Origin of the sequence: Streptomyces sp. NPDC006997, assembly GCF_040635175.1 — a bacterium.
Lineage (GTDB): Bacteria > Actinomycetota > Actinomycetes > Streptomycetales > Streptomycetaceae > Streptomyces.
In genome coordinates this window covers 1-56,987 of the sequence record NZ_JBEYHH010000041.1, presented here as the reverse complement: position 1 = coordinate 56,987, position 56,987 = coordinate 1, and the positions used below count along the sequence as shown (strand labels likewise).

The window sequence follows — 56,987 nt, the reverse complement described above, 5'->3', positions numbered from 1 at the left end:
GCCGGTGGCCGATTCCGGTACGTACCGGGTGGAGGCGCACTACGTGGCCTCGGGGAACCGGACGACGGCGGCACCGTACACGGTGCACTACAACGGCGGCAGCGAGACCAGCACCGTGGACCAGTCCTCCGGTGCGAACGGGGAGTGGGCCGCGTTGGGTGGCGGCACGCAGTACTCGTTCAGCCGTACCGGAACCGGCTACAAGGTGGTGCTGGGTGACACCGCCACGCCGTCCGGCTCGGCGGTGATCGCGGACGCGGTGCGCTTGGTCAACCCCGCCCAGATCGTGAAGAACGCGGGCGATTACAACGCCTGGCACAACTTCCCGGTGGCCGACACGGTGCAGAAGTGGGTCAACGGCACCACGCCCAACTACGGCTTCGTCATCCAGGCCAGGGACGACACGGACTCCGGGACGGCGCTGGGCGGCCCGCGGTACGAGGCCGGTGACGGCGACTACGGCGGCGAGACGGCGACGATCCCACGGCTGACGGTCACCTACGGCAAGGTCGGCACCAGCCTCAACTCCCCGACGGTCATCCATTCCACGGGCCCGGAGTTGTCGTGGCAGGCGTATGACAACCTCACCGGCGACGCGGGGCTGGACATCGTCGAGTACCAGTTGCACCGCTCCACGCAGCAGGCGTTCACGCCGTCCGCGGCCACGCTGATCGCCCCCATCGACAAGACCGCCACGACCTACACGGACACCACCGCGACACCGACCCCGGACTCCTCATCGCAGGAGATCGGCCGGTCGTACTACTACCAGATCGCCGTCAAAACCGTCGACGGCCAGTTGCTGGGCTCCCCCACACGGATCGTGGGTGTGCCGAAGGCGGGCCGCACGATGAAGCTGATCCAGGGCACCTCCGGCGTCACGGACACGACCCTGTCCTCGGACCAGCCCACCACCAACCAGGACACCATCAACTCCTGGAATATTGGGCAGAACTGGCTGAGCGTCGGCAACAACTCCACCACCTACGGCACCACCCGCGCGGTGATGAAGTTCGCCACCGCGGACATCCCCACCACCGCCACGGTGCTGGAGTCGCGGATGTTCATGTGGGCGGCGGAGACCACCACCGGCACCAACGGCGCCCGCTACAACCTGCACGGCCTGACCCGCGCCTTCGACGAGACATCGGCGACGTGGAACAACGCCACCGCCACCAGCGCCTGGACCAGCCCGGGCGGCGACCGCAGCTCGGTCGTCTCGGACTACACCCCGCAGTGGAGCAACGACGTCGGCCGCCACTACTGGGACGCCACCTCCCTCACCCAAGGCTGGATCAAGACCCCGTCGAGCAACCGGGGCGCGATGGTCAAACTGGCCGACGAGTCGGGCAGCGGCCCGCAGGAACGCACCGTGTTCCTGTCCTCGGAGGCATCCGACGACCAGCTCGGCCCGCTGCTGCGCGTCATCTACGTCGACTCCACCACCCAGGACACCTACTACGCCCCGCAGACCCCGGCCCGCATGACCCCGAACTCCACCTACGGCGTGGACGTCACGGTCACCAACACCACGAGCGCGGCCTGGGCGACGGGCGAGCGGCAACTGTCGTACACCTGGAAACTCCCGGACGGCACGGACGCCACCACGTCCGGCAACCAACTGTCCACGGCCATCCCGGCCCTGGCCCCCGGCCAGTCAGCGACGATCAAGGCCCAGGTCAAGACGCCCATCAACTCCGACTCGGGCAACAAGCGCACCGAGTACGTCCTGGGCTGGGACGTCCGCAAGATCTCCGACGGCACCTGGCTGTCGGCCGGGACGGGAGGCATCCCGCCGCTGAAGCAGAACGTGGCGGTGGAGTACCCCACCTCCAACACCCTGGGCCTGGAGAAGTTCTACGCCTACACCGGCAAGAACACCGGCGCCGGATCAACGGTCATGAACAACCTGGCCGCCGGTAACAGCGTCTGGTCGTACAACGCGTTCACCAACCCAGGCCGCGGCCTGAACACCTTCGTGCGGATGGCGTACAACTCCCTGGACACCTCCGACACCGTCTCCGGCCACGGCTGGTCCCTCCAGGCCGCAGGACCCATCCGCCTCGGCGCCCCGCTGGACTTCCACCCCAACCCCAACCCGACCGAGGTCCGCCTCCCGGACGGCGACGGCACCACGCACGTCTTCCGCAAGCAGTCGGACGGCACGTGGAAGGCCCCCGCGGGCGTCCACTACCGCCTGACGATGAAGCCGGGCCTGGACTGCACCCCCACCAAGGACCCGGTCCCCGACGCCTGGACCCTCCTCCGCCCGGACGGCACCCGCTTCTTCTTCGGCTGCGACGGCTACCTGACCTCGGTAGTCGACAAGAACGGCAACACGCAGACGTACACGTACGAGGAGCGCAAGTCCAACAACAAGCCGACCAAGTTCCTCACCTACATCACCGACCCCGCCGGACGGCAGTCCCTCACGGTCGACTACTACAAGAAGGGCGACGCATCGTACGACTACATCGACGACAGCGGCGCCAAGGCCACCGGCACCAACCTGACCAACTCCAAGATCTACGACCACCTCAAGTCGATCACCGACATCTCCGGCCGCAAGATCACCTTCACCTACACCACCAAGGGCCTGATGGCCCAGATGGTCGACGGAGCGGGCTCATCCCAGCCGAAGGTCTTCAAGTTCATCTACGACGCCACCCAGGGCAACAAGAACGTCAAGCTGGTCAAGATCACCGACCCGCGCGGCAACGCCACCTCAATGGCGTACAACACCCCCACCGCAGGTGACGACCCCAAGTACCACTGGTGGACGAAGACCATCACCGACCGCCTGAACGGCGCCACCGGCTTCACCTACGCGGCGAACACCACGAACACCAAGTTCACCGACACCACCGTCACCGACGCCGAGAACCACGCCACGAAGTACGTCACCGACGACTTCGCCCGCCCGGTCCAGACGACCAACGCCAAGTCCCAGACCACGAAGATGACCTGGGACGCCGACAACAACGTCACCTACCTGGAAGAGGACAACGGCGCCAAGACTACCTACTGCTACGACCAGAAGACCGGCTACCCCCTCTGGCAACGCGACGCGGAGAACAACAAGACCGGCATCCCGCCGCAGTCCGACTGCGCACCCGGCACCTACCCCGCCAACGCGGCCAAGTTCGAGTACACCACCCGCGCCGACGGCTACTCCGCCGACCTGTTCCGCAAGACCTCACCCGAGGGCCGCACCTGGCAGTTCGGCTACGACACCTTCGGCAACCTGACCACGGTCACGGACCCCAAGGGCGTCGCCACGAGCACGGCCGGTGACTACACCACGTCCTACGAGTACAACGCCTACGGCCAGCTCACCAAGGCCACCGACGCCAACGGCAACCCGACCACGAACAGCGACTTCGGCCCGACCGGCTACCCGGCGAAGATCACCGACGCCCTCAACAAGACGACCTCCTTCGTCTACGACGAGCGCGGCCAGGTCACCGAGGTCACCGACGCCCTCGGCAAGAAGACCACGCAGACGTACGACACCTTCGGCCGCCCACTGGTGAGAACCGTCCCGAAGGACCAGTCCGCGGGCGCCCTGATCACCACCCCGGCCCCGGAGTACGACGCCAACGACAACGTCACCAAGTCAACGGCCCCCAACGGCGCCATCTCCACGGCGGTCTACGACGCGGCCGACCAGACCACCTCGGCCACCGCACCCAAGGACACCAGCACCTCGGCCGAGCGCAAATCGGTCTACACCTACGACAAGGTCGGCAACCTCAAGACCACAACGGAGCCCAAGGGCACCCTGACCACCACCGACACCACCGACTACGTCACCACCCAGCACTACGACGCGATCTACCAGCTCACCTCGGTCGTCAACGCGTCGAACGACAAGATCAGCTACGAGTACGACAACGTCGGCAACCTCGTCACGGTCATCGACCCGAAGAAGAACGCGACCGCCGACACCACCGACTACACCACCAAGACCGCCTACGACCTCAACCACCGGGTCACCACGGTCACCGACGCCGCCGGAGAGACCACCAAGCGGACCTACGACAAGGACTCACTGGTCGTCTCCACGACGGACGCGGAGAACAACACCACGACCGTCACCTACGACGAACGCGGCAAGGTCGTCGAACAGAAGGTCCCGCACACGGGCACCACGACCCTCACGTACCGGACCACGAAGTACCAGTACGACCAGGTCGGCAACACCACGAAGGTCATCACCCCGCGCGGCGTGGAGACGGCCACGGCGGACGACTTCACCGCCCGCACCGAGTACGACGCACTGAACCGCCCGGTCAAGCAGTACCAGCCCTACGACCCGGCGGACACCCGCTACAACAGCGGAAACGTCTACACCGAGACGGTCTACGACGCGATCGGCAGGGTCAAGAAGACCTCCCTGCCCCCGTCCGAGGGCCAGACGGTCCGCAACGACACCACCTACGCCTACTTCGACAACGGCTGGGTGAAGTCGGCCACGGACCCGTGGGACATCGCCACCACCTACGACTACAACACCCTGGGCCAGCAGACCGCCCGCACGCTCACCTCGGCAGGCGGCTCCTCGGACCGCACCATGAGCTGGTCGTACTACCCCGACGGCAAACTGAAGTCGAAGTCGGACGACGGCGTGCCGGTCGGCAAGAGCGTCGTCCTCGTCGACAACTCCGACACCCAGAACACCTCCTCCACCGGCACCTGGACGAAGGGAGACCTCACCGACCAGCACGGCTACGACCACCGCACCCACGCGGCGGGCAGCGGCACCGACGCCTTCACCTGGACCCTCAACATCCCCAAGGACGGCACGTACACCGCGTACGTGAAGTACCCGAAGGTCACGGGCGCGGCGACGACAGCGAAATACACCCTCACCCACGGCACCTCGACGGAGCCTTCGGTCACGAAGGACCAGACAGCGGCCACCGGCACCTGGGTGTCCCTCGGCTCCTACGCCCTCAAGCAGGGTGAGAACACCAAGCTGAAGCTGGACCAGAACAGCGGCGGAACCGTCGTCGCCGACGCGGTCAAGCTGGTCCGCGACAACTCCGCCGACACCGACAACGAGAAGAAGACCTTCACCTACGCCTACGACGTCAACGGCAACCTGACCTCGATCGACGACACCTCCTCCGGCGCGCGGATCGACGCCTACACGGTCACCTACACCGGCCTCAACCAAGTCCAGACGGTCACCGAGGCACTCTCCGGCCAGGAGAAGAAGGCCACGTCGTACACCTACGACGCCAACGGCCAGCCGCAGACGGTCACCCACCCCGACCAGTACTCGAAGTACACCTACGACCTACGGGAACTGGTCAAGACGGTCTCGGTCGGCAAGAGCACGACGGACACCACCCCGAAGGTCACGTCGTACACGTACACCGCCCGCGGCCAGAAACTGAAGGAGACCAAGGCCAACTCCAACACCGTCGACTACACCTACTACCTCGACGGCGCCCTGAAGACCTCCGTCGAGAACAAGGGCAACGGCACCCTCGTCGCCTCCCACACCTACGCCTACGACCCCAACGGCAACAAGGCGCAGGACATCGCCAAGAAGATGAACGCCGACAACCACACGGCGTACCTCTCCTCCACCACCCACTACACCTACGACCCAGCCGACCGCCTCGCCAAGTCCGTCAAGACCGGCAACGGCGCCGGTACGGACACCTACGTCCACGACGACAACGCCAACGTCATCAACCAGACGGTCAAGGGCACGACCACCACATACACCTACGACCGCAACCGCCTCCTGACCGCCACCTCCGGCGGCACATCGGCGAACTACACCTACGACCCCTTCGGCCGCCAGGAATCCGTCACCAGCGCAGGCCAGACCATCGAGCGAAGCGTGTACGACGGCTTCGACCACGTCGTGGAGTCCCAGAAGATGGACGACACCGGCACCCTGAAGTCAACGAAGTACACCTTCGACCCACTCGACCGCACCGCCTCAAAGACAGCGGACGGCAAGACCACCACGTTCAACTACCTTGGCCTGTCTGGTGAAGTGCTCAACGAGGAAGTCGCAGGCGAGCTGACGAAGTCCTACCAGTACAGCCCGTGGGGTCAACGCCTGTCGCAGACCAAGCACAACGCGGACAGCACCTCGGAGGACGGCTACTACGGCTACAACAGCCACACCGACGTCGAAACCCTCACCGACAGCACCGGCAACACCAAGGCCACCTACGGCTACACGGCCTACGGCTCCGACGACACCTCGGACTTCAGCGGCATCGACAAACCCGACTCCACCGACCCCACCAAGGACACCTACAACCCCTACCGCTACAACGCCAAGCGCTGGGACGCCCAGTCCGGCACCTACGACATGGGCTTCCGCGACTACAACCCCGGCCTCAACCGCTTCACCACCCGGGACATGTACAACGGCGCACTGGCGGACATGGGCCTAGGTGTGGATCCGTACTCAGGTAACAGGTACGCGTTCGGGGGTGGCAATCCCACCAGTTTCATCGAGCTCGACGGGCATATACTTGCGCCTATAGATGGCGGGACTAGCCCGACTCTGACCGAGCGTACATTGGCGGACGGTCGCACAGCTATCTACGACGCCTACGGCATCGGGCACATCCTCGGCACAACACCAGACAACGAGGCTTCAGGGCTTGCTCTGCAGGTGCTGAACGACGACCTCAAGGCAGCGGGGATCTTTTCCGACGGCTCCGGGAACGGAACCGGCGAACGGTATCTACTGCAGAGCGACATCAAGCCGTTGGTAGGAAAAGGGAGTTTCACCGATGAGAACGGTAACCTGAGATTCAACGGGACGACATCCGATTTCATCCGCGTCTCCTACGAGAACGGGAAGATAGTCGATGTTCTCGACTTCGATGCGACGAGCTCCAAGGACGGCAAGGCCCTCAGCTTGATAGCCGGCGACATCAATGGGAAGTTGTCCAGGAAAATGCAAGCGAACAACGTCATCTATGTTGCTCAAAGCGCAGACCAAGCCAAAGCAGTGGCTGCTGAATTTTCCAGCGACGCCAGGGTACGGGTGATCCATCCGAGTAGCGGATTCGACAACGGCAGAGTCTTCAACGGAGCTACTGGCGGCGTAAACAGGGCACGAGTCAGCCCTAAGATGCGATATCGCGCATTCGGCGTCGCTGGATCTCTGATGCCGTTCGCCCAGTCCAACAGCTACGTGCGGAGTTTCGGCTTCTGGGGGGGAATCGCTGAGATGGGCAAGGATTTCTTCGATCCGTTCGGATTCGCGGACGCCGTGGCGCCTCCCCAACAGCCAGGAGGCATTTGTGACCCGGCGTCGGGAAGTTGCGCCTGAGTAGCTTCCTGAGCGTTCAGCGCACCACCTTCGGATTTTCCGGCGGTGGTGCGCTGCCGTCTCAACTTACATCCGCGTCGTTCAGTGCGGAGCCATCACCAATTCACCGATAACGTGCAATCCAACTTGGGCTGCCAACCACGGAGCACGTCGACTCTCGATTCTCTTAACGTGCACGAAAACCGTGCAGTCCGTCGCGGGCTCCGCGAGATCAAGATCCCGGACGTTCACACACAGACTGACAAAGGCACCCCTGGAACCCCCGACGCCGAGTCCGATTTCAGGTGCTTCGGGCCAGCCTGAGAAGTCCCACCGCAACGTCGCTGGCTCTTTACCCAGGGCTGCAAAAAGGGACGGTCTCACCGATTCCGGTGACAGACCCCAGCTCTGGAGGCGAACTGGGAGGTGCTTAGAGAGAATATCCCCTTTTCCTGAGGAGCCCTCCGTGTCCCCTTCGCTCTGCCATTCCCAAGTCGGCAATACAGCCATCAGTGATCTCAGGGCCTGCATGGAGGAAATCCGCGCCTCCAAATCAACTTCGAGATCACTCGTATCAGCGATATCGAGTAGTTGCTGGACGACTCGCATAGCTTCCTTCAGGTCCGTCGTCCTCAGGATTGGTTGCGCATATGAGTTGGACATGCCGACTAGTTTGCCACTAACCCAAGCGAAGAGAGCGAGCCTGACCACTAGAACTTCGACTTTATTCCGTAATATCCGTTTTGCGATCACGCGACGCCAAGAAATGAGAGACTGCGGGCCTTGTGGCGGAGGCGGTCCGCGACGCTCTCGTCTCAGCCTACTGAAGTGAACTCTAGGAAGGGGCGGCGAGCGTTGCGGCGGAGGTCGGCCGCGATGTTCTTGCTGCTGAGCGGCCCACAAGGATCCCAGCAGTTCATCAATCTAGGCATGTACACAGACTCGCGGAGCGGGCTTCCCGTGCCCGTCGGAGGAATGCCGCGATGGAGAGCGGAAAGGTGAAGGGTTCATGGATCGGGAAGCGCTGATCGCCCAACTGCGGGATCTGAGGCCGCCGCACGACGGTGCGGGAGACTCGGTCGACCGGCAGAAGATCGAGCGAGTCTGGGGAATCACGTCCCCCCAGGACTACAAGGAGTTCATGGCCACGTACGGCGACGGTGAGACCGACGCGTTTCTCACCTTCCTCGTCCCCGAATGGGCCGAGGGTCCCGTCCCCACCGGGGACATGGCGGAGGAGACGGCCGAGGCGCGGCGGATGTGGCGGAAGGAGCCCCCGGCGGGCTAAGGCTCGTCGGCCACGCCGCCGTCATCGCCTGGGGTGTGAACGCGCGTGCTGCCGACGAGCACAGCCGCTCAACAGTCAAGAACACCATCGCCGTCCTGGTCCGCGTCATGGAACAGGCAGTCCGCGACGGCATCATCAAGGTCAACCCCGCCCGCGTCAGCGGCTGGCAGAAACTCTACAAACAGGCCCAGGACGAACTCCGCGACCCCCGCGCCCTCGCCCCGCCGACTGGCAGACACTCGTCCCACTGGCCGACGCCCTCGTGGCCGCCTCTTCCAACCAGTACAGAGGCTGGGGCGACGTCGCACTCTTCGCCGCGAGTACCGCCGCGCGGATCGGAGAAGTCTCCGGGTGCCGCGTCGGAGACATCGACACCAGCCAGTGGCTCTGGACCGTGCAACGCCAGACCACACCCGCGCCCGGCGGCCTGACCGACAAGGGCACCAAAGGAAAGCGCGCCCGAAAGGTTCCCATCATCGAGAAAATCCGCCCCCTCGTGGCCCAGCGCATCCTCTCCGCCGGCCCCGCTCCCGACGCCCGTTTGTTCACCGGCCCACGCGGAGGACGCATCTCCACCGCGGTCCTGCGCGACGCGACCCACTGGGACGAGGTCGTCACCCAGCTCGGCCACGAACACCTACGGCGTCACGACCTCCGCCACACCGGACTCACCTGGCTCGCCGACGCCGGAGTCCCGCTCCACGTCCTGCGCAGGATCGCCGGCCACGGCTCATTGACCACCACACAACGCTACCTGCACCCGGACACCCACAAGATCACGGCCGCCGGGTCGGCACTCTCCGCACACCTCAGCGTGCTGCGTGCCCCACGCACGCTCCCCGCAACAACTGTCCTCACCCGCTGACCCCAGTCAAGGGACATTGGTCCCCAACTGGTCCCCAAAAATGATCAAGGGCCGGGTTCGGATGGCTCCGAACCCGGCCCTGACCTGCGACTGTCTCCAGTCGGGACGACAGGATTTGAACCTGCGACCCCTTGACCCCCAGTCAAGTGCGCTACCAAGCTGCGCCACGTCCCGGTGTGCCCGTCGCGCGGTGAACCGCGTGATCGTGCAGGTCAACCCTACCCCATGTGCGAGAGGGGTCAGGACGGGGCGGGGAGTGGGCGGGGGCTACTCGGCGGGGTCCTCCGTCGCGGTGTACGCCGCTGTCGTGCGGGACGCCGCCGCGCGGGCCGCTTCCTCCGGCTCGCCGCTGGCGATGCTCGCCTCGCACCAGGCGCCGCTGCTCGCGGCCATGAAGCGGCGGCCCTCCTCCGAGCATGAGCTGGTCAGGGGGTACGCCTGGGTGAGGGACCGTCGGGCGGGAGGGGTGACATCGCGGCCGTAAGACTTCCGTCACCCCGCGACGGTCGCCGCCGGGGGTGTCGTCTCGCTTGAATGAGTCGTCCGGGTCCGGGAACGGCTAGTGGAGGAGACGGGGATGGGGCGCGTGCGCGGGTGGGTGACCAGGCCGGTGGTGCTGGGGGCGCTGGTGGTGGCTGTGGCGCTGGTCGGGGTGGGGCTGTACTGGTTCCAGCCCTGGAAGGTCTGGCAGGACGAGACCGTCGAGGAGGCCCTGCCGCAGGCGACGGCCGCCGCACCGGCCAAGGGCGCGGAGCCGTCCGAGGAAGCGCCGGCCACAGATCGGCCCACCACGCCTGCCACTCCCGCCGGGCCCGTCACCGTCGCCTCCGGCGAGCTGATCAGCCACGAGCACGACACCTCCGGCACCGTGAGGCTGCTGCGGCTCTCCGACGGCTCGCACGTCGTACGGCTGGAGAACCTCGACACCAGCAACGGGCCCGACCTGCGGGTGTGGCTCACCGACGCGCCGGTCAAGGAGGGCACCGCCGGGTGGCGGGTCTTCGACGACGGGGCGCATGAGAGCCTCGGCAGGCTCAAGGGCAACAAGGGCAACCAGAACTACCCGCTGCCCGCCGGTGTCGACCCCGCCGACTTCAGCAGCGTCAGCATCTGGTGCGACCGCTTCGACGTGTCGTTCGGGGCGGCGGAGCTGGCGCCGGTCTGATCGCCGTACGCCACCGGTGGCCACGGGGTGCCCGCCGCCCCCACACGCGCGGGCGTGTTCAGGCGTCGCCGAAGACCGCCCCGGCGATGTGCTCGGCGATCGCCATGGACGCCGTCGCCGCCGGGGACGGGGCGTTGCGTACGGCGGTGACGCGGCCGACCTGGTGGATGCGGAAGTCGTCCACGAGGGTGCCGTCCCGGTCGAGTGCCTGGGCGCGTACGCCCGCGCCGCCGCGCACCACGTCGGCGACGCCGACGCCGGGGACGTAGTGGGCGGCGTCCCGCATGAACGCCTTGCGGGACAGGGAGCCGCGGTACTCCTTGATGCCGGTACGCCAGTGCCGGGCCGCCATCCGCCAGGAGCCGGGGTAGGCGGCGAGGCCGGCCAGGTCACGTGGGGAGACCTTGGCGAGCCGGTAGCCCTCCCTGGCCAGGGCGAGGACGGCGTTCGGGCCGACCTCCACCGAGCCGTCGACGCGCGGGGTGAAGTGCACGCCGAGGAACGGGTAGCGGGGGTCGGGCACGGGGTAGATCAGGCCGTTGACCAGGTGGGTGCGGTCCGGGCGCAGGAGCATGTACTCGCCGCGGAACGGCATGATCCGCGGCTCGGCCTTGTCCTGCGCGAGCCGGGCGACGGTGTCGGAGTGCAGCCCCGCGCAGAGGATCAGCCGGTCCACCGTGCGGCGGTCCTGACCGGAGGCCACCTCGACCCCGCCGGGGACGCTGGTGACCGACGTGACGGGGAAGCCGAGCCGGACCTCGCCGCCGGACGCCTCGATGTCCCGGGCGAACTCCCGCGCGATCGCCCGGTAGTCGGTGATCGCGGTGCGCGGCGAGTGCAGGGCGGCGATGCCCCCGGCGTGCGGTTCGATCTCCCTGATCTCCTCGCGGGAGACCCGGCGCAGATCGGGCACGTGGTTGTTGCGGGCGCGCTCGTAGAGGCTCTCCATCCGGCCCAGTTCGTCCTGGCGGACGGCCATGACGAGCTTGCCGGTCTCGCGGTACGGCAGCTTCCGGTCCTGGCAGAACTCCTTGAGCAGGGCCACGCCCTGCACGCACAGCCCGGCCTTGAGGCTGCCCGGCGTGTAGTAGATCCCGGCGTGTACGACGCCGGAGTTGTGGCCGGTCTGGTGGACGGCGACCTCGTCCTCCTTCTCCAGTACCACGACCCGCGTGCCGGGACGGCGCAGGGCGATCTCGCGGCCGGTCGCCAGTCCGACGATCCCGGCGCCGACGATGCCGATCGTCTCGTCAGCCATCGGTGTCCTCCTTGTCCTCGATGACCACTTCCCCTCCCGAAGTGAAGCGCGACCGCCCCGGCCCGGCTGGAGAACCGCCGAACTCGCCCCCTCTGATTCCCCGGGCGCCGGTCACCGCGTCCCGGCGCGCGGTGACCGGCGTTCGCCGTCCGGTCCTACGGGGTCCAGCCCGCGGTGACCGGGTGCTGACCGGCGTCCTGGCCGGCCCGCTGCCGGGAGGCGCGCGGCGCGGCGCTGCCGATGAAGACCACGGAGACCACACCGGCCAACGCGAAGGCGGTGAAGCACCGGTCGCCCTTGTGCGCGGCGAGCGGCTGGCCGCCCGGCCACGGTCCGAGGACGGCGCCGAAGCGGCCCACGCCGGAGGTCCAGCCGACGGCGGTGGCGCGGCTCGCGGCCGGGGTGGCGACGGAGACGGTGGCGTAGATTCGTCGCGGGCGGGCGGGGCGGCGGGCAGGGCGGAGGCGGGGCGCGCGTCAGTCGCGCAGCGCCTCGATCACACGGGTGAGATGGGCGCGGACGGCCGTCTCGGCCGCCTGCGGGTCCCTGGCCCGGATCGCCTCGATCACGGCCAGGTGCTCGGTCAGGGATTGCTGCGGGCGCCCCGGCCGGAGCGCCAGCCGGAAGCGGTGGCGCACCAGTTGGGCGTTGAGCCGCTCCAGCAGCTCCAGGGCGGTGCCCTGGCCGGAGAACTCCTGGATCCGGGTGTGCAGCCGGTGGTTGAGGTCGGAGTAGGTCACCGGCTCACCGTCGGCTACGGCCTTGGTCATCGCCGTGCCCAGTTCGGTGAGTTCGACGAGCTGGCCGTCGCTGGCGGCGACGGCGGCCCTGGCCGCGCACAGCCCTTCCAGGGCCATCCGGCACTCGGTGATCTCGACCGCCTCCTCCACGGTCACCACCCGGACGCGCGAGCCGCGGTTGCGGATGCGCTCGACCAGGCCCTGTGCCTCCAGATCGATCAGCGCGGCCCGGATGCTGGCCCGTGTCACACCGAACTGCTCGGCGAGTTCGTTCTCCACCAGCCGCTGCGCCGGTGCCATCTCGCCGTGCAGGATCGCCTGCCGCAGCCGCGCGAGCGCGTGCTGTTTGGCCTGTTCCCCGGTGCTCGGACGGGCTTCCGTCGGCATGTGCCCTCCCTGAGTGAGTGACTGTCGAACATGCATCTGGCCACATGAGATCGTCATCAATTCTGTTCGACTTATTGCCGCTCCCACTCCGCTTCTTGGCGCTCCCGCTCCGCCCGGGACAGGTTGTCCAGGCGGCGGCGCGGACGGGGGACACTCTGTCGGCGGTGGCGGGTCGTCCGGGCTGGCTACGGTCGCCCCATGGACCACAGCCTCGCCCTGCACATCGCCGACGCCGCGCTCGAACCCGAGCCGCTCGACCCGGCGCAGATCGTCTCCGGGACGCCCGAGGTGACCGGGAAGGTGGTGTGGGAGTCGCCGGACGGGCGGCGGATCCGCGGGGTCTGGCAGATCACGCCGGGGGTGGTGACCGACACCGAGGCCGACGAGGTGTTCGTGGTGGTCAGCGGGTCGGCGACGATCGAGGTCGAGGACGGGCCGACGCTGCGGGTCGGGCCCGGGGACATGGCGGTGCTGCGCGCGGGCGACCGGACGACGTGGACGGTGCACGAGACGCTGCGCAAGGCGTACGCGATCGACCTCTGACCCGCGTTCAGCCCCGCGCCGGGGGTGCCGTCGTACCGCGTACCCGCAGCTCCGGCGCGCACAGGTGGACCTCCCCCGCTCCCCCGGTCCCGGCGAGCCGGTCGAGGAGGAGGTGGGCGGCGCGGCGGCCGACCTCGTGGGCGGCGTTGTCGACGGTGGTCAGCCAGACGTGCCGCAGCCGGGCGAGGCTGGTGTCGTCGTAGCCGACGACGGACAGGTCCCGGGGCGCGCCGAACCCCAGGCCCTCCGCCGCCGACAGCACCCCCACCGCGGCGATGTCGTTGACGGCGAACACCGCCGTGGGCCGCTCCCCGCGGCCGAGCAGCCGTACGGTGCCGCGGTAGCCGCCCTCCTCGGTCATGTCGCTGGGCTCGACGACGGCGGCGTCGGCCAGCCCGTGTTCCCGCATCGCCGTCTCGAAGCCGCGCCGCCGCAGCTCCCCCACGGCGCCGTACCCCGCGAGGTGCGCGATTCTGCGGTGGCCGAGGCCGACGAGGTGCTCGGTGGCCAGCCGGGCGCCCTTCTCGTCGTCGCCCGCGACCGTGTCGACGCCGGGCGGCACCGGTTCGCGGGCGCCCGCGACGACGACGGGCACCCGGTCGGCGACGGGGCCGAGCGTGGCCGGGTCGGGCAGCGTGCCGACGATGACCAGGCCGTCCGCCCGCAGGTCGAGGAAGGGACCGGTGGGGTCCTGCCCGGTGCGCCGGTTGAGGCGGGCGTCGGCGAGCAGCATGTGCAGGCCACTGGTGTGCAGCGGCGGGTTGAGGCCGTCGAGGAGGTCGACGAACCAGGGGTTGCGCAGGTCGTTGAGGAGGACGCCGATGGTGCGGGTGCGGCGTTCGCTGAGGCTGCGGGCGGCCGTGTTGGGCCGGTAGCCCAGCTCGCGCACCGCCCGCAGCACCGCCTCCCGCTTCTCCGGGCGCACCCGCTCCGAGCCGCGCAGCACCAGCGAGACCAGTGACTTGGAGACACCCGCGTGCTCGGCGACGTCGCGGATGGTCGGCTGCCTCATGGTGGGAACGTTCCAGAGCACAGGCGGCTTGTCAAAGGGGCGAGTGAGGGTTGACAGCCTGGTGCTTCGTCCCCAGGGTGGGCTTGGAGAGGTTGATGGACCGGTCCAATGAAGGGCTGTCATGACTGTCACGGCTGGCATGGGTGAGACGCTCGGGGTGGCCGTCGTCGGGTTCGGCTGGATGGGCCGGGTCCACACCCGGGCGTACGCGCGCCTCCCGCACCACTATCCGCGGCTCCCCCTGCGGCCGGAGCTGGTGGCCGTCGCCGAGGAGGTGCCGGGGCGCGCCGAGGAGGCGGCCGGGCAGTACGGGTTCGGCATGGCGACCCGGGACTGGCGGGAGGTGGCCGCGGACCCGCGGGTGAAGGCGGTCAGCGTCACCGCGCCGAACTTCCTGCACCGGGAGATCGGGGTGGCGATGGCCGAGGCGGGCAAGCACCTCTGGATCGAGAAGCCGGTCGGCCTGACCGCCGACGACACCCGCGCGGTCGCGGACGCCGTCGCCCGGGCCGGGGTGCAGGGCGCCGTCGGCTTCAACTACCGGTGCGCGCCCGCCGTGGAGACCGCCCGGGAGCTGATCGCGGGCGGCGGGATCGGCACCGTCACGCATGTCCGCGTCCGCCTCCTCAGCGACTACGCCGCGCATCCGGAGGGGGCGCTGACCTGGCGGTACGAGCGGGCGCGCGGCGGCAGCGGGGTGCTGGGCGACCTGGCCTCGCACGGCGTGGACCTGGCCCGCTTCCTGCTCGGTGAGATCACCGCCGTCACCGCGGACACGGCGGTCTTCGTACCGGAGCGGGCCCGCCCGGCCGGCGCGACCGCGGGCCACTCCCGGGCGAGCGGCGGGGTGCCCGGCCCGGTGGAGAACGACGACTACGTCTGCTGCCTGCTGCGCTTCGCCTCCGGCGCCCGGGGCGTCCTGGAGGCGTGCCGGGTCTCGGTCGGCGAGCAGAACGCCTACGGCTTCGAGGTGCACGGCACCCGGGGCGCGGTCTTCTGGGACTTCCGCAGGATGAACGAACTCGGCGTCAGCCGCGGCACCGACTACCAGGACCAGCCGGTCAGCACGGTGTACGTCGGCCCGGGGCACGGTGAGTTCGGCGCGTTCCAGCCGGGCGCGGCGAACGCGATGGGCTACGACGACCTGAAGGTGATCGAGGCCCACCGCTTCCTGCGCTCCATCGCCGAGGGCACCCCGTACGGCGCCACGCTGACCGACGCGGTGCGCGCGGCGGCCGTCCTGGACGCTGTGGCGCGGTCCGCGCGGACCGGTGCCTGGGTCAGCCCGGCGGACCCCTCGGCTCCCTGACCTCACGGCCACTCCCCTTCCACCGTTCCAAGGAGCACCGTCCATGCGCATCGGAATCCTCGGCCTCGGCCGCATCGGCGCCTTCCACGCCGAGACCCTGTCCGGGCTCGCCGCCGTCGGGTCGCTGGTCGTCTGCGACCCCGTCACCGACACCGCGAAGGCCGCCGCCGAGCGGTTCGGGGCCGAGGTCGCGGACTCCGCGGAGGCGGTGCTGGCCGCCGGGGTGGACGGCGTGGTGGTGGCCGCGGCGACCGACGCGCATCCGGCGCTGATCCTGGCCGCGGTGGCGGCGGGCGTGCCGGTCTTCTGCGAGAAGCCGGTGGCCCGCACCATGCGGGAGGGCAGGGCGGTGCTGGCGGCCGTCGAGGGCGCGGGCGTGCCGGTGCAGATCGGCTTCAACCGCCGTTTCGACGCCGGGTTCGGCGCGGCGCGGGACGCGGTGCGCGCCGGTGCGCTGGGCCCGCTGCACACCGTACGGTCGACGACGCTGGACCCGGCACCGCCCCCGGCCGCGTACGTCGCCGCCTCCGGTGGCATCTTCCGGGACTGCTCGGTGCACGACTTCGACGCCGTCCGCTGGGTGACGGGCCGTGAGGTGACCGAGGTGTACGCGGTGGGCGGCAACCGGGGCGCGGAGTACATCCGGGCGGCGGGCGACGCGGACACCACGGGCGCGCTGCTCACCCTGGACGACGGCACGCTGGCGGTGGTGTCCAACAGCCGTCACAACGGCCGGGGTTACGACGTCCGGATGGAGCTGCACGGCTTCACCGACTCCCTCGCCGTGGGTCTGGACGACAAGCTGCCGCTGCGCTCGGCGGAACCGGGGGTGGGGTTCCCGGCGGGCGCGCCGCACGACTTCTTCATGGACCGCTTCGCCGCCGCCTACCGCGCCGAGCTGGCCGCGTTCACCGAGGTCGTCGCGGGGGCGCGGCCGTCGCCGTGCACGGTCGCGGACGCGTTGGAGGCGGGCTGGGTCGCGGAGGCGTGCGCACTGTCGCTGCGGGAGCACCGTCCGGTACGGGTCGAGGAGGTGCGGGCCCGGTGAGTCCGGGGCGCCGTCAGTGGTGGAAGCCCGGGCGGCGCTCCGCGGGAACCGAAGGGCCCTTCGCCAGCCGGGCGACGGCCTCCTCGATGTCGTCGGCGAGCAGCGCGACCTTGTCGTAGCCGATGCCGTGCCGGACCAGGACGCGCTGGACGACGGTGTCCTCGCGTCCGGCGGGCAGCGGGTAGGTGGGGACCTGCCAGCCGCGGCGGCGGAGCTGGTCGGAGAGGTCGTAGAGGGTGAACGGCGTCGCGGTGGGGTCGGTGAGGGTCCAGCAGACGGCGGGCAGCGCGTCGTGTCCGTCGTGCAGGACGGTGAAGGGGCCGAGGCCGGTGAGCCGTTCGGCGAGCATCCGGGCGCTGGTGGCGCAGGCGCGGTGGACCTTGGTGTAGCCCTCGCGGCCGAGGCGCAGCAGGTTGTAGTACTGGGCGACGACCTCGCCGCCGGGACGGGAGAAGTTCAGGGCGAAGGTGGGCAGGTCGCCGCCGAGGTAGTCGACGTGGAAGACGAGGTCGTCGGGGAGCACCTCGGCCGACCGCCACACCGCCCAGCCCACGCCGAGCGGGGCCATGCCGTACTTGTGCCCGGAGGCGTTGACCGACGCCACCCTCGGCAGCCGGAAGTCCCAGACCAGGTGGGGCTGGAGGAAGGGGGCGACGAAGCCGCCGCTGGCCGCGTCGACGTGCAGCGGGATGTCGAGGCCGGTCTCCGCCTGGATGCGGTCGAGTTCGGCGGCGAGGTCGGCGACGGGTTCGTAGCCGCAGGTGTAGGTGACGCCGAGGATGGCGACGACGCCGATGGTGTTCTCGTCGACGTGCGCGCGGAGTTGGTGCGGGCGCAGGCCGAGGGCGCCGTCCTCCAGGGGGACCTGGCGCAGCTCGACGTCGAAGTAGCGGGCGAACTTCTCCCAGCAGACCTGGACGGGTCCGGCGACCAGGTTGGGCCGCTCGGCGGGCTGGCCCGCGGCCCGGCGGCGCTGGCGCCAGCGCCACTTCAGGGCGAGGCCGCCGAGCATGGCCGCCTCGCTGGAGCCGGTGGTGGAGCAGCCGACGGCCCCGCCGTCGGGCGGGGCGTTCCAGAGGTCGGCGAGCATGTGGACGCAGCGCTTCTCGATCTCGGTGGTCTGCGGGTACTCATCCTTGTCGATCATGTTCTTGTCGAGGCACTCGTCCATCAGCAGGTGCACCTCGGGTTCCGCCCAGGTCGTGCAGAACGTCGCCAGGTTCTGCGAGGCGTTGCCGTCGAGGGTCAGCTCGTCGTGGATGAGGGCGCGGACGGCGCGGGCGTCGGAGACGCCGTCGGGGACCCGGGTCTTCGGCAGGGTCCGTTCGCTGACGGGCAGCGCGTAGACGTCGTCGAAGGGGCCCGGCGCGGAGCCGTCGGTCTGGTGCAGGGCCATGGCATCGCATCCCCATGTCGAGGGCCGTCGCTGGTGGGAGGCCGGGGGCGGACACCCGAGCGGCGCGGACGGACGGGGGACACCGACGCCCGCCCCGACCTCCCTCTCCTGTGCACCCTGGCACAGCGGGCGCGGGCCCGCCGCCCGGACGCGCCTGCCCGGGTGGGGCGCCCGACGCCGGGGCGGCACGACCGGGCCGGGTTGTGTCACCCGGGCGCGGAGCCGACCGGGCCGGGTTGTGTCACCCGGGCGCGGAGCCGGGCCCCACCACGCGAAGGAGGACGGCGCCCGGCTGCGCGCCGTGGGCACGACGGCGCCGGTCGGCGTCGTCCTGGCCGCCGCGGGGACCGCGGCTCTGGTCCGCAAACGGCCGGACGGCGCCTGGGGCGTGTCGCCGAGGCCCCGCCTGCCGCCCGCCGCCCGGCACGTCCTAGGCGCCGCAGGACCGCAGGAACCTGCGCGTGCGCACCGCGATCGGCAGCGGCCGGTCCGGCTCGCACGGGTACATGTCCTGCTCGACGATGGCGAACAGGTCGACGCCGAGCCGCTGGGCGGCGGCCAGCACCGGCTCCAGTTCCGGCACCCCGGACGGCGGTTCGCACATCACCCCGCGCTGCACGGCCGGTCCGAAGGGCACGCCGCCCGCGACGACGTCGGCGAGGATCTCCGGGTCGACCTGCTTGAGGTGCAGGTAGCCGAGGCGCTCGCCGTAGGTCTCGATCAGCTTGACGCTGTCGCCGCCGCAGTAGGCGTAGTGCCCGGTGTCCAGGCAGAGGCCGACCAGGTCGGCGTCGGTGGCGTCGAGGAAGCGCGTCACGTGCGCCTCGGTGTCGATGTGGGTGTCCGCGTGCGGGTGGACGACGATGTCCAGGCCGTAGGCCTCCCGCACCTGGCGGCCGAGGCGTTCCATGCCCCGGGCGAGGTGCCCCCACTGCTCGCCGGTCAGCTCGGGCGGTTCCAGGATCTCGGCGGTCTTGTCGTCGCGCCAGAAGGACGGGATGACGACGAGGTGCCGCGCGCCCATGGCCTGGGTGAGCGCGGCGACCTGGCTGACGTGCTCCCAGGTGGGCTCCCAGACGGCGGGGCCGCGGTGCAGGCCGGTGAAGACGGTACCCGCGGAGACCTTCAGGTCCCGCCGCGCCACCTCGTCGGTGAGGCGGGCCGGGTCGGTGGGGAGGTAGCCGTAGGGGCCGAGTTCGATCCAGTCGTAGCCCGCCTCCGCGACCTCGTCGAGGAAGCGTTCCCAGGGGACCTGCCGGGGGTCGTCGGGGAACCAGACGCCCCAGGAGTCGGGGGCGGAGCCGACCCGGATACGGTCCAGCGCTGCGGGCATGTCAGGGCTTTCCTTCCGTGGGGCTGGCGACCGGGGGCGCGGGGTCCGCCACCTCGGGGAGTCCCTCGACGTCGACGCCGCGCACCTGGGCCAGTTCGTGCCTGAGGGCGGCGAGTTCGGTGCCGCCCGCCATGTGGTGGGTCAGTTCCTCCAGGGTGACGTCGCCGCGGTCGGCGGAGAGTTCGAGGGTGCCGAGGCGCAGCACGCTGAAGTGGTCGCCGACCAGGTAGGCGTGGTGGGGGTTGTGGGTGATGAAGATGACGCCGAGGCCCCGGTCGCGGGCGGTGGCGATGTACTTCAGGACCACCCCGGACTGTTTGACGCCGAGGGCGGCGGTGGGCTCGTCGAGGATGAGGACGCGGGCGCCGAAGTGGACGGCGCGGGCGATGGCGACGCACTGGCGCTGGCCGCCGGAGAGGGTGCCGATGGGCTGTTCGAGGTCGTCGAGGGCGATGCCCATCGCGCGCAGTTCGTGGTCGGCGGTCCGCTTCATCCGGGCGATGTCGAGGCGGCGGACCGGCCACGGGCCCTTGGTGAGTTCGGAGCCGAGGAAGAAGTTGCGCCACACCGGCATCAGCGGCACGGTCGCGAGGTCCTGGTAGACGGCGGCGATCCCCCGGTCCAGGGCCTCGCGCGGGGTGCCGAACCGCACCGGCCCGCCGTCGACGCGGAACTCGCCCTCGGTGTGCTGGTGCAGCCCGGAGATGATCTTGATGAGGGTGGACTTGCCCGCGCCGTTGTCGCCGAGGACGCAGGTCACCTTCCCGGGGTGGACGGTGAGGTCGACGCCGTGCAGGGCGCGGATGTTGCCGTAGGACTTGCCCGCGCCGCGCAGCTCGACGAGGGGGGCGGTGTCGCTGGTGGTCATGGGTGGGTCACCTCCGGGTCGCGGTCGCGGTCCTGCGGACCCACAGATTGATCAGGGTGGCGCCGAGCAGCATCACGCCGAGGAACGCCTTGAACCAGTCGGGGTTCCAGCCCGCGTAGACGATGCCCTGCTGGACCATGCCGAACATGAAGGCGCCGAAGACCGGGCCGATGGCGGAACCGTAGCCGCCGGTGAGCAGACAGCCGCCGATGACCGCGGCGGCGATGTAGATCAGCTCCTGGCCGACGCCCTCGCCGGACTGCACGGTGTTGTAGGAGAACAGGTTGTGCATCCCGACGAACCAGGCGCCGAAGCCGACCAGCATGAACAGCGAGATCTTGGTGAAGGTGACGGGGACGCCGACGGCCCGCGCGGAGTCCTTGTTGCCGCCGACGGCGAAGACCCAGTTGCCGTACCGGGTGCGCAGCAGCACCCAGGTGGCCAGGGCCGCGAAGACCAGCCACCACACCACGGTGATCTTCACCTGGATGCCGCCGACGTCGAAGGAGGACGCGAACAGGTCCCTGGCCTGGTCGAAGCCGTCCATGTCGCTGATGTCGTCGGTGGCGACGTTGCCGGTGACCAGTTTGGTGACGGCGAGGTTGGCACCCTGGAGGATCAGGAAGGTGCCGAGGGTGACGAGGAAGCTGGGCAGCCCGGTCTTCACCAGCATCCAGCCGTTGAAGAAGCCGATCGCCAGGGAGACCACCAGCGCGACGACGACGCCCGTCCACACGTTCACGGTGAGCTGGTAGCTCACCATGCTGGCGGTCAGCGCGGAGGAGATGACGGCGACACCGGCGGAGAGGTCGAACTCGCCGCCGATCATCAGCAGCGCCACCGGCAGCGCCATGATCCCGATGGTGGACGACTGGTAGAGGATGTTCGCCATCGAGCCGCCGTCGCGCACCGGCGCCGCCGCGAACAGGAAGAACACGAACACGGCGACGGCGCCGAGGAAGACGCCGACCTCGGGCCGGGCCAGCAGCCGCAGCGCCAGCGGGCGTTGCCCGCTCCGCCCGCCGTGCCCTTCCGGGCCGGAGCCCGGCGGTGTGCCCACCGCCGGGTCAGCCTGCTGGGCCATGCTCATCACCGGGTGCCCTTCGCGGCGTAGTCGGCGACCGTGTCGACGTTGTCCTTGTCGACGAACGCCGGTCCGGTGAGCACCGGCTGCTCGCCACCGCCGCTGTAGTTGCCGTTGTTCCTGTAGAGCCACAGTCCGTCGACGGCCAGGTAGCCCTGGAGGTAGGGCTGCTGGTCGACGGCGAACTGGATGGAGTCGTTCTGGATCGCCTTGGTCAGCTGCTTGTTCAGGTCGAAGGTGGCGACCTTCGCCGAACTGCCCGCGTCCTGCACCGACTTGACGGCTGTCAGCGCGAACGGCGCGCCGAGCGTGACGACGTAGTCGATGGCGGAGTCCTGCTTCAGCTTGGCGGTGATGGTCGACTGCACGGAGGGCATGTCGGTGCCGTTGACGTAGAGCGTCTCGGTCTCGCCCTCGAAGGTCTTCTCCACCCCGTCGCAGCGCTGGGTGAGGCCGATGTTGCCCTGTTCCTGGATGACGCAGACGGCGTGCCGGGCGCCGACCTCGTTGAGCTTCTTGCCGAACGCCTCACCCGCGACGGTCTCGTCCTGGCCGAAGAACTCCAGCAGGCCGAGGTCCTTCCAGTCGCTGAGGCCGGAGTTGAGGCCGACCACGGGTATCCCGGCCTGGGCGGCCTTGGCGATGACGCCTTTGAGGGCGTCCGGCTTGGCGAGGGTGACGGCGATGCCGTCCACCTTCTGGTCGATGGCGTTCTGCACCAGGTTGGCCTGGGTGCCCGCGGCGGGGTCGGCGGAGTAGACGAGCTTGACGTTGTCCTTGGCGGCGGCGGCCTCGGCTCCCTTGCGGACGATGTCCCAGAAGGTGTCGCCCGGCGACTGGTGGGTGACGAGGGCGATCGTCATCCGGGGCGTGGACGCCTTGCCCGCGGAGGCGTCCGCTCCGCCCTCCTCCGACTTCTTTCCGCCGGACTCGCTGGAGCACCCGGCGAGGGTCAGGGCCGCGGCCGCGGCGAGGGCCACGACGGGGGCGAGTTTGCGGGAGTGCGAGAAGCGGTCCATCTTGCCTGCACCTCACTGTGCGACCGGGTGGGAACACTGCTGTCGTGCTGGGACGGGATCCAATCCCTTGAGGTGACCGCTGTCAATACTTTGTCCGGACATCATTGCACAAGCAGGTCCGAATGTCCGGACAAAACATGTCGGACAAAGCCAAGTCGCGGGTGCCCCTGTGATCACCTCTACCCCGCTTCCCCCCCTCCTCCCCCACTCAGCGCAGCGTGAACGCCGTCTCGACCAGGGCTGTATGACTGCACGCCTGGGGCGCGTTGCCGAGCTGGCGGCCCGCGTCCGCGTCCCACCGCTCGGCGAGCAGCCCCACGTCGTCGCGGACGGCGAGGACCCGCTCGAAGGTCTCCCGCGCCGCCGCCCCAGCGCCGTCTCCGCCGATACGGACAGCGGGGCGGGCGGCGCGGACCGGTGCGCGGGCGACCAGGCCCGCGTCAGCGCCACCCGCCGCCCGGCCAGGACGGTGACCTCCCACACGGTGGCGTCCCGGACGGTCCCGCGACCACCTGGCGCACCGGCCTGCACCGCGTCGCGCGGGCCACGTACGACGTCTGCCTCGCCCACGCCCGGGCGGTCCCCCTGCTCGCCACCGGCAGGTCGGCGGTCCCGCCGGCCCGCCGCCCGTTCGCCGTCCTGAAGGACCACGAGCGGGTGCTGTCCGTGCTCCGGGAGGCGGGCCTGGACGAAGCGCGCGCCGCCGCGGCCTTCCGTGCCGTGACGTCCTGGCCGCTGGGCTACGTCCTGGTGGAACTGCGCCCCGTGGTGGACAACCCCGACGAGCCGGACCCCGCCTTCCGCCTCGGCCTGCACCGGATGCCGCCCCGGGAGCCGCCCCTCCTCCGCGAGGCCGCCCCCGCCCTGGCCGACCGGGGCGGGGGCGGAGGGCCTGACGGAGGGCCTGGACGCGCTGCTGGACCGGCTGGTGGGACCTGGGTCGGGGAGGTACCGCACGCCCGGCCGGGAAGACCGGAGCCAGGCAGACAACGCACCCCGGCCCGCGGCACCGGGACCAGGCAGACAACGCACCCCCGGCCCGCGGCACCGGGGAGGTGGCGCGCGGCCGCCCCGTGCCTCAGTGCGCGGCGTCCAGACGCGCCCGCTGCTCGGCCGACAGCTCCAGGTCGACGGCGGCGAGGTTCTCCTCCAGCTGGGCCACGGAGGACACCCCGGCCAGCGGGACGATGGGCAGTTCGGCGCCGATCTGCCAGGCGAGGACGACCTGGTTCACCGTGGCGCCGGTCTCCCGGGCCACCTCGCGCAGCACCGCCAGCCGGGCGGGTGTGCCGGGGTGGTCGAAGTCCGACGGCAGCCGGTCCGGGTGGGTGTAGGCGCCCTTGAGGAGGGGCGAGTACGCCACCAGGGTGAGACCGGGCTCGGCACGCAGGTAGCTGAGCAGCTCGGCGCCCGCGTGCCCGAGGGTGCCGTCCGGGAACAGCCCACCGTCCGGGACGTCGAAGCGGGGCCGCAGATGGGTGTGCGCGTACTGGAGGACCTCGTACCCGGCCAGTCCCGCCTCCGCCGCGAGCGCGCGGGCCCGCTCCACCCGCCAGACGGCGTGGTTGCTGACGCCGAGCAGTCCGACGGTGCCCTCGGCGACCAGTTCCCCGAAGCCCTCCACGGTCTCCCGCAGCGGCACGGTGTGGTCCTCGATGTGCGCGTACAGCAGGTCCAGCTTCGCCACCCCGAGCCGTTCCCGGCTGCGTTCGGCGGCCTCGCGGATCACCTTCGCGGACAGGCCCTCCGGGTTGTCGGTGTAGCTGGTGCCGGGGGCGAGGGGGCGGGCGCCGAGCTTGGTGGCGATGACGATCTCGTCGCCGACGCCACGGCTGCGCCGCCACCGGCCGAGTAGTTCCTCGCTCTGGCCGCCCTGGCCGCCGTCGGCCCAGAAGGCGTAGTTGTCGGACGTGTCGATGAAGTTGCCCCCGGCCTCGACATAGCGGTCGAGGACGGCGAACGAGGTCTCCTCGTCGGTCGCCGAACCGAACCACATCGCGCCGAGCGCCAGCACGCTCACCTCGCGGCGGGTCTGCGGGCCGGTGCCGATGGTGCGGTACTTCATGGTGCTCCTCCCGTACGTGGCCCCACTCGGGGCTCACGGACGGGAGTCTTCAGCTTGGAGCGCACGCGAAGTCAAGGCGACCCGGTCACCTACTTCGAGAAGGGGCCCTCCAGCGCCGCCCACTGCAGCAGCATGATGGTCTTCGCGTCGGCGATCTCACCACCGCGGATCATCTCCAGGGCGGTGCTGAACGGCAGCTCGACGATCTCGATGTCCTCGCCCTCGTCCACCAGCCCGCCCCCTTCATGCGTACGGGTGGCCGGACCGTAGGCGGCGGCGTAGAAGCTGACCCGCTCGGTCACCGAACCGGGGCTCATGTACACGTCGAAGACATGCCGTACGTCGCCGACGGTGTGCCCGGTCTCCTCGACGACCTCACGCCGTACGGCGATCTCCGGGTGCTCGTCCTCGTCGTCGAGCAGCCCGCCCGGCGTCTCGATCAACATGCCGTCGGGGTGCCCGTTGACGTACACCGGGAAGCGGAACTGCCGGGTGAGCAGCACGGTCTCGCGCTCGGTGTCGTACAGCAGGATCGTGGCGCCGTTGCCCCGGTCATGGGTCTCGCGCTCCTGGGTGCTCCAGGTGCCGTCGGCGCGCTGGAGGTCGAAGGTCGTGGCGCGTTCGACGTACCAGTGGCTGGAGAGCAGCCGCACGTCCCGCACCCGCACCCGGGGGTTGCCGGTCAGGTCACGCCCGGCCTGGTCGAGCCCGGTGCGCCCTCGGCGGTCGGGGGTGTCGACACCGGCGGTCATCGGACGGGGAGGGGTCGGCGGGACGGGGCCACACGACGCACGGACGCGCTCTGGTTCATAGCCAAGCTTCTACCACCACCCTCGCCTCCTCTCACCCCAGCGCCATCAGCTCCGCCCGGGTCTCCCGGTCCAGCTTCTCCAGCCCGCACCGGAACGTCTCCCGGTCCAGTTCACCGTGCCACTCCCGCAGGAACCCGGCCACCTCCTCCGGATGCACCCCGCCCGCCACCCGGAGCAGCCACCCGCACCCCTTGCGCACGTACACGTCGTCATCCCGCATCAGCCGGACGCAGTTGTCGAACACGTGCTCAAGCGGCAGCTCGAACACGGACCGCCCCACCTGACGCCGTACGAGCTTCACCACCCCCACGTTCGCGGCCCGCCGCACCCACCCGGACGGCGACTCGACCCAGCGCCGCGTCACCGGGACCTCGTCGAGGTGCCGGAGGAGGTACGGATACAGCACCTTCAGACACAGGTCATCGCACTGGGCCCAGTTGGACACATACGCCCCGAGCCACCTCTCACACCGCTCCAGGAACCCACCCCCGGGCCCCGCCTTCGCGGCCTTCCGCGCGACGGCGAACCCCAACAGCACCTCCTCGTGCCGGACGGCCCGCCCCAGCACCTCCTCCGCCACCGCCAGCCGCACCCCGACCGATGCACCCGGCCGCGCCCGGAAGTACGCGTCCACGACCCCGACGACCCCCGCGTTGCCCACCCCGAGCGCGGCGACCCCACCGGGGAAGTACCGCTGCATCCGCCCGGCGAAGTCACGGTCGGCCTTGGCCGCAAGCTCCGCCAGCAACTCGTCGGCAACCGCCGTGACGTGCTCCATGAGGTCTCCAGGGGATCGGGGGACTCGCGCGACGCGCGAGGTCCGGGGAGTCAGAAGATTGTCCACCAGGCCCGAAGGCCGTCCGGGTAAGTCTCCTCGACGGTCAGCGGTGCCCAGCGTGCGCGACCTGAGCCAGCCGGGGCAACTCGCCCGGGTCGGTCCCGGGAATGGCCGGGGGCCGGGTCCGGATGGCCCCGGACCCGGCCCTGACCCGCGACTGTCTCCCCGCGAGGAGGGCCGTGGCCCGCTTGAGGACCTCCGCCTCCTCCCGCACGGCGCTCAGTCGGCCCTGATGTCGTCCACGTAGACGACACCGGTCACCGGGGCACCGCTGCCGTGGCCGAGGTACAGGTTGAAGGTCGTCACCTCGGCGAGGTACCCGGCGTCGAGCACCTCCCCGGCGTGTGCGGTGTCCCAGGGGGCGGGCCTGAACTCGCTGAACGGGGCCCGGATCTCGCGGCCGGTCGCGTCGGACAACGGGAGGTCGTACTCGAAGTAGGCGCCCCTGGACACGATCTGCAGGGTCGCGCCGTTCCCCGACCCGTCACCCCGGAGCCACAGCACCAGCGAGGAGAACGCGGTCCAGTCGGCGTCGACCGTCTTGCCGATGCCGGTGTACCCGGCACTGCTGAAGTCGTACGCGTACGCCAGCCCGTAGGCGCCCGAGGCCTTGTGGTCGGCCGACAGGGTGGTGGTGTTGGCGTTGATGTGGCTGTACGCCTCGGTGAGGGTGGCGTCGTCCCCCGCGTACCCCTCGAAGTCGTCGATCCATCCGGCGGGCCGGGAGGCGACCGCGCCGAGGAGGACCAGGGCCGAGTCGGTGAGTGTCCTGCCGTTGGCCCGGGCCTCGACCGAGAGGGTCACCGACCGGTTGTCCAGCCAGGCGGGGTCGATCGACCAGTCGCCGGAGTGGAAGCCGTCCGCGTCCAGGCGGAGCCGCTGGTCGGGTCCGCCGTCCACCGAGAAGGTGACCCTGGCCGCCGGTGCCTGGGTGACCCGTACCCGAACGGTGGCCTCGGCGCTCGTCAGGCGTTGCCGGTCCGTGGGGGTCACGAGGTGCAGGAAGGGGTCGTTCCGTTCGGCTCTGGTGCGCGCGGCGTAGACACCTCGCAGGTCACCGGCGAAGACGGTGTAGGGGTCCCGTGCGAACTGGACGAAGTCCGCGTGCAGGACATGGCCCGGCACCGGCACGTACTGCCGGGTGTCGCCCCCGAAGTTGGCCCAGGTCTGCAGGTACGTCACCCGGCGGGCCAGCGGGTCGGCCTTGACGGCGTCCAGGAGTTTCGTGAACCACCGCGGATCGCGGCCCTCCTCCCCGCTCTCGCCGAACTCGGTGTAGGCCGGGACCTTGCCCTTCTCCTCGGCCAGGCGGACCACCATCGCCAGGTCCTCGACCAGGCTCCGCAGCCAGGCGTCCGAGCCCGCGGAGTTGTCGTAGGCGTCGTAGCCGAGGACGTCGACGTAGCCGTCACCCGGGTAGGTCCTGAGGTAGCCCGCGGGGTCGCCGCCGAAGCCGGAGTTGGGCGAGTACGAGTAGAGCAGGTTGCGGACGCCCTTGGTGTCGCGCAGGTACTCGACCGTGTAGCGGAAGATCTCGATGTACTCCGCGGAGGTGGTGTGGCCGGATCCCCACCAGAACCAGCCGCCGTTGTTCTCGTGGAACGGGCGGAAGACGACCGGGATCAGGGTGCCGTCCGGTCGTCGCGCGCCCGTGACGGCCTCGGCGACGCGGTCGAGGAAGGCGTCGTACTGCCGGTGCTTCGCTCCCCCGGGGAGGATCTGGCTGACGACGCGACCGGAGGTGTCGTAGAAGTCGTCGCCGGTGACGAAGTTCGGCATGTGGGCGCTGAGGGTGTTGATGCCGCCGAGCGCGTCCGCCTGCCGGATGCACCGGCTGAGCGCCGCGGTGTTCTCCGCCTCGGACGCGTCCTGCCTGCCGGGGCGTTCGTCACCGTCGAGGATGAGGGTGTCCCAGCCGAACAGCGCGGGCTGGTCCCCCACCGCCGCCCGGGTGTCAGACGACTCACCGTCCTGCGCGGTGAAGGTGAAGCCGTAGGACAGGGCGTGCTGGTGACCGAAGAGGATGCCGCGGCCCTGCTGCCGCGTCAGGTACGCGAACAGCGCGCGGGTCGCGCTCGTCGCCTTGTCGTCGACGATCCGGACGGGGATCGGCGCGCCGGTCGGCGCCGCGGTGGGGGTTGCCGCCGAGGCCATGGGCACGCCCGCCCCCGCCGCGGCGGCTGCGGCGCCCAGTAGGACGAACGAACGACGGTTCACGGCAGGCTCGCGCATGGCTGTCTCCTTGGAAGCGGCCGGAATTCACGACGACGGTGGTGGTGCCGGCGCGCGACCCCGTCACCGCGAGGTACGCAACCGGTTGTTGACAGGGCAGGGCCACGCTCTGGGACCAGGGCTGGATGGGGGACGGCCGTCACGCCGCCCGTCGGAGGCGGCGCCCCGCCCCCTCCCGCGACCAGCCCGCGCGCTACTTGCTCGCGCCCTGGGCGAAGCCGTTGTAGATGTAGCGCTGGAGGAAGAGGAACACCAGCAGGGTGGGGAGGATGACGAGGATGGCCCCGGCCGAGATGGTCTCCCAGTGCGCGCCGAAGGGTCCCTTGAAGCGGAACAGCGCCGTGGACATGGTGCCCAGTTCCTCCGAGGGCATGTAGAGGAACGGGATGTAGAAGTCGTTGTACGTCGTGATGCCCTTGATGATGACCACGGTCGCGATCGCCGGCTTGAGCATCGGGAAGATGATCTTGCGGTAGATGGTGAACGCGTTGGCGCCGTCGAGCCTCGCGGCCTCGTCCACCGAGATCGGGATACCCCGGATGAACTGGAGGAAGATGTAGATCGAGACGATGTCGGTGCCCATGTAGAGCAGGATCGGCGCCCAGCGGGTGTCGAACAGCCCGAAGCTGTTGACAACCTGGAAGGTCGCGACCTGCGTGGTCACCCCCGGCACCAGCGTGGCGATCAGGAACAGCGCCATGACCGTCTTCTCGAACCGGAAGTCGAAGCGGTCGATCGCGTACGCCGTCATCGAGCCGATGATCACCGTGCCGCTGATCGAGAAGAACAGGATGAACGCCGTGTTCCCGAAGGCGGTGAGCATCTCGCCGTCGGAGAAGGCGGTCACGTAGTTGTCGAAGTTCAGCCAGTCGTCCGGCAGCGACAGCGCGCCCTTGCCGTCCGCGACCTCCTCCGACGACTTCAGCGAGGCGAGGAACACCACGGTGAGCGGCACGAGGACCACGAGCGACGAGGCGATCAGGACCAGGTACGTCAGCGGGGCGGCGATGCCGGGACGGCGACGGGACGTGCGCTCGGCGGAGGCGGTGGTGCTCATACGATGTCGACCCTCTCGTCGGGCACGAGGCGGCGCTGGATCCAGGTGACCAGCAGGATGATCGCCAGCAGCACTACGGCGCAGGCCGAGGCCAGCCCCGTCTTGTTGAACTGGAAGGCCAGCTTCACGGTCTGGATCACGAAGGTCGAGGTGCCGGTCGCGCCGCCGGTCATGATGTAGGGGATCTCGAAGACGGAGAGGGAGCCGGAGATCGCCAGGATGACGCTCAGGCTGAGCACCGGCCGGATGCCCGGGGCGATGATGTGCCGGAACTGCTGCCAGCGGCTGGCGCCGTCGAGTTGGGCGGCCTCGTACAGCTCCCCCGGGATGGACTGGATCGCGCCGAGGAAGAGCACGAAGTTCAGTCCGGTGAAGCGCCACACGGACACTCCCGCGAGCGAGGTGTTGGCGGTCTCGGGATCACCGAGCCAGGCGCGGTCGGAGCCGACGCCGAACCACGACAGGACCGAGTCGAGGGTGCCGCCGTCCTGGAAGAAGTACAGGAAGACGAAGCCGATGGCGACGCCGTTGATCAGGTACGGGAAGAAGAGGATGCCCTTGAAGAGGTTCCTGAAGCGCAGGTCGAAACTGAGGACCGTGGCGAAGTACAGGGCGATCACGATCTGTACGACGGATGCCGCCAGGTAGTACAGGCTCACCGCGAAGATCCGGAACATCTCCGGACGCGTGAACACCTCGGTGTAGTTCTCCGCACCGACGAAGTCGCGGTCGGGGCTGACGCCGTCCCAGTCGGTGAAGCTGTAGTAGATCATGTTGCCCACGGGCACGTAGGTGAAGGTCACCAGCAGCGCGAGCGGGGCGACGAGGAACAGCCAGGGGGTGAGTCGGCGCAGCCAGTGGTGGCGCCGGGACCAGCCGCCCGGGGCGCCGCGCCGGGACCGGCGCTTGGCTGCCAGGTCCCGCTGTGAGCGCGGTGAGACTCGTGCGGGCGGGGATGTGGTGGACAGGGTTCGGGGCATGGGGCCAGGACCTTTCGTCATCCGCTGAGCGCCGCCGCGCGGGTCCCCGCCGCGAGGCGGAGTGGTCGGGGACCCGCGCGTGCGGGAGATCAGGAGCCGGCGTTCTGCCTGGCCTCGGACCAGCGCTTGTTCAGCTCGTCGAAGTAGCCCTCCAGCGACCCGTCCTGGGCGCCGCGGGCGATGTCGACGAGCTTCTGGCGGTAGTCCCGCTTGTTCAGACCGATCTCCGACGCCTCGTCGATGTCGTTGACCTCGGCCGTCTTCGCCTCGGAGCGCTCCACCAGCTTGACATCGTTGTCGACGTACTCTTGGAGGGTTGACGGGAGCGCGGCGGACTTCAGGACGGAGACGGCGCCCTCCTTCTCGGAGTAGCCGGACTCCTCGGTGAACCAGTCGATCCAGGCCCGAGCCGCCTCCTTGTTGTCGGAGTGGATGTTCACGGCCTGCTGGTAGTCGGAGACCAGGGTGGCGCAGAACTGCCCCCCGGTCCTGACCGGCACCGGCATGAAACCGATGTCGTCGGGGTCCTGTCCGGCGGCTTCGGCCGCGGCCCGCATCTGACTGACCGCCCACGAGCCGAGCATCATGCTCCCGATCTCCCCCTTGGCCAGCAGCGTCTTGGAGCTCTCCCAGTTGGTGGTGCTCGGGTCCTTCTCCGACAGCTTGCCGTTGACGATGTCGTACAGCAGGCCGTCCAGTGTGTTCAGGTCACTGCCCTCGGCCCACGGCTCGTCCATCTCCGCCAGCTTGTCGGAGGCGGTGCTGTCACAGCTCACGGACCCGACGCTGTTGGTCCACGGGCTGCTGAGCGGCCAGCCGTCCTTGAAGTTGGTGTAGTACGGCGTGGCGCCGGTCTTCTCCTTGACCGCCTCCAGGTCGTCGAGGAACTGCCGGGGGGTCGTCGGCCAGTCGGCGATGCCCGCCTCCTTCCACAGTGCCTTGTTGTAGACGAACCCGTTGGCGGTGCCGAACGTGCCGATGCCGTAGACCTTGCCGTCCACGCTGGTCTTGTCCGTGAACCTGTACTCCGACTCCATCGCCTTCGCCTCACCGAGCGGTGCGAAGAAGTGCGGGTAGTCCCCCTTGGAGACCGCGGCGGGGATGAGCAGGACGTCGCCGTAGTTCTCGGTGTTCATCCGGATCTTGACCTCACCCTCGTAGTCGGTGACGGCCTCGAAGTCCACCTTCACATGGGGGTACGTCTTGTTGAACTCCGCCGCGTACTTCTTCATCGTGCCGTCCTGCACGAGGTCGGTGCGGTTCGTCAGCACCGTGATGCCGCCGTCGGCGCTCTTCGGGTTCAGCGGCGCCACGGCACTCTCGCCCGCGTCGGGCGTCCCCCCGCCACTGCACCCCGCGACGGTCAGCGCCGTGGTGACGAGCAACGCGGCGCTCAACGATCTCTTCCCCATGTGCCCCACTCCTTCATGGATTACGGCTCGGGCTCCGGTAGATGTCCCGGCACTATGTCAGTCACGATGTGAACCGGTAAAGCTCCACAGGAGCCCGCGATACTCAATCGTTACATGCGGCGGTGACGGGTATGAGCGGAAGCCAACCTGACCTGCGCACGCGCTGCGAGCGTCGCCGTAAGAGCGACAACTAGACCGGTTAACCTCCGCCGGGTTAGGTTGAGGTGCGATGTGACCACCACGACGTCACAGCCGTCCCGCATAGAGGAGTCGCACATGAAGGAAGTCGTCCAGCTCACCGAGAGTTGGAGTCTGGGGTACGACGGCGCCAGCCTGCCCGCCCGGGTGCCTGGCTGCGTCCACACCGATCTGCTCGCCGCCGGAGTGATCGACGACCCCTTCCTCGGCCTGAACGAGCTGGCGGCGGCCTGGGTGGGGCGACGGGCGTGGACGTACCAGCGCCGCGTCGACGCCGAGGACACCTCACCGGACCGGCACGAGCGTACGGATCTGGTCTTCGACGGCCTCGACACGGCCGCGCTCGTCACCCTGGACGGGCGGGAACTCGGGCGCACCCGCAACATGCACCGGAGCTACCGCTTCGACGTGACCGGCCGCGACGGCGGCCTGCACGTGGAGTTCACCTCCGCGTACGACGAGGCCGAGGCCGTGCGCAGACTGGTCGGCGAGCGGCCCAACGTCTACCCCGAGCCCTTCCAGTACATCCGCAAGATGGCCAGCAGCTTCGGCTGGGACTGGGGCCCGACCCTGGTGACGGCCGGCATCTGGCGTCCGGTCCGCCTGGAGCGCTGGTCCACCGCCCGGCTGGCCCGGGTGCGCCCCCTGGTCACCGTCGTCGACGGCACGGGCCGAGTGGAGGTGCGCGTCGAGGTCGAGCGGACCGGGCAGGGCGCGGGGCGCCGACTGGAGGTCAGGGGCGCGATCGACGGCGTGACCGCACAGGGCGTGGTGGACGGCGATCAGGCCCTCCTGACGCTCGACGTGCCGGAGCCCGAGCTGTGGTGGCCACGGAGCTACGGGGCTCAGCCTCTGTACGACCTGGAGCTGACCCTGACCGACGCGGTGAGCGGCGTGCCGCTGGACTCCTGGCAACGCCGAGTGGGCTTCCGTACCGTCGAGATCGACCGGTCGGCCGACGAACTCGGCACGGGCTTCACCCTGGTCGTCAACGGCGTCCGCCTCTTCACCCGGGGCGTGAACTGGATCCCCGACGACGTCTTCCCCTCCCGCGTCACCCCCGACCGCTACCGCGCCCGCCTCACCCAGGCCGTGGACGCCAACGTCGACCTGGTGCGGGTGTGGGGCGGCGGCATCTACGAGGACGAGGCGTTCTACGACGTCTGCGACGAACTGGGCCTGCTGGTCTGGCAGGACTTCCTGTTCGCCTGTGCCGCCTACCCGGAGGAGCAGCCGCTGCGCGGCGAGGTGGAGGCGGAGGCGCGTGACAACGTTGTCCGACTGATGCCTCACCCTTCGCTGGTCCTCTGGAACGGCAACAACGAGAACCTCTGGGGTTTCCGGGACTGGGGCTGGGAGCCGGAGTTGCGGGGCGACTCCTGGGGCGAGGGCTACTACCTCGGCGTACTTCCCCGCATCGTGGCCGAACTCGACCCGACCCGGCCCTACACCGCGGGCAGCCCCTGGTCGGGCTCCTGGGACCACCACCCCAACGACACCGCCCACGGCACCCACCACTCCTGGGAGGTGTGGAACCGCCAGGACTACACCGAGTACCGGGCGTCCGTGCCCCGCTTCGTCGCCGAGTTCGGCTGGCAGGCACCGCCCGCCCTGGCCACGCTGCGGCGGGCGCTCCCCGGGGAGCGGCTCGCTCCCGACTCGCCCGGCATGGTCCACCACCAGAAGGCGGAGGACGGCAACGGCAAGCTGAACCGCGGGATCGCCCGCCACTTCGCCGTACCGGAGGACGACTTCGACCGCTGGCACTACCTCACCCAGCTCGTCCAGGCCCGCGCCGTCGCGACCGGCATCGAACACTGGCGCTCGCACTGGCCGGACTGCGCCGGAACGGTGGTGTGGCAGCTCAACGACTGCTGGCCGGTGAACTCCTGGTCGGCGGTCGACGGCGACGGCCGCCTCAAGCCCCTCCACCACGAACTGCGCCGGGTCTACGCGGACCGTCTCCTCACCCTTCAGCCGGACGCCGACGGACCGGTACTCGCCGTAGTGAACCAGGCGCCCGAGGCCTGGCAGGCGTCGGTGACCCTGCGCCGCGTGCGGGCGGACGGCACCGTGCTGGCGGAAGGGGTGGTCGACACGACCGTCGGCGGTCTGGCGGTGCACCGGCAGGCGGTGCCGCGGGAACTCGTCCCTGACACGGCGTCCGCCCGGGAGTTCCTGGTCGCGGACGAGGGAGATCTGCGTGCCCTGTACCTCCCGGTGACCGACAAGGACTTCGCCTGGCCGCCGCCCCGGTACGACGTCACCGTGGCCACGCCGGTGGGCGGCGGTGACGGTAGTGTCGATGTCGTGGTGACAGCACAGACCCTCGTCCGAGACCTCCTCCTCCAGCCTGACCGGCTCGGTCCCGACGCCGTCTGCGACACCGGGCTGCGGACGCTGTTGCCCGGGGAGCGGCTCAGCCTGAAGGTCCGGGGTGCCGCCGAGACGGGCGCCAACGCCGTACGCGCGGCCCTCTTCTGCGTGGAACCGATGTGAGTGCTCCCACCGAACGGGTCACCATCAAGGACGTCGCCGCGGCCGCCGGTGTCTCCAAGGGGGCCGTGTCGCTGGCCTTCAACAACAAGCCCGGCGTCTCCGAGGCCACCCGCGAGCGGATCCTGGCCGCGGCCCGGGAGCTGGGCTGGGCACCGAACTCGTCCGCGCGCAGCCTGTCCCGGCAGGCGGTCGACACCATCGGCCTGGCCATCTGCCGACCCGCCCGGCTCCTGGGACTCGAGCCCTTCTACATGGAGTTCATCTCCGGCATCGAGAGCGTGCTCGCCGAACGCGACTGCTCGCTGCTGCTGCGTCTGGTCGGTTCCCTGGAGGAGGAGATCCAGCTCCAGGACCGTTGGTGGAAGGGCCGCCAGATAGGAGGCTCGGTCCTGGTCGACCTCCGTCAGGACGACCCACGCCTCGACCCGCTCAGGAAGCTCGGGCTGCCCGCGGTGGCCGTCGGGCATCCGAGCCTGACGGGGGGCTTCCCCTCGGTGTGGACCGACGACGCCACCGCGGTCGACGAGGCGGTCCGCTACCTGGCCGCTCTCGGACACCGGCGCATCGCCCGCGTGGGCGGTCCGTCCGGTCTCGGCCACAGCGGCATTCGGACGGAGGCGTTCGACCGGGCGGTGGCCGAACTCGGCCTGGAGCGGGGGTTGCACATCGAGACCGGCTTCTCGGGCGAGGAAGGCGCTCGGGCGACCCGTTCCCTGCTGCTGTGCTCCCCCCGCCCCACCGCCATCGTCTACGACAACGACATCATGGCGGTCGCGGGGCTCGGCGTGGCCGCGGAGATGGGCGTCTCCGTACCCGACAGCCTGTCGCTGCTGGCCTGGGACGACTCCCAGCTGTGCCGGCTGACCCACCCGACGCTGTCAGCGATGAGCCACGACGTCCACGCCTTCGGCACCCAGGTCGCCCGGGTGCTGTTCGACGTCATCGCCGAGAAGGAGATCACGTCCCAGCCCGTGACGACACCACGGCTCGTACCCCGTGGCTCGACCGCGCCGCCTCGCCTCTAGGGATGCGTGAGTGACGACGAAGGGGCCGCGGCGGAAATGCGCCGCGGCCCCTTCGGGTGCCAGAGCGACTCTGCCGTTAAACCGGTATAGCGGATGCCACTCACCCTTGGCATCGTCGGGCAATGTAGGGGAAGCCAGAGGAGTAGGCAATAGCTCTGCCGCAGAAGAACCGGTTTAGTGAGTTTTAGTTCTCCGAGCCCCGCGTTCGCACGGAGAATACGAGACTCGATGAGCACGCCTATTGACATGACCGAAACATCTCCTGCTCTTATGGAGGCAGTTCGGCCTCTGCCTGCTCTCACCCCATTGACCGAAGGCATCACCACCCAGAAGCCTAGAATTACGAGGCGGGGTGCACGGCAGAGCAGGGTTCACGTTCCTCCGCCACAACAGTCGCACAGGACGCCGCACTTATGTTCCTGTGATTCCCTGGCCGGGGAAAGGCGAGAATTTTGCGTAGTTACCGCGCCCGCGCCGCATCACGAACGCGTGGCGGCAGGACTTCGACACCGTTCATTATTCAATCCTCCACCATGGGAGTAGAGAGCAAGGCAGCAGGGCAGATCAAGTGGCTACCGAACGAGGAGCACCACCTCGACACATCACCATATTTTCACTTCTGCTGGATCACGACATAGTCAGGCAGCATCTCCGTTCCAGCGACTGTCGTCGCGGCAGAAATTTGAAGATTTCGAAGAGACTTAACTGCTTTGAGTGAACTAACGTCGAGATGAGGAAGGTTGGTGTCAAGTCTGAGATCCGCAAGACAAGGAAAAGCCGAAAGCCATTCCCATGATGAACATTGCAAGTCGATTGCGATCCACAGGTTAACCAATCCATTCCTGCCGCAACTGGCGACGATTTCCTCTGGATCGATGGCCGACGCGATCTTAAGGGATGACCGTCCGCCGAGACGGTGAAGCGACTGAAGTTCTTGAACGCTGGAAACAATGAAATAAAGGCCATCTTCATATAGGTGACCAATAACTTCTTCCGCATAATGATCGGTGTCGAACCTACTCCACGACATCGCAAGTTCCGTACGTAGTCGCAGGTCACGGGACGCGCGATAACGCGAAAGAACCGGGATGGCAGCATCCGTTCCGATGCGAGCAGCTGCCAGGACGGTGGCGAATGCTTCGTCCTGATTCAGCCCTTCGGGACCAGGCAGTAGTTCTAGTGCGACAGGACCCACCTCGGCCAAGGCTCGAGCTTGACCTGTCGTCCGAGGGGGAATCAGTTTTGAGGCGCGGTGCTGCACCTCTTCCCTCACAGTCGGATCGAGTTCGATGGCATCATCCAAGCAGGCAGCAGCCAGAAGATGCAGACGGTGACGAATCTTCTGTACCGAATCGCCTCGCTCGAGTAGTCCGTTGAGTAGTCTAGGGCGTTCTCGCGGCCGGGCATGCGCGACAGACATGCGAACAACATCTTCCCATTGATCCAGATGCGCATTTGACACAATGAAGTCAAAATCTAGATCTTCCACCGCGGCCTTGGCACCCAGGTAATCCTGAAAGGTTCTGTGAATAAAATGCATGACATTGTCACTGGGCTCAATTAGGAGACCACTGCGCACAAGAAGATGACGGTAGATCTTCCTGGCCTCTCCCACCTCTGCGACTCTCGGCATAGCTGTTAGCGCCTGAGACAGCAGATTCACAGCATCCTCGGCACTCATCTCTGATCGTCCGTTGCGAATCAACCAATACGCCAACTTCTGAATGAGTTGAACTTGATGCGTCTCACTGATCCGCATGGTGTCGGACTTATAAATTCCCCGCTCGCGATCCCTGCGAGAAAGAAGCATGGAAAGGGCCGCGTCATACAATTCCTTGCGGCTATCCGGAAGGTAGCCACGGCGAGCCCTGTTAAGCGCGCAGATCAGGGCACACATGAGGGGATTGGTTGTAAGCCGGTCCAGTTCAGGTTTGGCGCGAACCGCATAGAGCAACTCTTTGGCGACGGCGTCCCCACTACCGGCCGCTTCATGCCATCGCTTGATGAAGGAAGCGACATCATCGCGACTCATGGGCGCCAGGTCGAGTTCTGAGAATTTTTCGTCGGACAGCCAGTTTTCTTCGATGGCCGAAGGGCGGGAAGTGACTACCCACTGATTCTGAGGGTAAGCACTGATGAGATCACGCAGCCAGATCCTAGCGTCTTCGCGCTCACCTTCGGGCATCTCGTCGATTCCATCAACAAGCATGAGTCCTCGCCCGGAAGTAAGGACCCGGTCATACCAACCGATGGGCTGGGCATGCGCGATGGGACATCCCACGGAGGAGAGAAACTGGTCCGGCAGAGGAAGAGGAGATCCCCCTCTCGTCAACGACCGTAGGGGGAGCACGAAAGGCACCAGACCATGTAGATAAAGCAGTCGCTCGTCCAGTCTGCGGGCGGCGCGGGTGGTGCTGACTGCAAGCCACTGCACCAGGGTCGTTTTACCAGAACCTGCCACACCACGCAGCAACACTCGATCACGCCCAGCGAGTGCCTGATCTGCCGGGAGAACTGAGGGCATACCTCCAGTCGCGGTCCCAGTAGCCTCAAGGCTTAGGTAAGCAACGTCCAACGGCCAAGAATTAGTGGAACTGGGTAGGTCGAGCCCAAAGATGCTCAGCTTCCCATGTTTGTCCGCAACATATTGCAAGTACCGCTTCTCGAAGTCGCCATCAGCAGGAGACGGCGTGCGCATAATCAGCAGATCGATCCTGGAAGAAATCTCTGCAAGCCGCCGGCTCTGCTCTAAGAGAGTGCGCGGAATGAAGCTGGACCTAGTCGAAAAAAAGTGCAGGATATGCAAGCATGCTGTATCCAGAACGCTTGCGTGGAGCAGTACGGCGTCGCTTGAAAGTCCGACTGTAGCGGCTGGGTTGTTCGCCCTGAGTTGACGCGACAATTCAAGGTGGCCAAGCTGTACAGCTTGCACGTCATCCATATGAATGCGCCCTAGAGAACTTAGAGAATGCTGGACTGCGTTCGCTACTGCATTCTGCTCGTAAGCAGGAAGACGCTCGGACATTCCGGTTGATTGAATTGCCTGCCGCACAAGCTCTTGTGCGATCTTCTGGAATTCCCTGTCGGACAGGGTTCGCTTCTCCCCTTGAAACGAAACAAGACTCGAGATGCGGACGGGCCGGTCGACCAGGTCGGCTCCTGGTCCGTCCGAAACGAACAGCTTCTTCACTAGGGGGACAACAATGCTCGACGCCAGCCGAGCTCCAACTCCCACGGGCTCCATGGAACGAGGGTAGTAGAGGGCCTGACGGCACATCAGTCTTTCCTCGAAGAATGAGCGCCTTCAGCATTGCCTCTCCAGAGCGGGGACGGCTCTGGCGATGACGGCCATGAGGTTGGGGCTGCAACGCGCGAGGAGTAGTCGGCCTGCCCGTCGCCGACCTGGTCACACTTGGCGAGGGTGGCGTCCAGGAGAGCAGCTCGTCGCGATGCTGGTCGACCAGGCCCGGAGCGAGGGTCTGCAACTGACCGACGAGGGCGGGCTGTTGCAGCAGCTGACCAAGCGAGTGCTGGAATCTGCGCTGGAGGGTGAGATCACCGATCACCTCGGCTATGAGAAGCACGAGGCGGCCGGGAAGAACAGCGGCAACAGCCGTAACGGCACCCGGGCGAAGACAGTGCTGACCGATGTCGGCCCGGTCGAGGTCAGGGTGCTCAGGGACGTGGCCGGCAGCTTCGAGCCGCAGATCATCAAGCAGCGGCAGCGCCGGCTGACCGGAGTGGACGAAATGGTGCTGTCGCTGTCCGCGAAGGGCCTCACGCACGGGGAGATCTCCGCGCACCTGACCGAGGTCTACGGGGCGGAGGTGTCGAAGCACACCGACATCGAGTACCGCCCTGATCGGCCCAGCCCTTATCGGGCCCGTGTCCGGTGGACCGACCCGACCAGTAAGCGCCGTCAGTCCTTGTCCGTGGGAAAGGACAGCGAGGAAGAAGCACAGGAATGGATACAGGGCATCATCGATGCCGCGCAGGCCGGCCTCAGCCCGTCACTGGCCACCATGCGGCCCGCCGAGTACGGTGAAGCGAACATGGAACTCGCCCTACGCGGACTTGAGTTGAAGACGCTTGACCCCTATCTGTCGGGATGGCGGACGCGAGTGGTACCGGCGCTGGGCCATCTCGCGGTGCGGATGATCACCAACGGCGTTGTCGACCGCACCGTGCAGAACTGGATAGCCGAGGAGCACAGCCGATCGACGGTGAAGAACACCATCACCGTCCTCGTCCGCGTCATGGAACAAGCAGTCCGTGACGGCATCATCAAGGTCAACCCGGCCCGGGTGACGGGCTGGCAGAAGCTGTACAAGCAGGCGGAGGACGAACTCCTCGACCCACGCGCGCTGGCTCTGCCCGACTGGGAGACTCTCGTCTCACTGGCCGACGCACTCGTGACCGCCTCCCACGACCAGACCAGGGCTGGGGAGATGTGGTCATCTTCGCCGCCTGCACCGCCTGGCGCATGGGCGAGGTCTCGGGCTGCCGCGTCGGGGACATCGACACCACCGAGTGGGTCTGGACCGTACGACGTCAGACCACGCCCGGAGGGCTCACGGACAAGGGCACCAAGGGCAAGCGCGCCCGGAAGTCCCCATCATCGAGGAGATCCGTCCTCTCGTCGCCCAGCGCATCCTCTCCACCGGCTCCAACCCTGACGCCCGCCTGTTGACCGGGCCGCGCGGCGGAAGCATCTCCACAGCCGTCCTGCGCGACGCCACGCACTGGGACAAGGTCGTCACCAAGCTCGGCTACGAGCACCTGCGCCGCCACGATCTCCGGCACACCGGACTCACCTGGTCCGCCGACGCCGGAGTGCCCGTGCACGTCCTCCGCAGGATCGCCGGCCACGGATCACTGATTACCACACAGCGCTATCTGCACCCGGACGTGCACAAGATCACAGCTGCCGGAGCGGCGCTGTCCGCGCACCTCAGCGTGCTCCGCGCCCCACGCTCGCTGCCGAGCCCCATCGTCGTGGTCCGCTGACGCCGGTCAAGGACGCCGGTCCCCAACTGGTCCCCAAGAACGGTCGAGGGCCGGTGTCGGATGACTCCGATACCGGCCCTGATCTGCGACTTCTTCAGTCGGGACGACAGGATTTGAACCTGCGACCCCTTGACCCCCAGTCAAGTGCGCTACCAAGCTGCGCCACGTCCCGGTGCGCTGTCCCGCGGTGAGTCGCGTGATCGCGCGGACAGCACTTTACCGTACGTGCGCGGCCGGATCGAAGGGGAGGTCGGGGCGGGGGACAATCGCCGTATGGGTAGTGAAGCGGGACGGCGGAGCGTCGGGGCGCGGGACCGGGACGAGGAGGGGCGGGCGCGGAACGCGCGGCCCCGGGACGGGCTGGGGCGGCCGTTGCCGTACGGGGCGGACGGGGTGGAGCGGCAGCCGGAAGGGGTGGTGCGCGGGCCTGAGGAGACCGTCGTCGAGGCGCAGGCGCTGTTGGACGCGGGGAAGCCGTTCCACGCGCACGAGGTGTTCGAGGACGCCTGGAAGTCGGGGCCGGAGGCGGAGCGCGACCTGTGGCGGGGGCTCGCCCAGCTGGCCGTGGGCCTCACCCACGCGGCCCGCGGGAACGGCACCGGCGGGGCACGGCTGCTGCGGCGCGGCGCGGGCGCCGTCGCGGAGTGGGTGGCGCGGACGGGGCGGGAGCGGCCGTACGGGATGGACGTGGCCGCGTTGGACGCCTGGGCGGTGCGGCTCGCGGCGGACGTGGAAGCGGGCGCCGGGCCGGTGGACGCGGCGGAGCGGGCGCCCCGGCTGCGGTGATCCACCGGGCGGTGGCGGCGTTGTCAGTGGCGTACGGCAGACTCGGGGTGTGCGAGAGATTCATGTCATCGGCATCGGCGCGGGCGACCCCGAGCAGCTCACCCTCCAGGCGGTGCGGGCGCTGCGGGACACCGACGTGTTCTTCCTGCTGGACAAGGGGGAGGCGAAGTCCGACCTCACCGGGCTGCGCCGGGACATGCTGGGCACGCACATACCCGAGGGCGGCTACCGCGTGGTCGAGGCGCGCGACCCGGAGCGGGACCGCGGCGCGGGCGGCGCGGCGTACTCGCCCGCGGTCGGCGACTGGCGCAGCGCCCGCGCGGAGATCTACGAGCGGCTGATCGCCGAGGAGTTGGGCGAGGACGAGCGCGGGGCGTTCCTGGTGTGGGGTGACCCCGCGCTGTACGACAGCACGATCGGGATCCTGGAGGAGGTGCTGGAGCGGGGTGCCGTCGCCTTCTCCTACGACGTCGTACCCGGTGTCAGCAGTGTCTCCGCACTGGTCGCCCGGCACCGCACCGGGCTGAACCGGGTGGCCAGGCCCGTGCAGATCACCACCGGGCGGCGGCTCGCCGAGGGGTTCCCGGAGGGCGTCGACGACGTGGTGGTGATGCTGGACGCGCGGCAGACCTTCCGGCGCTACGCCGACCAGGACCTGGACATCTACTGGGGCGCCTACATAGGCACCCCGGACGAGATCCTCGCCTCCGGCCCGATCGCCGAGGCGGCGCCGCGGATCGAGCGGCTGCGCGCCGAGGCGCGGGAGCGCAAGGGCTGGATCATGGACACGTACCTGCTGCGCCGTCACCCCCGGGAGGACTGAGGCGGGGCGTCGGCAGCCGGCTCGACCCGGCCGGTGCCTGGGCCGTGATGCAGGTGCGGTTGCTGAACCGGCTGGTGGGCCATGCCAGCCTCGGTCTGGTCGCCGCGCGGCGGCGCGTGCCGCCCGAGGTGCTGCTGCCGGTCTTCGACCGGATGGTCGACGAGGGCTACCTGACTCGCGACGGCCCCCTGCTCTCCCACACGCAGGCCGGGGCGCGCGAGGCGGAGGTCATCACCGGCGCCTGGGCGACCTGGTTGGAACACCGCGTCCAGCAGGACGTCGGCCGCCCCAGCACCGCCGACCTCCACGCCGCCGTCGACTTTCCATCGCGAACGCCTCCTGGCCGAGGACCTCAGCAGCGGCCTGCCGGAACGGGCGGGGGCCCTGGCGTCGAGCGGGGCGACGCGCTGAGGTCGGGGGCGCGTCACTTCGGGTCGAGTCCCAGTGCCTCCAGAACCCCCGCCACATCCTGCACCGCGCGCACCCCGGGCGGCAGCGGCGGGCGTTGTACGACGACCACCGGCAGGCCGAGTTCCCGGGCCGCCGTGAGTTTGGCGGAGGTCGCCGTTCCGCCGCTGTCCTTGGTGACCAGGGTGTCGACGCGGTGCTCCCGCAGCAGCGCCACCTCGTCGGTGACGGTGAACGGGCCGCGGGCCAGGACGACGTCCAGGCGCGGCGGCAGCGGCGGCTCGGGCGGGTCCACCGACCGGACGACGAAGTGCGGGCCGGTCAGCTGGGCGAACGCGGCGAGGCCCAGACGTCCGGTGGTGAGGAGGACCCGGCGGCTGCCGAGGCCGGGAAGCAGGTCCGCCGCCGCCGTGAGGGAGGGCACCGGATGCCAGCGGTCCAGCGGGCCCGGTCGCCAGCCCGGGCGGCGCAGCACCACCGCGGGCAGGCCGGTCGTCGCGGCGGCGTGTGCCGCGTGCCGCGTCATGGTCTCGGCGAACGGGTGCGTGGCGTCGACCAGCGCGTCCACGCGCCGCTCCCGCAGCCAGGCGGCCAGGCCGTCTGCCCCGCCGAAGCCACCGGTCCGCACCTCGCCCGGGACCGCTCCCGGCCGCGCCACCCGCCCCGCGAGCGACGTGGTCACCCGCACGCCGGGGCGCCCGGCCAGTACGGCGGCCAGTTCACGGGCCTCGGTGGTGCCACCGAGGACCAGCACATGGGAGGGCATGGCAGGGACCCTACGCGGACGCGTTCCGCCAGCGTTCACGGTCCCCTCATCCGCGGGTCTTCAAGCGCCGCCCGACCGGAACTACCGTCTCGGCGTCGCCCCCGTCCCCGATGAGTGAGGTTCGCGATGTCCGTACGACATGTCCTCGCCGCCCTGACCCTGGTCCCGGCGCTGGTCCTCCCGGCCACCGCGCACGCCGCCACGGCGAACCACTCAGGCGAGAAGACCGCCGTACCACGACTGAAGCAGCAGACGCACTTCGACCTCCAGGCCCACCGCGGCGGCCTCGGCCTGACCACCGAGTCGACGTTGGAGGGCTTCGGCAAGGCCCTGCGCCTCGGCGTCTCCACCCTGGAACTGGACACCCAGATCACCAAGGACCGCAAGGTCGTCGTCACCCACGACCGCCAGGTCAACGCGCGGAAGTGCCGGGACACCGGCCCCGTCACACCGGGCGACCCGATGTACCCGTACGTCGGCAAGTACATCAAGGACCTGACGCTGGCCCAGGTCAGCACCATGGACTGCGGCTACCGGCAACTGCCCGGCCATCCGCGGCAGGAGCGGATCGCGGGCGCCCGGATGGTCGAGCTGCGGGACGTCCTGGGCCTGGTCAAGCGGTACAGGGCCCGGCAGGTCACCCTCAACGTCGAGACCAAGGTCGAGGCGGGCGCCCCCGAGCAGACCGCGCCGCGTGAGCTGTTCGTGCGCCGGGTGTTCGAGGAGATCCGCGCCTCCGGAATCGAACGGCAGGTGACCATCCAGTCCTTCGACTGGGGCGCCCTGAGGGCCATGCACGAACTGGCGCCCCGCTGGCCCCTGGTCGCGCTGACCAACCACGACTTCCTCCAGGTCGGCCAGCCCGGCGCCTCCCCCTGGCTCGGCGGCATCGACGCCGACGACTACGGCGGCGACTTCGTCAGGGCCGCCTCCGCCATCCCCGGCGTACGGGCCCTCTCCCCCAACTACGGCTTCCCGCAGAACGGCAGGATCGGCGACCCCGGCTTCCGCTTCTACCCGGACCGGGCGATGATCGACTCCGCCCATGCCCGCGGCCTGAAGGTCGTGCCGTGGACCTGCGACGACCCGGCCACCATGGAGGCGCTGATCGACCTGGGCGTGGACGGCGTCATCACCGACTACCCCGACGTGCTGCGGCAGATCATGGCCGACCGCGGGATGCGGTTGCCGAAGGCGTACCAGCCGCACCGGGCGTACCAGCCGCGCTGACCCGCCACCGCCGACTGGCTATCGTCGAGGTATGGAGTCGGTACGTGCCGTCCTGATCGACATCGACGGGGTCCTCACCGTGTCCTGGCAGCCACTGCCGGGCACGGTGGCGGCGTTGCGGGAGATCCGGGACGCCGGGCTCGCCGTGGCCCTGGTGACCAACACGACGTCCCGTACCCGTGCCTCGATCGCCTCGACCCTCTCGGACGCGGGCTTCCCGGTGGGCGCCGAGGACATCCTCACCGCGCCCGCCGTGACGGCCGCGTACCTGACCGGGAAGCTGCCCGGCGCCCGCTGTCTGCTGCTGAACCACGGGGACGTCGGGGAGGACCTGACGGGGGTGAGCGTCGTGGCCGGCCCCGGCGAGGACGTCGACGTGGTCCTCGTCGGCGGCGCCGGGCCGGAGTTCGGTTACGCCGCGCTGAACCGGGCGTTCCACCACCTCCGGCGCGGCGCCCGGCTGGTGGCCATGCACCGCAATCTGTACTGGCGTACGGAGCACGGTCTCGACCTGGACTCCGGCGCCTTCCTCGCGGGTCTGGAGGCGGCGGCGCGGACGGAGGCCGAGGTCACCGGGAAGCCGTCGCGCGCGTTCTTCGCGGCGGCCCTTGACCGGCTGGGCGCGGAGCCGGGCGAGGCGCTGATGGTCGGCGACGACGTCGAGTCCGACGTACTGGCCGCGCAGCGCGCCGGGATGACCGGTGTGCTGGTGCGGACCGGGAAGTACCTGCCGGAGACGGAGCGCGCGGCGGGCGGCACGCCGGACCACGTCATCGACTCCTTCGCGCAGCTGCCCGCGCTGCTGGGCCTGAGGGGCGGCGGCGGCGCGAACTAACGCAGCAACAGTTGCAGTCCGCCCACCACCGTCGCCGCGATCACGAGTTGTTCGAACAACCGCTGGTTGATCCGGTTCACAGCCCATTTGCCCAGCAACGCACCCGGCACCACGAAACCCACCAGCGCCGCGTCGAGCAGCAGCGAGTTCCCGTCGATCAGCCCGAGCCCGGCGCTGAAGGGCACCTTGGCGACGTTCACGATCAGGAAGAAGAACGCCGACGTGCCCAGGAAGCCCAGCTTCCGGAAGCCCGCCGACAGCAGGTACATCGCCATCACCGGGCCGCCCGCGTTCGCGACCATCGTGGTGAAGCCGCCCATCACACCGTACGAGCGGGCCTTGACGCGGCCCGCCCGGGTGATGACGGCGTCCGGGTCCGGCGCCCGCTCGGCCGTCCGCCGCCGCCACACCGTCACCCCGGCCATCAGCAGCAGGATCGCGCCGATCGAGGTCCGTACGATCCCGTCGTCCGCCCACAGCAGGAACAGCGTGCCCGCGACCACGCCCACCCCGACCGCCGGGAACAGCCGCACCAGCGTGGGCCAGTGGGCGTGCCGCCGGTAGACGAGGACGGCGAGGACGTCGCCGAAGATGAGCACCGGCAGCAGGATCCCGGTGGAGGCGCGGGCGGGCAGCACCGCCGCGAAGATCGCGAGGCTGACCGTGTTGGCGCCGCTGACGGCGGTCTTGGAGAAGCCGACGAGCAGGGCGGCCACGGCCAGCGCCGCGAACCCCCAGCCGGAAATGTGCCACAGCGTCATCGTGTCCATGCGGACACCGATGCTATGCCCACGCATGTGCCGACCGTAAGGACCGTCTCGCCAGACGGTTCCACACAGCGAGGGTCAGCGGGTCACCCCGCGTCCGCGTACCGCGCCCGCAGCTCCCGCTTCAGCACCTTCATGCTCGGCCCGAGCGGCAGTTCGTCGGTGAACCGCACCCGCCGCGGGTACTTGTGCCTGCCCAGCCGCTCCTTCGCCCACTCGGTGAGCGCGGCGGCGTCCGGTACGGCGCCGTCGTCACCCGGCCCGGGGACGACGACCGCGCACACCTCCTCGCCGTGCAGTTCGTCCGGCAGGCCGATCACCGCGACCTGGGCGACGCCGGGGTGCCGCATCAGGACCTCCTCCACCTCGCGCGGGTAGACGTTGAAGCCGCCGCGGATGATGACGTCCTTCTTCCGGTCGACGATCCGCAGGAAGCCGTCCTCGTCCTTGGTGCCGAGGTCGCCGGTGCGGAACCAGCCGTCGACCATCGCCTCCGCCGTGGCCTCGGGACGGCCGAGGTAGCCGGAGAAGACGTTGTGGCCGCGGATGACGACCTCGCCCAGCTCCCCCACCGGCAGCAGCTCGACCCGGTCGTCGGTCTCGGCGCGGGCGATCTCCGCCTCCACGCCCCACAGCGGGTGCCCGATGGTGCCGGGCCGGGTACCGAACCACGGCTGGTTGACGGTCGCCGTCGGCGAGGTCTCCGACAGCCCGTACCCCTCGTAGACCCGTGCCCGGAACGCCGCCTCGAACCGCTCCAGCACCGCCACCGGCAGCGAGGCGCCGCCCGAGATGCACACCCGCAGGTCGGGCAGGGCGTCCGCGTCGGCCGCGGCGGCGGCCAGCGCGACGAACATGGTGGGCACGCCGTGGAAGGTGTTGACGCCCTCCTCCACCATCAGCTCGATCGCGCGGGCGGCGTCGAACCGCGGCAGCAGCACGAGCGTGGCGCCCGCCCGCCACACCGAGTTCATGGAGACCGTCTGCCCGAAGGCGTGGAACAGCGGCAGCGCGCCCAGCGCGATGTCGTCGGCGCGGATGTCGTTGGAGTCGAAGGCGTTGACGGTCGCGTTCATCACCAGGTTGAAGTGGGAGAGCACGGCGCCCTTGGGTACGCCGGTGGTGCCGCTGGTGTAGAAGACGACGGCCGGGTCGTCGGCGTCGCGGGTCTCGTACGAGCGCAGGGGCTCGGCGTCCCCCGCGAGCCGCTCGAACTCCGCGCCCAGGGTGACCGTCCGCACCCCGACGGCCTCGGCGGCGGTCCCGCCGGTCGCGGCCTGCGCCGGGTGGCAGAGCAGCAGGGTGGCGCCGCTGTCCTTCAGGACGTGCTCGACCTCGCCGGGCGACAGCAGCAGGTGGACGGGGACGACGACGGCCCCGGCGGCGGCGATGGCGTAGTACGCCGCCGGGAACTCGGCGGTGTTGGGCGCCATCAGCGCCACCCGGTCGCCCGGCCGCACCCCGAGCCCGGCCAGCGCCCCGGCCTGGGCACGGGCCCGCTGCCACACCTCGGCGAAGGTCAGCCGCAGGTCACCCTCCACGAGGGCGGTCCTGTCGGGACGGCGCCGGGCGTTCTCGGCGAGGATGGCGGCGACGGAGAGGGTTGCCATGTGCGGGTGTGCTCCGTTTCTACGATCAGCGACTCATGCGGGACTCGACGGCGAAAGGCGGGGCGACGCCCCTGGGAGCGAGGCCGCTACGGGCAAGGCCGCTAGGGGCGAGGCCACTACGGGGCGCGCGGGGAACTGCGCGACCAGCCACCACGACACCCGCACCCGCACCCACACCCGCACCCGCACCCGCACCCGTCCACGGTGAAGAACCGGCACCCACCTACCCGCGCTCCACCAGCACCGCGCTCCCCTGCCCCACCCCGACACACATCGTGGCCAGCCCCCGCCCCGCGCCCGTCCGCCGCATCCGGTGCAGCAGCGTCGTCAGGATCCGCGCGCCGGAGCATCCCAGTGGATGCCCGAGCGCGATCGCGCCACCGCTGGGGTTGACCAGGTCGGAGTCGATCCCGAGCTGGTCGACGCAGGCGAGCGCCTGCGCGGCGAACGCCTCGTTGAACTCGGCCTCCTCGACGTCCCCGACGCCCCAGCCCACCCGGGCGAGCGCCTTGCGGGTGGCCGGGACGGGCCCGATGCCCATGACGTCGGGGTGGACCCCGGCGGAGGCCCCGGCGACGTACCGCCCCAGGGATTCGAGGCCGAGGTCGTTCAGCGCCTCCTCGCTGACGAGCAGCAGGCCCGCGGCGCCGTCGTTCATCGGGGAGGCGTTGCCCGCGGTGACGGTGCCGCCCTCTCGGAAGACGGGCCGCAGCTTGGCCAGCTTCTCGTAGGAGGTGTCCTCACGCACGCACTCGTCGCGGTCGACGACGACACCGTCGGGCCGGGTCACCGGCAGCAGCTCGTCGTCGAAGTACCCGTTCTTGCGGGCGTCGGCGGCCCGCTGGTGGCTGCGGAGCGCGAAGGCGTCCTGCCGGGCGCGGGATACGCCGTACCGTTCGGCGACCTCCTCGGCGGTCTCGCCCATGGACAGCAGCCCGTGGAGGTCGGCCATGCGCGGGTTGACCAGGCGCCAGCCGAGGCGGGTGTCGGCGGTCTCGATCCGGTGCGGCAGCGCCTCGTCGGGGCGGGGCAGGACGAAGGGGGCGCGGCTCATCGACTCGGAGCCGCCCGCGATCACGATGTCCGCCTCGCCCGCGGCGATGGTGCGGGCGGCGGCGGTGACCGCCTCCAGGCCGGAGGCGCAGAGCCGGTTGACGGTGGCGCCCGGCACGGAGTCGGGGAGCCCGGCGAGCAGGGCGGCCATGCGGGCGACGTTGCGGTTGTCCTCGCCCGACTGGTTGGCGGCGCCCCAGTAGACGTCGTCGATCCGGGCCGGGTCGAGCGTGGGCACCTCGGCGACGAGCGCGCGGACCACGGTGGCGGCGAGGTCGTCGGGGCGTACGGCGGACAGGGCGCCGCGGAGCTTCCCGATGGGGGTGCGGCGGGCGGACGCGAAGTGGACGGGACGCACGAGAAGAACTCCTGACCGACGCTGGGCTCCAGTGACCAGTGCTCCATGAACGGCAGCTTAATTAGCACTGCTAGTTTTGGACTATAGACCCCCGGGCGGCCCACTGGGAAGATCCGGGGGAGAACCTTCGGACCTTCACCGACGCCGCTGGAGACGATCAGATGACCGACGTCCGCGACCACACCCTGCACGGCACCCGCGGCGCGGTCACCGCCCGCGAGTGGCCGCACCCCGCGCCGCGGTACGTCGCCCTGCTGGTGCACGGCTACGGGGAGCACATCGGCCGCTACGCCGCACTGGCCGCCGTACTCACCGGGCACGGCGCGGCCGTCTACGGACCGGACCACGTCGGACACGGCAGGTCGGCGGGCGAGCGGGTGGTGGTCGAGGACTTCGAGGACGTCGTCACCGACGTGCACGCCGTCGCGGAACTGGCGCGCGCCGCGCACCCCGGTCTGCCCGTGGTGCTGGTCGGGCACTCGATGGGCGGCCTGGTCGCGGCCCGCTACGCGCAGCGGTACGGCGCCGAGCTGGCCGCCCTGGTGCTGTCCGGGCCGGTGATCGGCGCCTGGGAGACGCCGGGGCAGCTGCTGGCGCACGCGGAGCGGCACGGGGAGGTCCCCGACATCCCGGTCAGCCCGTCCGCGCTCTCCCGGGACCCCGGGGTCGGCCCGTCGTACGCGGCGGACCCGCTGGTCTGGCACGGCCCGATGAAGCGGCCGACGCTGGAGGCGTTCGTCCGCACCCTGGGAACCGTCGAGGAGGGCGGCTCCGTGGCCCCGCTGCCGGTGCTCTGGCTGCACGGCGCCGACGACCGCCTGGTCCCGCTGCCCGGCAGCCGCACCGGCGTCCGGCGGCTGGCCGGGGACGGCCCGCTCACCGAGCGGGTCTACGCCGGCGCCCGGCACGAGGTGTTCCTGGAGACGAACAGGGCCGAGGTGCACGCCGATGTGATCCACTTCCTGGACGGCGTGCTCACCGCCTGAGACCGGGTGGCGTTTGCGTCTTTTGACCATGGGCACCCGCGCCCCCATGGAGTGGTTGCGCAGTGCGGCCTGCGTGGGAGAGGACCCCGAGCTGTTCTTCCCCGTGGGCTCCAGCGGACCGGCGCTGCGGGACACAGCCGCCGCCAAGCGCGTGTGTGCCCGTTGCCCGGTGATCACCGACTGTCTGGTCTACGCGCTGGACAGCGGACAGACCTCGGGGGTGTGGGGAGGGACCTGTGAGGAGGAACGCGGCGAGCTGCTCCGTACCGCAAGAGCCGACGCCAGAAGGAGAAGCACGGTATGACTGTCGTCAAGAGCACGCTGTCCGAGGACGCCCGCCGGATCACCGGGGACGCGCTCCAGGGCACCCTCGTGGATCTCCTGGGCCTGTCCCTCATCGGCAAGCAGGCGCACTGGAACATCGTGGGGCCCCGGTTCCGTTCCATCCACCTCCAGCTGGACGAGGTGGTCGCGGCGGCGCGTGACTTCGCCGACACCGTCGCGGAGCGCTCGGCCGCGCTCGGCCTGCCGCCGGACGGCCGCCCGGAGACCATCGCCAGCACCTTCACGCTGCCGAGCCCGAAGGAGGGCTGGGTACGCGACAGCGAGGTCGTCGAGGTGATGGTCGAGGCCCTGGCGGCGGCGATCCAGCGGCTGCGGGAGCGGATCGACGCCACCGACAAGCCCGACCCGGTCACCCAGGACCTGCTCATCGGCATCACGGCCGAGCTGGAGAAGCAGCGCTGGATGTTCGACGCGGAGAACTGGCCCCGCGACGGCCACTGAGCCCACCGAACCGCACGCAGGCACAGAGACACGCAGGCGCAGAGAGGGGCACGCGATGACCGACGCCCTCGAACTCGACACGCTGTGGGAGGACTTCCACCGCGTGGTGAACATGACCTCCAGCGAGCTGGCCACCTGGCTGCGGGTCAGCGAGGCCGACGAGGACACCGAACCGCTGCCTGACCACGCGGGCGAACCGCTCGGGCAGCACGTCCTCGGCATCCTCCAGAAACGGCGCACGGACCTCACCGACGACGACATCGAGGTGATGTACGAGGTCGTCGACACCGTCAGCGCCGAGGCCGACCTGGAGAACGAGCCCGCCTCGGACGAGACCCGGCACCGGCACCGGCTGATGTCCCTCGGCCACGACCCGCTGAAGCCGTGACCGACGACCGGCGCGTGCTGCGCGAGCTGGTGGGCGCGCACGGACGGACGTACGCCGAGGAGGCGGGCGTCCGCCTGCGGGACACCCCGCAGCCGCTGTACCAGCTGCTGGTGCTGGCGCATCTGCTGAGCGCCCGGATCCGCGGCTCGGTCGCCGTCGCCGCCGCCCGCGAGCTGTACGGCGCGGGAATGCGCGACCCGAAGCGGATGGCCGACGCCACCTGGCAGCAGCGGGTGGACGCGCTGGGCCGGGGCGGCTACCGGCGCTACGACGAACGCACCGCGACCCAGCTGGGCGACGGCGCCGCCCTGGTCACCGAGCGCTGGGGCGGCGACCTGCGCCGGATGCGCGAGGCGGCGGACGGCGACGTGGAGGAGCTGCGCCGCCTGCTCCAGGAGATGCCGGGGGTGGGCCCGGCGGGCGCCGACATCTTCGTGCGGGAGGTACAGCGGGTCTGGCCGGAGTTCGCCCCGTACCTGGACGGCAAGGCACTCCAGGGCGCCGAACGGCTCGGCCTGCCGAAGGACCCCGGCCGGGTGGCGGAGCTCGCCGGTGACACGGAACCGGCGGTGCTCGCCGCCGCGCTGGTGCGGGCGTCGCTGGACAAGGAGGTGGTGGAGGACAGCCTCCACCGCGCCGCCTGACCAGCCCGGTCGGCTCGGGACTCAGGGAGAGCCGGGCGCGGGCAGCCGCAGCACGTGGGCGATGGTCCGCAGCACGCCGTTGTCGTTGTTCCCGGGCGCCAGGTGGCGGGCCCGGCGGACGACGTCGGGGTGGGCGTTGGCCACGGCGAAGGACCACTCCGCGGTGTCGAGCATCTCCAGGTCGTTGAGGTAGTCGCCGAACACCATGGTCTGCGCGGGCGTGATGCCGAGGTCGCGCTGGAGCCGACGGACGGCGGCGCCCTTGTCGGCGGTGCGGTTCATGACGTCGACCCAGTGCGCGCCGGAGACGACGACGCGGTGGGTGGCGGCGAAGGCCGCGAGCGCCGGTGCCGTGGTCCGCTCGGCGGGGCCGAAGTCGTACAGGGCGATCTTGAGGACGTCGTCGTCGACGGCGGTGACGTCCTCGACGACGCGGTGCTCGACGTAGTACCTGCGCACCTCGGCGAGGAACGCCTCGTCGGTCCGCTCGACGTAGGCGGACCGCTTGCCGCAGACGACGACACCGACGTCCACGCCGCCCGCGGCGAGCCGCCGGACGGAGTCCACGACCCGGGTGACGACGTCCGGGTCGAGCGGGTCGGAACTCAGCTCGACGCCGTCGCGGACGACGTAGGTGCCGTTCTCCGCGATGAACACCATGCCCCGCGCCGCCCGCTCGAACTCGCGTGCGAGGGTGGCGTACTGGCGCCCGCTCGCCGGGCTGAACAGCACCCCGCGCTCCCGCAGCTGCTCCAGGACGGTCCACAGCTCGCGTGGGGCGCGCTTGTCGTCGTCGAGGAGGGTCCCGTCCATGTCGGTGACGATGAGCCGGATGTCGACGGCGGCCCGGGCGGGATCGGCGTCGGACGGCGTGAGCAGCGGCGAGTCGGAGTACGGCATGGCCGCCCACCCTAACCGGACGCGCCCACGCTCCCCGCGTCGGGGCCGTTGCGCCGTACGCCCCGCGCACTGATCATGAGGGCGGCACCACGGACGCGAGGAAGGCGCACGACATGCCCGACATGCACGAGAGCCAGCCCCCTGCCGAGGGCGCCGCACGGCTGAACACCACCGTGGCGCACAACGCCCGCGTCTGGAACTACTGGATCGGCGGCAAGGACAACTACGCCGTGGACCAGCAGGTCGGCGACCACGTCGCCGCGATGTTCCCGCTGATCAGGGATGTCGCGCGGGCGGACCGGGCGTTCCTGGGCCGGGCGGTGCGGTTCCTCGCCGAGGAGCGCGGGATCCGGCAGTTCCTGGACATCGGCACCGGCCTGCCCACCGCGGACAACACCCACGAGATCGCCCAGCGCGTGGCCCCCGAGTCACGGATCGTGTACGTCGACAACGACCCGATCGTGCTGCTGCACGCCCGCACCCTGCTGACCGGCACCCCCGAGGGCGTCACCGCCTACATCGACGCGGACGTCCACGACCCGGACGCCATCCTGGAGCGCGCCGGAGCCACCCTGGACCTGTCCCGCCCGGTGGCGGTGATGATGCTGGGCATCCTGAACTTCGTCCTGGACACCGACGAGGCCCGCCGCATCGTCCACCGCATCACGGCCGCCCTGCCGTCCGGCAGCCACCTCGCCCTCACCCACCCCACCCATGAGCCGGAGCTGGGCGGCGCGGGCCAGCGTGCGGCGATGGCGTTCTGGAACGAGAACGCCACCCCGCCGATCACGGCCCGTGGCCGCGCCGAGGTCACCGGCTTCTTCGACGGCCTGGACCTCCTCGAACCGGGCCTGGTGTCGTGCTCGGCGTGGCGCACCGACCTCCAGGACCCGGCCCTGGTGCCGCAGTTCGGCGGGGTGGCCGCCAAACCCTGACGACCCGCCTGCCCCACTCTCCCCTCCCACTCCCGGAAAGTATGATCAGCCAATGTCTGACATGACCGAGACCACGACCGGCTGGCTCTCCCCGGACGAACTCGAGAGGGCACGCGCCCGGATGCCGATCCTGTACGTCGAGGCCGTACCGGTACGCGTCGACGACAGCGGCGAGGTCGCCAGCATCGGGCTGCTGCTGCGCATCGGGCAGGACGGCACGGTCAGCCGCGCCCTGGTCTCCGGCCGCGTCCTGCACCACGAGCGCGTCCGGGACGCCCTGCTGCGCCACCTGGAGAAGGACCTCGGCCCGGTGGCGCTCCCCCGCGTCCCCCCGTCCCTCCAGCCCTTCACGGTCGCCGAGTACTTCCCGACCCAGGGCGTCACCCCGTTCCACGACCCCCGCCAGCACGCGGTCTCCCTGGCCTACGTCGTCCCGGTCACCGGCGACTGCCGCCCCCGCCAGGACGCCCTGGACCTGGTCTGGTTCACTCCCCAGGAGGCCCTCTCCCCCACCCTCCAGAACGAGATGCCGGGCGGCCACGGCGTCCTCCTGAAGCAGGCGCTGGCCCACATGGGCCTGGCGTACTGACGGCACACGCCCGGCTGTTCCGACGATCCCGACGATCCCGACTAGAGCGACTCCAGCACGTTCCGCTCACTGTCGAGCACCAGGTGGTCACCGGGGTACGGCACCCACACGCCGTTCGGCCACGGGACGACCTCCACCGACCCCACGGTGTCCAGCGGGGTCCGCAGGTAGATCGCCTCCCCGTCGACCAACGGGAACGTGGTCCCGACCGGCTCGGAACACACCCCGACACGCTCCCCCGGCGCCGCCGAGAACCGCGGGTCCACGGCGCGGCGGTCCGGTCGGCGGCTGCGAACGCCGTGTCCAGTGGATCAACCCGGCGGATGGGGCCTGCCGTCCCGTGCCTGCCGCGTCCCCGACGCTCTGACCGACTTCATCCGTACCCGACTCGACCGGGAGTGACGCTTCCGATCGCGTGTCTGGCCCCCTGCGGAATGAAGCCGACGCTTCCGGTCAGCCCCGCACGTGCAGCCCGAAGCCCGTGCGGCCCGGGGGTTCCAGTCCTTCCTTCAGGCGCAGCGAGGGGATCTCGTAGTCACCGAAGTTCTGCCGCCGGAACGCGATCGGTTCGGTGGACTCCAGGGTGAGCAGGCGCCGCTCCCAGCTCTTGGCGACGGCCTGGTAGCCCTCCTCGTCCATCCGGTCGGCGCCGTACAGCACGAACGGCGGCAGGACCTCGATGCCGGGGTAGTAGAGGATGCCGTGGTGGATCGGGAACAGCAGGTCGTCTATAGGGCCGTTGATCCCACGGGCGGCGTAGTGCGCCTCGGGGCCGCCGACGGTCACCGACAGCAGGGCCTTCCGGCCCGCGAGGGTCCCCTCGCCGAAGCGCTCGCCGTACCGGGTGTCGCTGTGTTCGCCGACGCCGTACGCGAAGTGGTAGGTGAACACCCGGTCCACCCAGCCCTTGAGGATCGCGGGCATGGTGTACCACCACAGCGGGAACTGGAAGACGATCGTGTCGGCCCACAGCAGCTTCCGCTGCTCGGCGCGGACGTCGGCGGTGAGCGTCCCGGTGTCGAAGGCCCGGCCCGAGTCCAGGGGGACCTTCAGCGGGCTCGACGCGCTGGGACCGAAGTCCGCGGCGTCCACGACCGCCTTCCAGTTCATCGCGTACAGATCGCTCACCCGCACCTCGTGCCCGGCGCCCTCCAGCGTGGCGACCGCGAGGTCCTTCAACGAGCCGTTGAGGGACCCGGGTTCCGGGTGGGCGTAGACGATCAGTGTCTTCATCAGAACTCCTCGGGATCGACATCGGGGTCGGGACGGATGCCGTCGATCCTGGGCGGCGCGGCGTCCGGCGTTCAGGGACGGCGCAACCGTCGGACCGGACTTCCTGGTAGCGGCAGGGCCACCTTCACCTGCGACAGCGACGCCATACTGGGGCCATGGACGATCTCGCGGGCTTTCTGCGGACCCGGCGTTCCCGGGTCGATCCGGCGGCGGTCGGCATCCCGACCGACAGCCGCCGCCGGGTCGCGGGGCTGCGCCGCGAGGAGGTCGCTCATCTGTCCGGGGTCAGCGTCGACTACTACGTACGCCTGGAACAGGGCCGCGCGACCCAGCCCTCCGAGCAGGTCCTCGACGCGCTCGCCCGCGTCCTCGGCCTGGACGAGACCGAGCGCGGGCACCTCGACCGGCTCGCGCGGCAGCGCCGCCGCCGCGCGAAGACGCCGGGCGGGCGGCTGCGGCCGGAACTGCTGCGCGTCCTCGACCTGGTCGCTGACGCGCCCGCGTTCGTCATCAACCACCGCCTGGACGTGCTCGCCGGGAACCGGCTCGCCGGGCTCCTCTTCGGCCGACCAGTGCCGGGCCTGAACACCGCACGGCACATCTTCCTGGAGGAGGCGGGGCGCGGTCTCTACGCGGACTGGGAGACATGCACCCTCGACGTGGTCGGACACCTCCGCCTGGCCGCCGGCAAGTACCCCGAGGACCCGCGCCTGGCCTCGCTCGTCGGTGAGTTGGCCATGGGTAGCGAGCGGTTCCGCCGCCTGTGGGCCCGCGCGGACGTCCGCGCCCGCACGCATGGACGCAAGGCGTACCGGCACCCGCTGGTCGGCCTGCTGGAACTGCACCAGGAGAACTTCGCGCTGCCGGACGCATCAGGCATCGAGCTGCTGGTGCTGTCCGCGGCCCCCGGCACCCCGGCCGAGGACGGCCTGCGCCTGCTCGCGGGCCTGGACGCGGCGGGGCCGGGTTCGGATAGCTCCGAACCCGGCCCTTGCTCCACGACTGTCTCCAGTCGGGACGACAGGATTTGAACCTGCGACCCCTTGACCCCCAGGAGTAGGGGTCATCCCTTTTGTCCACACATACAGCTAGAAATCAGGGAGCATGGCGCGCGGCGACGTGCGTGCCGTTCAGGTGGGCGGACACCGTGTGGTCC

47 protein-coding genes, 2 tRNA genes and 4 pseudogenes (1 of these 53 running past the window's edge) are annotated in these 56,987 nt (G+C 69.8%); 25 read left to right on the top strand and 28 right to left on the bottom strand.

What is annotated here, in order from left to right:
• The 3 genes and pseudogenes from ABZ659_RS30580 to ABZ659_RS30570 form a co-directional block, all read left to right on the top strand.
• Positions 1–7,315, top strand: partial view of a DNRLRE domain-containing protein gene (locus ABZ659_RS30580; protein WP_360226302.1) — the 3' portion only. The gene continues 431 nt to the left of window position 1, outside the view; only the last 7,315 of its 7,746 coding nucleotides appear in the window; the start codon falls outside the window, past its left edge; its stop codon occupies positions 7,313–7,315.
• Positions 7,316–8,303: 988 nt separating this feature from the next.
• The gene (locus ABZ659_RS30575; RefSeq protein ID WP_360226281.1) at positions 8,304–8,582 is read left to right on the top strand and encodes a hypothetical protein; all 279 of its coding nucleotides are present in this window, start codon (positions 8,304–8,306) and stop codon (positions 8,580–8,582) included.
• Positions 8,583–8,632: 50 nt separating this feature from the next.
• Positions 8,633–9,447 (top strand): annotated as a pseudogene (locus tag ABZ659_RS30570) (site-specific integrase); the annotation flags it as partial.
• Positions 9,448–9,547: 100 nt separating this feature from the next.
• Here the strand turns inward: ABZ659_RS30570 and ABZ659_RS30565 are convergent.
• A tRNA-Pro gene (locus ABZ659_RS30565) sits at positions 9,548–9,621 on the bottom strand.
• A gap of 93 nt (positions 9,622–9,714) precedes the next feature.
• Positions 9,715–9,840, bottom strand: coding sequence for a hypothetical protein (locus tag ABZ659_RS30560; RefSeq protein ID WP_360226278.1), 126 nt, complete (start codon positions 9,838–9,840; stop codon positions 9,715–9,717).
• Between the two features lie 184 nt (positions 9,841–10,024).
• Here ABZ659_RS30560 and ABZ659_RS30555 point away from each other — a divergent pair, with 184 nt between their 5' ends.
• Entirely contained in the window at positions 10,025–10,612 is a 588-nt protein-coding gene (locus ABZ659_RS30555; protein ID WP_360226275.1) for a DM13 domain-containing protein, read from the top strand.
• Between the two features lie 58 nt (positions 10,613–10,670).
• Here ABZ659_RS30555 and lhgO read toward each other — a convergent pair whose 3' ends face one another.
• The 3 genes from lhgO to ABZ659_RS30540 all read right to left on the bottom strand — a co-directional run bounded on the left by lhgO (position 10,671) and on the right by ABZ659_RS30540 (position 12,997).
• Entirely contained in the window at positions 10,671–11,870 is a 1,200-nt protein-coding gene (lhgO, locus tag ABZ659_RS30550; protein ID WP_360226272.1) for an L-2-hydroxyglutarate oxidase, read from the bottom strand.
• 155 nt (positions 11,871–12,025) lie between these two features.
• The gene (locus ABZ659_RS30545) at positions 12,026–12,229 is read right to left on the bottom strand and encodes a hypothetical protein (protein WP_360226269.1); all 204 of its coding nucleotides are present in this window, start codon (positions 12,227–12,229) and stop codon (positions 12,026–12,028) included.
• 117 nt (positions 12,230–12,346) lie between these two features.
• The gene (locus tag ABZ659_RS30540) at positions 12,347–12,997 is read right to left on the bottom strand and encodes a GntR family transcriptional regulator (protein WP_360226266.1); all 651 of its coding nucleotides are present in this window, start codon (positions 12,995–12,997) and stop codon (positions 12,347–12,349) included.
• A gap of 198 nt (positions 12,998–13,195) precedes the next feature.
• On the opposite strand from ABZ659_RS30540, the gene ABZ659_RS30535 reads away from it, so the two are divergent.
• On the top strand, positions 13,196–13,540 hold the full coding sequence (locus ABZ659_RS30535; protein ID WP_360226264.1) for a cupin domain-containing protein: 345 nt from the start codon (positions 13,196–13,198) through the stop codon (positions 13,538–13,540).
• A 7-nt stretch (positions 13,541–13,547) separates the two neighbouring features.
• Here ABZ659_RS30535 and ABZ659_RS30530 read toward each other — a convergent pair whose 3' ends face one another.
• On the bottom strand, positions 13,548–14,552 hold the full coding sequence (locus ABZ659_RS30530; RefSeq protein ID WP_360226261.1) for a LacI family DNA-binding transcriptional regulator: 1,005 nt from the start codon (positions 14,550–14,552) through the stop codon (positions 13,548–13,550).
• Between the two features lie 139 nt (positions 14,553–14,691).
• Here ABZ659_RS30530 and ABZ659_RS30525 point away from each other — a divergent pair, with 139 nt between their 5' ends.
• The gene (locus ABZ659_RS30525) at positions 14,692–15,861 is read left to right on the top strand and encodes a Gfo/Idh/MocA family oxidoreductase (protein WP_360226299.1); all 1,170 of its coding nucleotides are present in this window, start codon (positions 14,692–14,694) and stop codon (positions 15,859–15,861) included.
• Positions 15,862–15,904: 43 nt separating this feature from the next.
• Positions 15,905–16,909, top strand: a complete 1,005-nt coding sequence (locus ABZ659_RS30520; protein ID WP_360226258.1) for a Gfo/Idh/MocA family oxidoreductase — start codon at positions 15,905–15,907, stop codon at positions 16,907–16,909.
• A 13-nt stretch (positions 16,910–16,922) separates the two neighbouring features.
• Here the strand turns inward: ABZ659_RS30520 and ABZ659_RS30515 are convergent, their stop codons facing one another.
• The 6 genes from ABZ659_RS30515 to ABZ659_RS30490 all read right to left on the bottom strand — a co-directional run bounded on the left by ABZ659_RS30515 (position 16,923) and on the right by ABZ659_RS30490 (position 23,090).
• Positions 16,923–18,305 (bottom strand): glutamate decarboxylase, encoded by a 1,383-nt coding sequence (locus ABZ659_RS30515; protein ID WP_360226255.1) that lies wholly within the window; start codon positions 18,303–18,305, stop codon positions 16,923–16,925.
• A gap of 430 nt (positions 18,306–18,735) precedes the next feature.
• Positions 18,736–19,638 carry a sugar phosphate isomerase/epimerase gene (locus tag ABZ659_RS30510; RefSeq protein WP_360226252.1) on the bottom strand — a complete coding sequence of 301 codons (903 nt, stop codon included), beginning with the start codon at positions 19,636–19,638 and terminating at the stop codon, positions 18,736–18,738.
• Position 19,639: 1 nt separating this feature from the next.
• Complete coding sequence (locus ABZ659_RS30505) at positions 19,640–20,506, bottom strand: ATP-binding cassette domain-containing protein (protein ID WP_360226249.1); 867 nt, start codon at positions 20,504–20,506, stop codon at positions 19,640–19,642.
• 7 nt (positions 20,507–20,513) lie between these two features.
• Positions 20,514–21,596 (bottom strand): ABC transporter permease, encoded by a 1,083-nt coding sequence (locus ABZ659_RS30500; RefSeq protein ID WP_360226246.1) that lies wholly within the window; start codon positions 21,594–21,596, stop codon positions 20,514–20,516.
• Positions 21,596–22,609 (bottom strand): sugar ABC transporter substrate-binding protein, encoded by a 1,014-nt coding sequence (locus ABZ659_RS30495; protein WP_360226243.1) that lies wholly within the window; start codon positions 22,607–22,609, stop codon positions 21,596–21,598. Before ABZ659_RS30495 ends, ABZ659_RS30500 begins: the two co-directional genes overlap by 1 nt.
• A gap of 208 nt (positions 22,610–22,817) precedes the next feature.
• Positions 22,818–23,090: a hypothetical protein gene (locus ABZ659_RS30490; RefSeq protein WP_360226305.1), complete on the bottom strand. Its 273-nt coding sequence runs from the start codon at positions 23,088–23,090 to the stop codon at positions 22,818–22,820.
• Between ABZ659_RS30490 and ABZ659_RS30485 the strand changes: the two are divergent.
• Positions 23,027–23,311, top strand: a pseudogene (locus ABZ659_RS30485) (TetR/AcrR family transcriptional regulator C-terminal domain-containing protein); the annotation flags it as partial. The gene ABZ659_RS30490 and the pseudogene ABZ659_RS30485 overlap by 64 nt on opposite strands.
• 376 nt (positions 23,312–23,687) lie before the next feature.
• Here ABZ659_RS30485 and ABZ659_RS30480 read toward each other — a convergent pair.
• From ABZ659_RS30480 to ABZ659_RS30450, 7 genes are all read right to left on the bottom strand, one after another.
• Positions 23,688–24,674 carry an aldo/keto reductase gene (locus ABZ659_RS30480; protein ID WP_360226240.1) on the bottom strand — a complete coding sequence of 329 codons (987 nt, stop codon included), beginning with the start codon at positions 24,672–24,674 and terminating at the stop codon, positions 23,688–23,690.
• A gap of 89 nt (positions 24,675–24,763) precedes the next feature.
• A complete protein-coding gene (locus tag ABZ659_RS30475; RefSeq protein WP_360226237.1) occupies positions 24,764–25,426 on the bottom strand; it encodes an NUDIX domain-containing protein in 663 nt (220 codons plus the stop codon).
• A gap of 91 nt (positions 25,427–25,517) precedes the next feature.
• The gene (locus ABZ659_RS30470; protein ID WP_360226234.1) at positions 25,518–26,264 is read right to left on the bottom strand and encodes a DNA alkylation repair protein; all 747 of its coding nucleotides are present in this window, start codon (positions 26,262–26,264) and stop codon (positions 25,518–25,520) included.
• 279 nt (positions 26,265–26,543) lie between these two features.
• Positions 26,544–28,556 (bottom strand): glycosyl hydrolase, encoded by a 2,013-nt coding sequence (locus tag ABZ659_RS30465; protein ID WP_360226231.1) that lies wholly within the window; start codon positions 28,554–28,556, stop codon positions 26,544–26,546.
• A gap of 193 nt (positions 28,557–28,749) precedes the next feature.
• Complete coding sequence (locus ABZ659_RS30460; protein ID WP_360226228.1) at positions 28,750–29,613, bottom strand: carbohydrate ABC transporter permease; 864 nt, start codon at positions 29,611–29,613, stop codon at positions 28,750–28,752.
• Entirely contained in the window at positions 29,610–30,593 is a 984-nt protein-coding gene (locus ABZ659_RS30455; RefSeq protein WP_360226225.1) for a sugar ABC transporter permease, read from the bottom strand. The genes ABZ659_RS30460 and ABZ659_RS30455 overlap by 4 nt, the downstream gene beginning before the upstream one ends.
• Before the next feature lie 89 nt (positions 30,594–30,682).
• Positions 30,683–32,005, bottom strand: coding sequence for an extracellular solute-binding protein (locus tag ABZ659_RS30450; RefSeq protein WP_360226222.1), 1,323 nt, complete (start codon positions 32,003–32,005; stop codon positions 30,683–30,685).
• 276 nt (positions 32,006–32,281) lie between these two features.
• Here ABZ659_RS30450 and ABZ659_RS30445 point away from each other — a divergent pair, with 276 nt between their 5' ends.
• Positions 32,282–34,702 carry a glycoside hydrolase family 2 protein gene (locus ABZ659_RS30445; protein ID WP_360226219.1) on the top strand — a complete coding sequence of 807 codons (2,421 nt, stop codon included), beginning with the start codon at positions 32,282–32,284 and terminating at the stop codon, positions 34,700–34,702.
• Positions 34,699–35,727: a LacI family DNA-binding transcriptional regulator gene (locus ABZ659_RS30440; RefSeq protein ID WP_360226216.1), complete on the top strand. Its 1,029-nt coding sequence runs from the start codon at positions 34,699–34,701 to the stop codon at positions 35,725–35,727. Before ABZ659_RS30445 ends, ABZ659_RS30440 begins: the two co-directional genes overlap by 4 nt.
• A gap of 613 nt (positions 35,728–36,340) precedes the next feature.
• Here ABZ659_RS30440 and ABZ659_RS30435 read toward each other — a convergent pair.
• Entirely contained in the window at positions 36,341–38,971 is a 2,631-nt protein-coding gene (locus ABZ659_RS30435; RefSeq protein WP_360226213.1) for an NACHT domain-containing protein, read from the bottom strand.
• 168 nt (positions 38,972–39,139) lie between these two features.
• On the opposite strand from ABZ659_RS30435, the pseudogene ABZ659_RS30430 reads away from it, so the two are divergent.
• Positions 39,140–39,569, top strand: a pseudogene (locus ABZ659_RS30430) (transposase); the annotation flags it as partial.
• An 844-nt stretch (positions 39,570–40,413) separates the two neighbouring features.
• Entirely contained in the window at positions 40,414–40,734 is a 321-nt protein-coding gene (locus ABZ659_RS30425) for a tyrosine-type recombinase/integrase (protein WP_360226210.1), read from the top strand.
• Between the two features lie 98 nt (positions 40,735–40,832).
• Here the strand turns inward: ABZ659_RS30425 and ABZ659_RS30420 are convergent.
• Positions 40,833–40,906: transfer RNA gene (locus ABZ659_RS30420), tRNA-Pro, on the bottom strand.
• Positions 40,907–41,007: 101 nt separating this feature from the next.
• Here ABZ659_RS30420 and ABZ659_RS30415 point away from each other — a divergent pair.
• The 3 genes and pseudogenes from ABZ659_RS30415 to ABZ659_RS30405 form a co-directional block, all read left to right on the top strand.
• Entirely contained in the window at positions 41,008–41,520 is a 513-nt protein-coding gene (locus ABZ659_RS30415; protein ID WP_360226207.1) for a DUF309 domain-containing protein, read from the top strand.
• 49 nt (positions 41,521–41,569) lie between these two features.
• Positions 41,570–42,343: a precorrin-6A synthase (deacetylating) gene (cobF, locus tag ABZ659_RS30410; protein ID WP_360226204.1), complete on the top strand. Its 774-nt coding sequence runs from the start codon at positions 41,570–41,572 to the stop codon at positions 42,341–42,343.
• Between the two features lie 14 nt (positions 42,344–42,357).
• Positions 42,358–42,754, top strand: a pseudogene (locus ABZ659_RS30405) (MFS transporter); the annotation flags it as partial.
• Positions 42,755–42,767: 13 nt separating this feature from the next.
• On the opposite strand, the gene ABZ659_RS30400 reads toward ABZ659_RS30405, so the two are convergent.
• Positions 42,768–43,517, bottom strand: coding sequence for a cobalt-precorrin-6A reductase (locus tag ABZ659_RS30400; RefSeq protein ID WP_360226201.1), 750 nt, complete (start codon positions 43,515–43,517; stop codon positions 42,768–42,770).
• 126 nt (positions 43,518–43,643) lie between these two features.
• On the opposite strand from ABZ659_RS30400, the gene ABZ659_RS30395 reads away from it, so the two are divergent.
• Positions 43,644–44,747, top strand: coding sequence for a glycerophosphodiester phosphodiesterase family protein (locus tag ABZ659_RS30395; RefSeq protein WP_360226198.1), 1,104 nt, complete (start codon positions 43,644–43,646; stop codon positions 44,745–44,747).
• Between the two features lie 31 nt (positions 44,748–44,778).
• Positions 44,779–45,582 (top strand): HAD-IIA family hydrolase, encoded by an 804-nt coding sequence (locus tag ABZ659_RS30390; protein ID WP_360226195.1) that lies wholly within the window; start codon positions 44,779–44,781, stop codon positions 45,580–45,582.
• On the opposite strand, the gene ABZ659_RS30385 is transcribed toward ABZ659_RS30390, so the two are convergent.
• The 3 genes from ABZ659_RS30385 to ABZ659_RS30375 all read right to left on the bottom strand — a co-directional run bounded on the left by ABZ659_RS30385 (position 45,579) and on the right by ABZ659_RS30375 (position 49,370).
• The gene (locus tag ABZ659_RS30385) at positions 45,579–46,352 is read right to left on the bottom strand and encodes a sulfite exporter TauE/SafE family protein (RefSeq protein ID WP_360226296.1); all 774 of its coding nucleotides are present in this window, start codon (positions 46,350–46,352) and stop codon (positions 45,579–45,581) included. The genes ABZ659_RS30390 and ABZ659_RS30385 overlap by 4 nt on opposite strands.
• 83 nt (positions 46,353–46,435) lie before the next feature.
• Complete coding sequence (locus ABZ659_RS30380) at positions 46,436–47,959, bottom strand: long-chain fatty acid--CoA ligase (RefSeq protein ID WP_360226192.1); 1,524 nt, start codon at positions 47,957–47,959, stop codon at positions 46,436–46,438.
• 223 nt (positions 47,960–48,182) lie between these two features.
• A complete protein-coding gene (locus tag ABZ659_RS30375) occupies positions 48,183–49,370 on the bottom strand; it encodes a thiolase family protein (protein WP_360226189.1) in 1,188 nt (395 codons plus the stop codon).
• 161 nt (positions 49,371–49,531) lie between these two features.
• On the opposite strand from ABZ659_RS30375, the gene ABZ659_RS30370 reads away from it, so the two are divergent.
• Genes ABZ659_RS30370 through ABZ659_RS30350 form a run of 5 tightly spaced genes read left to right on the top strand, consistent with a single transcriptional unit; the run spans position 49,532 to position 52,174 of the window.
• Entirely contained in the window at positions 49,532–50,356 is an 825-nt protein-coding gene (locus ABZ659_RS30370; protein ID WP_360226186.1) for an alpha/beta fold hydrolase, read from the top strand.
• Positions 50,357–50,402: 46 nt separating this feature from the next.
• Entirely contained in the window at positions 50,403–50,660 is a 258-nt protein-coding gene (locus ABZ659_RS30365; RefSeq protein WP_360226293.1) for a WhiB family transcriptional regulator, read from the top strand.
• Positions 50,657–51,142 (top strand): DNA starvation/stationary phase protection protein, encoded by a 486-nt coding sequence (locus ABZ659_RS30360; RefSeq protein ID WP_360226183.1) that lies wholly within the window; start codon positions 50,657–50,659, stop codon positions 51,140–51,142. The genes ABZ659_RS30365 and ABZ659_RS30360 overlap by 4 nt, the downstream gene beginning before the upstream one ends.
• Positions 51,143–51,197: 55 nt before the next feature.
• Complete coding sequence (locus ABZ659_RS30355; protein ID WP_360226180.1) at positions 51,198–51,530, top strand: DUF3140 domain-containing protein; 333 nt, start codon at positions 51,198–51,200, stop codon at positions 51,528–51,530.
• On the top strand, positions 51,527–52,174 hold the full coding sequence (locus ABZ659_RS30350) for an endonuclease (protein ID WP_360226177.1): 648 nt from the start codon (positions 51,527–51,529) through the stop codon (positions 52,172–52,174). Before ABZ659_RS30355 ends, ABZ659_RS30350 begins: the two co-directional genes overlap by 4 nt.
• Before the next feature lie 21 nt (positions 52,175–52,195).
• Here ABZ659_RS30350 and ABZ659_RS30345 read toward each other — a convergent pair whose 3' ends face one another.
• Positions 52,196–53,074, bottom strand: coding sequence for a Cof-type HAD-IIB family hydrolase (locus ABZ659_RS30345; RefSeq protein WP_360226174.1), 879 nt, complete (start codon positions 53,072–53,074; stop codon positions 52,196–52,198).
• Between the two features lie 122 nt (positions 53,075–53,196).
• On the opposite strand from ABZ659_RS30345, the gene ABZ659_RS30340 reads away from it, so the two are divergent.
• On the top strand, positions 53,197–54,009 hold the full coding sequence (locus ABZ659_RS30340) for an SAM-dependent methyltransferase (protein ID WP_360226290.1): 813 nt from the start codon (positions 53,197–53,199) through the stop codon (positions 54,007–54,009).
• A gap of 52 nt (positions 54,010–54,061) precedes the next feature.
• Positions 54,062–54,598 (top strand): NUDIX hydrolase family protein, encoded by a 537-nt coding sequence (locus tag ABZ659_RS30335; RefSeq protein WP_360226171.1) that lies wholly within the window; start codon positions 54,062–54,064, stop codon positions 54,596–54,598.
• Positions 54,599–54,639: 41 nt separating this feature from the next.
• Here ABZ659_RS30335 and ABZ659_RS30330 read toward each other — a convergent pair whose 3' ends face one another.
• Positions 54,640–54,822 carry a hypothetical protein gene (locus ABZ659_RS30330; protein WP_360226168.1) on the bottom strand — a complete coding sequence of 61 codons (183 nt, stop codon included), beginning with the start codon at positions 54,820–54,822 and terminating at the stop codon, positions 54,640–54,642.
• A 229-nt stretch (positions 54,823–55,051) separates the two neighbouring features.
• The gene (locus ABZ659_RS30325) at positions 55,052–55,831 is read right to left on the bottom strand and encodes an NAD(P)H-dependent oxidoreductase (RefSeq protein WP_360226165.1); all 780 of its coding nucleotides are present in this window, start codon (positions 55,829–55,831) and stop codon (positions 55,052–55,054) included.
• A gap of 155 nt (positions 55,832–55,986) precedes the next feature.
• Between ABZ659_RS30325 and ABZ659_RS30320 the strand changes: the two genes are divergently transcribed.
• Positions 55,987–56,862, top strand: coding sequence for a helix-turn-helix transcriptional regulator (locus tag ABZ659_RS30320; RefSeq protein ID WP_360226162.1), 876 nt, complete (start codon positions 55,987–55,989; stop codon positions 56,860–56,862).
• The last annotated feature ends 125 nt before the right edge of the window (positions 56,863–56,987 follow it).

Coding starts and splice junctions, on each gene's coding strand:
- ABZ659_RS30360 (WP_360226183.1), top strand. CDS start 50,657: ATGACTGTCGTCAAGAGCACGCTGTCCGAGGACGCCCGCCGGATCACC.
- ABZ659_RS30395 (WP_360226198.1), top strand. CDS start 43,644: ATGTCCGTACGACATGTCCTCGCCGCCCTGACCCTGGTCCCGGCGCTG.
- ABZ659_RS30325 (WP_360226165.1), bottom strand. CDS start 55,831: ATGAAGACACTGATCGTCTACGCCCACCCGGAACCCGGGTCCCTCAAC.
- ABZ659_RS30380 (WP_360226192.1), bottom strand. CDS start 47,959: ATGGCAACCCTCTCCGTCGCCGCCATCCTCGCCGAGAACGCCCGGCGC.
- ABZ659_RS30465 (WP_360226231.1), bottom strand. CDS start 28,556: ATGCGCGAGCCTGCCGTGAACCGTCGTTCGTTCGTCCTACTGGGCGCC.
- ABZ659_RS30370 (WP_360226186.1), top strand. CDS start 49,532: ATGACCGACGTCCGCGACCACACCCTGCACGGCACCCGCGGCGCGGTC.
- ABZ659_RS30365 (WP_360226293.1), top strand. CDS start 50,403: ATGGAGTGGTTGCGCAGTGCGGCCTGCGTGGGAGAGGACCCCGAGCTG.
- ABZ659_RS30390 (WP_360226195.1), top strand. CDS start 44,779: ATGGAGTCGGTACGTGCCGTCCTGATCGACATCGACGGGGTCCTCACC.
- lhgO (WP_360226272.1), bottom strand. CDS start 11,870: ATGGCTGACGAGACGATCGGCATCGTCGGCGCCGGGATCGTCGGACTG.
- ABZ659_RS30320 (WP_360226162.1), top strand. CDS start 55,987: ATGGACGATCTCGCGGGCTTTCTGCGGACCCGGCGTTCCCGGGTCGAT.
- ABZ659_RS30555 (WP_360226275.1), top strand. CDS start 10,025: ATGGGGCGCGTGCGCGGGTGGGTGACCAGGCCGGTGGTGCTGGGGGCG.
- ABZ659_RS30470 (WP_360226234.1), bottom strand. CDS start 26,264: ATGGAGCACGTCACGGCGGTTGCCGACGAGTTGCTGGCGGAGCTTGCG.
- ABZ659_RS30435 (WP_360226213.1), bottom strand. CDS start 38,971: ATGGAGCCCGTGGGAGTTGGAGCTCGGCTGGCGTCGAGCATTGTTGTC.
- ABZ659_RS30445 (WP_360226219.1), top strand. CDS start 32,282: ATGAAGGAAGTCGTCCAGCTCACCGAGAGTTGGAGTCTGGGGTACGAC.
- ABZ659_RS30475 (WP_360226237.1), bottom strand. CDS start 25,426: ATGACCGCCGGTGTCGACACCCCCGACCGCCGAGGGCGCACCGGGCTC.
- ABZ659_RS30335 (WP_360226171.1), top strand. CDS start 54,062: ATGTCTGACATGACCGAGACCACGACCGGCTGGCTCTCCCCGGACGAA.
- ABZ659_RS30540 (WP_360226266.1), bottom strand. CDS start 12,997: ATGCCGACGGAAGCCCGTCCGAGCACCGGGGAACAGGCCAAACAGCAC.
- ABZ659_RS30515 (WP_360226255.1), bottom strand. CDS start 18,305: ATGGCCCTGCACCAGACCGACGGCTCCGCGCCGGGCCCCTTCGACGAC.
- ABZ659_RS30415 (WP_360226207.1), top strand. CDS start 41,008: ATGGGTAGTGAAGCGGGACGGCGGAGCGTCGGGGCGCGGGACCGGGAC.
- ABZ659_RS30510 (WP_360226252.1), bottom strand. CDS start 19,638: ATGCCCGCAGCGCTGGACCGTATCCGGGTCGGCTCCGCCCCCGACTCC.
- ABZ659_RS30535 (WP_360226264.1), top strand. CDS start 13,196: ATGGACCACAGCCTCGCCCTGCACATCGCCGACGCCGCGCTCGAACCC.
- ABZ659_RS30520 (WP_360226258.1), top strand. CDS start 15,905: ATGCGCATCGGAATCCTCGGCCTCGGCCGCATCGGCGCCTTCCACGCC.
- ABZ659_RS30525 (WP_360226299.1), top strand. CDS start 14,692: ATGGGTGAGACGCTCGGGGTGGCCGTCGTCGGGTTCGGCTGGATGGGC.
- ABZ659_RS30530 (WP_360226261.1), bottom strand. CDS start 14,552: ATGAGGCAGCCGACCATCCGCGACGTCGCCGAGCACGCGGGTGTCTCC.
- ABZ659_RS30450 (WP_360226222.1), bottom strand. CDS start 32,005: ATGGGGAAGAGATCGTTGAGCGCCGCGTTGCTCGTCACCACGGCGCTG.
- ABZ659_RS30355 (WP_360226180.1), top strand. CDS start 51,198: ATGACCGACGCCCTCGAACTCGACACGCTGTGGGAGGACTTCCACCGC.
- ABZ659_RS30495 (WP_360226243.1), bottom strand. CDS start 22,609: ATGGACCGCTTCTCGCACTCCCGCAAACTCGCCCCCGTCGTGGCCCTC.
- ABZ659_RS30385 (WP_360226296.1), bottom strand. CDS start 46,352: ATGGACACGATGACGCTGTGGCACATTTCCGGCTGGGGGTTCGCGGCG.
- ABZ659_RS30500 (WP_360226246.1), bottom strand. CDS start 21,596: ATGAGCATGGCCCAGCAGGCTGACCCGGCGGTGGGCACACCGCCGGGC.
- ABZ659_RS30575 (WP_360226281.1), top strand. CDS start 8,304: ATGGATCGGGAAGCGCTGATCGCCCAACTGCGGGATCTGAGGCCGCCG.
- ABZ659_RS30345 (WP_360226174.1), bottom strand. CDS start 53,074: ATGCCGTACTCCGACTCGCCGCTGCTCACGCCGTCCGACGCCGATCCC.
- ABZ659_RS30560 (WP_360226278.1), bottom strand. CDS start 9,840: ATGGCCGCGAGCAGCGGCGCCTGGTGCGAGGCGAGCATCGCCAGCGGC.
- ABZ659_RS30460 (WP_360226228.1), bottom strand. CDS start 29,613: ATGAGCACCACCGCCTCCGCCGAGCGCACGTCCCGTCGCCGTCCCGGC.
- ABZ659_RS30340 (WP_360226290.1), top strand. CDS start 53,197: ATGCACGAGAGCCAGCCCCCTGCCGAGGGCGCCGCACGGCTGAACACC.
- ABZ659_RS30505 (WP_360226249.1), bottom strand. CDS start 20,506: ATGACCACCAGCGACACCGCCCCCCTCGTCGAGCTGCGCGGCGCGGGC.
- ABZ659_RS30480 (WP_360226240.1), bottom strand. CDS start 24,674: ATGAAGTACCGCACCATCGGCACCGGCCCGCAGACCCGCCGCGAGGTG.
- ABZ659_RS30455 (WP_360226225.1), bottom strand. CDS start 30,593: ATGCCCCGAACCCTGTCCACCACATCCCCGCCCGCACGAGTCTCACCG.
- ABZ659_RS30400 (WP_360226201.1), bottom strand. CDS start 43,517: ATGCCCTCCCATGTGCTGGTCCTCGGTGGCACCACCGAGGCCCGTGAA.